This window comes from Microbispora sp. H10670, assembly GCF_014161385.1.
Classification (GTDB): Bacteria; Actinomycetota; Actinomycetes; order Streptosporangiales; family Streptosporangiaceae; genus Microbispora; species Microbispora triticiradicis.
Window position 1 is genome coordinate 114,006 of the sequence record NZ_JABBWW010000019.1, and the last position, 56,055, is coordinate 170,060.

The 56,055-nt window shown below is 71.9% G+C and carries 44 protein-coding genes and 1 pseudogene (1 of these 45 cut by a window edge); 18 read left to right on the plus strand and 27 right to left on the minus strand.

The features are described from left to right. The 6 genes from HHX33_RS24560 to rpmE all read right to left on the minus strand — a co-directional run. Window positions 1–209 carry the 5' portion of a hypothetical protein gene (locus HHX33_RS24560; protein WP_182876671.1) on the minus strand. Its footprint begins 181 nt before the window's first position, so only the first 209 of its 390 coding nucleotides appear in the window; it begins with the start codon at window positions 207–209; the stop codon falls past the left edge of the window. A 142-nt stretch (window positions 210–351) separates the two neighbouring features. After that, window positions 352–3,216 carry a hypothetical protein gene (locus HHX33_RS24565; protein ID WP_182876672.1) on the minus strand — a complete coding sequence of 955 codons (2,865 nt, stop codon included), beginning with the start codon at window positions 3,214–3,216 and terminating at the stop codon, window positions 352–354. 144 nt (window positions 3,217–3,360) lie between these two features. After that, on the minus strand, window positions 3,361–4,008 hold the full coding sequence (locus HHX33_RS24570; RefSeq protein WP_182876673.1) for an L-threonylcarbamoyladenylate synthase: 648 nt from the start codon (window positions 4,006–4,008) through the stop codon (window positions 3,361–3,363). 77 nt (window positions 4,009–4,085) lie between these two features. Further along, window positions 4,086–4,940, minus strand: coding sequence for a peptide chain release factor N(5)-glutamine methyltransferase (prmC, locus tag HHX33_RS24575; protein ID WP_117409075.1), 855 nt, complete (start codon window positions 4,938–4,940; stop codon window positions 4,086–4,088). Window positions 4,941–5,097: 157 nt separating this feature from the next. Further along, a complete protein-coding gene (gene prfA / locus HHX33_RS24580; protein WP_182876674.1) occupies window positions 5,098–6,144 on the minus strand; it encodes a peptide chain release factor 1 in 1,047 nt (348 codons plus the stop codon). A 106-nt stretch (window positions 6,145–6,250) separates the two neighbouring features. Next, the gene (gene rpmE, locus HHX33_RS24585) at window positions 6,251–6,469 is read right to left on the minus strand and encodes a 50S ribosomal protein L31 (RefSeq protein WP_117409077.1); all 219 of its coding nucleotides are present in this window, start codon (window positions 6,467–6,469) and stop codon (window positions 6,251–6,253) included. Window positions 6,470–6,785: 316 nt separating this feature from the next. Here rpmE and HHX33_RS24590 point away from each other — a divergent pair, with 316 nt between their 5' ends. Beyond that, window positions 6,786–7,895, plus strand: coding sequence for a hypothetical protein (locus HHX33_RS24590; RefSeq protein ID WP_182876675.1), 1,110 nt, complete (start codon window positions 6,786–6,788; stop codon window positions 7,893–7,895). 187 nt (window positions 7,896–8,082) lie between these two features. Here the strand turns inward: HHX33_RS24590 and rho are convergent, their stop codons facing one another. From rho to tnpA, 4 genes and pseudogenes are all read right to left on the minus strand, one after another. Then, the gene (gene rho / locus HHX33_RS24595) at window positions 8,083–10,080 is read right to left on the minus strand and encodes a transcription termination factor Rho (protein ID WP_182876676.1); all 1,998 of its coding nucleotides are present in this window, start codon (window positions 10,078–10,080) and stop codon (window positions 8,083–8,085) included. Window positions 10,081–10,493: 413 nt separating this feature from the next. Continuing rightward, window positions 10,494–11,420 carry a homoserine kinase gene (gene thrB, locus HHX33_RS24600; RefSeq protein WP_182876677.1) on the minus strand — a complete coding sequence of 309 codons (927 nt, stop codon included), beginning with the start codon at window positions 11,418–11,420 and terminating at the stop codon, window positions 10,494–10,496. Window positions 11,421–11,458: 38 nt separating this feature from the next. Beyond that, entirely contained in the window at window positions 11,459–12,517 is a 1,059-nt protein-coding gene (thrC, locus tag HHX33_RS24605) for a threonine synthase (RefSeq protein ID WP_111700011.1), read from the minus strand. A gap of 141 nt (window positions 12,518–12,658) precedes the next feature. After that, window positions 12,659–13,097: pseudogene (gene tnpA / locus HHX33_RS24610) on the minus strand (IS200/IS605 family transposase). Window positions 13,098–13,137: 40 nt separating this feature from the next. Between tnpA and HHX33_RS24615 the strand changes: the two are divergent. After that, window positions 13,138–14,406 (plus strand): transposase, encoded by a 1,269-nt coding sequence (locus HHX33_RS24615; RefSeq protein WP_310741509.1) that lies wholly within the window; start codon window positions 13,138–13,140, stop codon window positions 14,404–14,406. 182 nt (window positions 14,407–14,588) lie between these two features. Further along, a complete protein-coding gene (locus tag HHX33_RS24620; protein WP_310741510.1) occupies window positions 14,589–16,208 on the plus strand; it encodes a glycosyltransferase in 1,620 nt (539 codons plus the stop codon). Between the two features lie 220 nt (window positions 16,209–16,428). Here HHX33_RS24620 and HHX33_RS24625 read toward each other — a convergent pair whose 3' ends face one another. The 6 genes from HHX33_RS24625 to HHX33_RS24650 form a co-directional block, all read right to left on the minus strand. Beyond that, a complete protein-coding gene (locus tag HHX33_RS24625) occupies window positions 16,429–18,087 on the minus strand; it encodes a glycosyltransferase family 2 protein (RefSeq protein ID WP_182876678.1) in 1,659 nt (552 codons plus the stop codon). Then, window positions 18,084–19,199, minus strand: a complete 1,116-nt coding sequence (locus tag HHX33_RS24630; RefSeq protein WP_310741511.1) for a glycosyltransferase family 2 protein — start codon at window positions 19,197–19,199, stop codon at window positions 18,084–18,086. Before HHX33_RS24630 ends, HHX33_RS24625 begins: the two co-directional genes overlap by 4 nt. A 92-nt stretch (window positions 19,200–19,291) precedes the next feature. After that, window positions 19,292–20,182, minus strand: a complete 891-nt coding sequence (locus HHX33_RS24635; protein WP_182876679.1) for a polysaccharide deacetylase family protein — start codon at window positions 20,180–20,182, stop codon at window positions 19,292–19,294. Window positions 20,183–20,264: 82 nt separating this feature from the next. Next, window positions 20,265–21,815, minus strand: coding sequence for a glycosyltransferase family 39 protein (locus tag HHX33_RS24640; protein WP_182876680.1), 1,551 nt, complete (start codon window positions 21,813–21,815; stop codon window positions 20,265–20,267). A gap of 54 nt (window positions 21,816–21,869) precedes the next feature. Further along, window positions 21,870–22,901, minus strand: a complete 1,032-nt coding sequence (locus tag HHX33_RS24645) for a peptidase (RefSeq protein ID WP_182876681.1) — start codon at window positions 22,899–22,901, stop codon at window positions 21,870–21,872. Then, window positions 22,894–23,487 (minus strand): hypothetical protein, encoded by a 594-nt coding sequence (locus HHX33_RS24650; protein WP_310741512.1) that lies wholly within the window; start codon window positions 23,485–23,487, stop codon window positions 22,894–22,896. Before HHX33_RS24650 ends, HHX33_RS24645 begins: the two co-directional genes overlap by 8 nt. 283 nt (window positions 23,488–23,770) lie before the next feature. On the opposite strand from HHX33_RS24650, the gene HHX33_RS24655 reads away from it, so the two are divergent. Continuing rightward, window positions 23,771–24,373, plus strand: a complete 603-nt coding sequence (locus HHX33_RS24655; RefSeq protein ID WP_182876682.1) for a hypothetical protein — start codon at window positions 23,771–23,773, stop codon at window positions 24,371–24,373. A gap of 178 nt (window positions 24,374–24,551) precedes the next feature. After that, on the plus strand, window positions 24,552–25,640 hold the full coding sequence (locus HHX33_RS24660) for a virginiamycin B lyase (RefSeq protein ID WP_220502155.1): 1,089 nt from the start codon (window positions 24,552–24,554) through the stop codon (window positions 25,638–25,640). Between the two features lie 67 nt (window positions 25,641–25,707). Here the strand turns inward: HHX33_RS24660 and HHX33_RS24665 are convergent, their stop codons facing one another. The 4 genes from HHX33_RS24665 to HHX33_RS24680 form a co-directional block, all read right to left on the minus strand. Then, window positions 25,708–27,015 (minus strand): homoserine dehydrogenase, encoded by a 1,308-nt coding sequence (locus tag HHX33_RS24665; RefSeq protein ID WP_117408983.1) that lies wholly within the window; start codon window positions 27,013–27,015, stop codon window positions 25,708–25,710. A 42-nt stretch (window positions 27,016–27,057) separates the two neighbouring features. Further along, on the minus strand, window positions 27,058–28,464 hold the full coding sequence (gene lysA, locus HHX33_RS24670; RefSeq protein WP_182876683.1) for a diaminopimelate decarboxylase: 1,407 nt from the start codon (window positions 28,462–28,464) through the stop codon (window positions 27,058–27,060). Between the two features lie 126 nt (window positions 28,465–28,590). Continuing rightward, entirely contained in the window at window positions 28,591–29,289 is a 699-nt protein-coding gene (locus HHX33_RS24675) for a DALR anticodon-binding domain-containing protein (RefSeq protein ID WP_182876684.1), read from the minus strand. 97 nt (window positions 29,290–29,386) lie between these two features. Next, window positions 29,387–31,414 carry a glycosyltransferase family A protein gene (locus HHX33_RS24680; protein ID WP_182876685.1) on the minus strand — a complete coding sequence of 676 codons (2,028 nt, stop codon included), beginning with the start codon at window positions 31,412–31,414 and terminating at the stop codon, window positions 29,387–29,389. A 319-nt stretch (window positions 31,415–31,733) separates the two neighbouring features. Here HHX33_RS24680 and HHX33_RS24685 point away from each other — a divergent pair, with 319 nt between their 5' ends. The 3 genes from HHX33_RS24685 (at window position 31,734) to treS (ending at window position 36,777) form a co-directional block, all read left to right on the plus strand. Continuing rightward, entirely contained in the window at window positions 31,734–32,996 is a 1,263-nt protein-coding gene (locus tag HHX33_RS24685; RefSeq protein ID WP_182876686.1) for an ATP-binding protein, read from the plus strand. A 103-nt stretch (window positions 32,997–33,099) separates the two neighbouring features. Continuing rightward, window positions 33,100–34,800: an asparagine synthetase B family protein gene (locus tag HHX33_RS24690; protein ID WP_182876687.1), complete on the plus strand. Its 1,701-nt coding sequence runs from the start codon at window positions 33,100–33,102 to the stop codon at window positions 34,798–34,800. A gap of 234 nt (window positions 34,801–35,034) precedes the next feature. Then, complete coding sequence (gene treS / locus HHX33_RS24695; RefSeq protein ID WP_117408989.1) at window positions 35,035–36,777, plus strand: maltose alpha-D-glucosyltransferase; 1,743 nt, start codon at window positions 35,035–35,037, stop codon at window positions 36,775–36,777. Window positions 36,778–36,786: 9 nt separating this feature from the next. On the opposite strand, the gene HHX33_RS24700 is transcribed toward treS, so the two are convergent. The 3 genes from HHX33_RS24700 to HHX33_RS24710 all read right to left on the minus strand — a co-directional run bounded on the left by HHX33_RS24700 (window position 36,787) and on the right by HHX33_RS24710 (window position 40,453). Next, window positions 36,787–39,054, minus strand: a complete 2,268-nt coding sequence (locus HHX33_RS24700) for an FtsX-like permease family protein (protein WP_310741513.1) — start codon at window positions 39,052–39,054, stop codon at window positions 36,787–36,789. A 52-nt stretch (window positions 39,055–39,106) separates the two neighbouring features. Next, window positions 39,107–39,853: an ABC transporter ATP-binding protein gene (locus tag HHX33_RS24705; RefSeq protein WP_117410234.1), complete on the minus strand. Its 747-nt coding sequence runs from the start codon at window positions 39,851–39,853 to the stop codon at window positions 39,107–39,109. 84 nt (window positions 39,854–39,937) lie between these two features. Continuing rightward, window positions 39,938–40,453 carry a PadR family transcriptional regulator gene (locus tag HHX33_RS24710; RefSeq protein ID WP_138462220.1) on the minus strand — a complete coding sequence of 172 codons (516 nt, stop codon included), beginning with the start codon at window positions 40,451–40,453 and terminating at the stop codon, window positions 39,938–39,940. 132 nt (window positions 40,454–40,585) lie between these two features. Here HHX33_RS24710 and HHX33_RS24715 point away from each other — a divergent pair, with 132 nt between their 5' ends. From HHX33_RS24715 to HHX33_RS24745, 7 genes are all read left to right on the plus strand, one after another. After that, complete coding sequence (locus tag HHX33_RS24715) at window positions 40,586–41,848, plus strand: ABC transporter substrate-binding protein (protein WP_182876688.1); 1,263 nt, start codon at window positions 40,586–40,588, stop codon at window positions 41,846–41,848. A 2-nt stretch (window positions 41,849–41,850) separates the two neighbouring features. Next, complete coding sequence (locus HHX33_RS24720) at window positions 41,851–43,191, plus strand: ABC transporter substrate-binding protein (RefSeq protein WP_182876689.1); 1,341 nt, start codon at window positions 41,851–41,853, stop codon at window positions 43,189–43,191. Window positions 43,192–43,492: 301 nt separating this feature from the next. After that, complete coding sequence (locus HHX33_RS24725) at window positions 43,493–44,743, plus strand: ABC transporter permease subunit (RefSeq protein WP_182876711.1); 1,251 nt, start codon at window positions 43,493–43,495, stop codon at window positions 44,741–44,743. Beyond that, a complete protein-coding gene (locus HHX33_RS24730) occupies window positions 44,740–45,639 on the plus strand; it encodes a carbohydrate ABC transporter permease (RefSeq protein WP_182876690.1) in 900 nt (299 codons plus the stop codon). Before HHX33_RS24725 ends, HHX33_RS24730 begins: the two co-directional genes overlap by 4 nt. 188 nt (window positions 45,640–45,827) lie before the next feature. After that, window positions 45,828–46,505 carry a uracil-DNA glycosylase gene (locus HHX33_RS24735; RefSeq protein ID WP_117409985.1) on the plus strand — a complete coding sequence of 226 codons (678 nt, stop codon included), beginning with the start codon at window positions 45,828–45,830 and terminating at the stop codon, window positions 46,503–46,505. Window positions 46,506–46,529: 24 nt separating this feature from the next. After that, the gene (locus HHX33_RS24740; protein ID WP_117409984.1) at window positions 46,530–46,880 is read left to right on the plus strand and encodes a hypothetical protein; all 351 of its coding nucleotides are present in this window, start codon (window positions 46,530–46,532) and stop codon (window positions 46,878–46,880) included. Window positions 46,881–47,115: 235 nt separating this feature from the next. Then, entirely contained in the window at window positions 47,116–47,961 is an 846-nt protein-coding gene (locus HHX33_RS24745; RefSeq protein ID WP_182876691.1) for an LLM class flavin-dependent oxidoreductase, read from the plus strand. Window positions 47,962–48,056: 95 nt separating this feature from the next. Here HHX33_RS24745 and HHX33_RS24750 read toward each other — a convergent pair whose 3' ends face one another. From HHX33_RS24750 to HHX33_RS24760, 3 genes are all read right to left on the minus strand, one after another. Further along, window positions 48,057–48,599, minus strand: coding sequence for an MOSC domain-containing protein (locus HHX33_RS24750; RefSeq protein ID WP_182876692.1), 543 nt, complete (start codon window positions 48,597–48,599; stop codon window positions 48,057–48,059). 167 nt (window positions 48,600–48,766) lie between these two features. Then, complete coding sequence (locus HHX33_RS24755; RefSeq protein ID WP_182876693.1) at window positions 48,767–49,708, minus strand: hypothetical protein; 942 nt, start codon at window positions 49,706–49,708, stop codon at window positions 48,767–48,769. A gap of 61 nt (window positions 49,709–49,769) precedes the next feature. Continuing rightward, window positions 49,770–50,702, minus strand: coding sequence for an NADP-dependent oxidoreductase (locus HHX33_RS24760; protein ID WP_182876694.1), 933 nt, complete (start codon window positions 50,700–50,702; stop codon window positions 49,770–49,772). Window positions 50,703–50,836: 134 nt separating this feature from the next. On the opposite strand from HHX33_RS24760, the gene HHX33_RS24765 reads away from it, so the two are divergent. Continuing rightward, window positions 50,837–51,244, plus strand: a complete 408-nt coding sequence (locus HHX33_RS24765; protein WP_117409979.1) for a winged helix-turn-helix transcriptional regulator — start codon at window positions 50,837–50,839, stop codon at window positions 51,242–51,244. Between the two features lie 52 nt (window positions 51,245–51,296). Here HHX33_RS24765 and HHX33_RS24770 read toward each other — a convergent pair whose 3' ends face one another. After that, window positions 51,297–52,481 carry a hypothetical protein gene (locus tag HHX33_RS24770; RefSeq protein WP_182876695.1) on the minus strand — a complete coding sequence of 395 codons (1,185 nt, stop codon included), beginning with the start codon at window positions 52,479–52,481 and terminating at the stop codon, window positions 51,297–51,299. Between the two features lie 392 nt (window positions 52,482–52,873). On the opposite strand from HHX33_RS24770, the gene HHX33_RS24775 reads away from it, so the two are divergent. Further along, window positions 52,874–53,311, plus strand: coding sequence for a Fur family transcriptional regulator (locus HHX33_RS24775; protein ID WP_138462226.1), 438 nt, complete (start codon window positions 52,874–52,876; stop codon window positions 53,309–53,311). 32 nt (window positions 53,312–53,343) lie between these two features. Beyond that, window positions 53,344–55,575 (plus strand): catalase/peroxidase HPI, encoded by a 2,232-nt coding sequence (katG, locus tag HHX33_RS24780; protein ID WP_182876696.1) that lies wholly within the window; start codon window positions 53,344–53,346, stop codon window positions 55,573–55,575. The last annotated feature ends 480 nt before the right edge of the window (window positions 55,576–56,055 follow it).

The window sequence follows — 56,055 nt, forward strand, 5'->3', positions numbered from 1 at the left end:
GCCATCTCGTACGGCTTGTCGAGGGACTTGGTGAGCTGGTCCAGCAGCGGGATCACCTGCATCCACAGGTCCACGAGCTTCTGGTACTCCGGGTTGAACACCCAGTGCGTCGGCTGCCCGCCGGGCGAGAGCAGGTCGGTGCTCGACGGTGCCGGCGGGGTCTCGCCGGGCTGCAGCGGGGTCGGCGCCGGGGGGTCGGCGTAGCTCACGATCGCGCCTCCTGTGCGGGGCCGGCGGGAACGCCGGCGATGGTGATCGCGTGCCCTGCGGCACGGTGCCCGATACGGCGCCCGGCGGGGGACCAGGCCGCGGTCCCCACGCCCGGCGACAGCGTCGTTCGTGCTCGCACGGTCAGTTCTCCGGGGTCGGCGGACCGGGGTCGACGGCCTCGACACGTCCCGGAGGCCCGTCGGGCTGGATCTTCCTCGCCGCCCAGTCGCCCTCGCCCCACTCCCCCTCGGGAACTCTGACGTCCGGCATGTCGTGGGGAGCGATGTCGCGGTGATGGTCCGCCAGCATCTGCAGCGCCGCGTCGTCGTGCAAGTGACGGGCCGGATAGGTGAGCACGTCCCCCGGCTGCGTGGCGGCGACCGCACGCGGATCGGGCCACGAGTAGCCGTCGCCGTCCCCGGTCCGCCCAGCCGCGCCGTCCCGGTCCGTTCCCGTCACGCCGGACCCGGTGCCGTCACCCCCGGTCGATCCGTGGCCACCCCATCCCTGGCCGTTCCCCGCTCCGTGGCCACCCGCTTCGTGGCCACCCGCTTCGTGGCCACCCGCTTCGTGGCCACCCGCTTCGTGGCCACCCCATCCCTGGCCACCCGCTCCGTGGCCACCAGCCGTGCCATGGCCGTCCGCTCCGTGCGTACCGTGGCCGCCGGCGCCGTTACCACCCGCGCCGTGCGTTCCGTGTCCGTCCCCCGGGCCGCAGTCACCTGTCTCTCCCTGAGCACCCCCGCCGGGCCAGCCCGCCGCACCATGCCCACCTGCCGCACCGTGCCCACCTGTCCCACCATGCCCACCCGTCCCACCGTGCCCGGCGTGCATCGCGCCGCAGGTGCAGCCCAGCCCGCCCGCGGAGGCCGCTCCACAGGTGCAGGAGAAGCCGGAGGTCGTGCCCGAGGTCCCGGCGGAATCGTCGAGGTGGGTGATGTCCACCTGCTTGGGCGATTGCGCCGTGCCGTTCCCCGCGCCCGGGTGATCGGCCAGGCCGCCCGTGGCCGTGCCGTTCGGGTGATCCTTCAGTGTGCCGGTGGCCGTGCCGTTCGCGGCACCGCTGTGACCGCTGCCAGTTCCGGTGTGACCTCTCTCCACGCCGTCCATCGCGACGCTGGCCGTCGTGCCGTTCGTCGCACCGCCACCGGTGCCCGTGTGACCGCTGCCCGTGTGACCGCTGCCCGTGCCCGGGTGATCGGCCAGGCCGCCGGTGCCTGTGCCCGTGCCACTGGCCGTGCCGGTCGCGGTGCCGGTGCCCGAATGATCGGCCAGGCCGCCGGTGCCCGTGCCCGTGCCACTGGCCGTGCCGGTCGAGGTACCGGTGCCCGCCGGACCGTTATCCGCCCTGTTCATCTCGAGACTGGCCGTCGTCGTGCCGTGCGTCGCGCCGCTGCCGCTGTCGGTGTAGCTGGTAGCGGAGTTGTACGTGGGCGTCTGGCCAGTGCTCGCGGTGTGGGTCGTCGCCGTGCCGTGGCTGTCGGGAGTCCCGGGGACGGAGGTCGCGGTGCCCGCCGCGTACGGATCCTCCGTGGCGTTGTCGGCAGGCGTGCCGACATAGTCGCCGTCGGGATCGCCGGGCGCGAGCCCGGTGTGAGGCGTCTGGCCCGTGCTCGCGGTGTGGGTCGTCGCCGTGCCGTGGCTGTCGGGAGTCCCGGGGACGGAGGTCGCGGTGCCCGCCGCGTACGGATCCTCCGTGGCGTTGTCGGCAGGCGTGCCGACATAGTCGCCGTCGGGATCGCCGGGCGCGAGCCCGGTGTGAGGCGTCTGGCCCGTGCTCGCGGTGTGGGTCGTCGCCGTGCCGTGGCTGTCGGGAGTCCCGGGGACGGAGGTCGCGGTGCCCGCCGCGTACGGATCCTCCGTGGCGTTGTCGGCAGGCGTGCCGACGTAGTCGCCGTCGGGATCGCCGGGGGCGAGCCCGGTGTGGGAGGGCTGGTCCGCCGTCTGGTTGCTCGGTTCGAGCGGGTTGACGTACCCGGGCGCCCCGTTCGGGTGCGGACCACTCCCGTTCGCCGTCTGCTGGGCGTGGGTTGTCGCGCTCCCCGCGTCGGGCTGGTTCAAGGGAGTGCTGACGACCCTGGTCCCGTCGACCGTCATCTCCTGCCGGCCGGCCCTCTGGTCGACGTCGTCCGGATGGTCGATGCCCGGGGTGTCGATGATCTGCGAGTCGTCGCGGACGCCGGGCTGCTGCCCACCCGCCTGCCTCGACCCCTCCGAAGTCGCCTGCCCGTGGCCCTGGCCCTGGGTCTGCCCGGGGCCGGAATCGCCTGTGTCGGAGACGTCGACCGGCTGGACGGGGTGGGTGATCTGGGCCGCGTCCTGTGCGGGCCGCATCTGCGGAAGCTCGCCCGTCGCCGTGCCGTGGGTCTTCTCCGCGTGCTTCGCCCCGGCCGAGCCGCCGCCGTCCGTGGCGGAGCGAGGCGCTCCGTCGGACGCGCTGTGCACCTGGTGGGAGCTCTCGCCCCGCCCCGCCGCGCCGGAGTCGCCCGAGCCGTGGCCGGCGGGCGAGTTGCGGACGGAGTGCTCCTTGTCGTGGACCTGCCTGTCCCCGGGCTGCGTGGCCGTGCTCTCCGCCCCGCCCCCCGCCGTCCCGTGCTTCGGGGCGGGCTTGTGGTCGGCCTTGGAATCGGCCTTCTGGTCAGCCTTGTGATCGGCCTTGTGATCGGCTTTGTCTCCGTGCGAGTCGGACTTCGGCGCCGGGTCGTCCGCCGGCGCCGTGATGTCCTTCTCCTGCGTGTAGGTGGCGCCGTTGACCGTGGGCGCCTTGCCGGTGCTCTGCTTCTCTTTCTTCTCCAGCAGTTCAAGCCGGCCGGTGACGTCCTTGACCATCGTGGAGCAGGCGTCGGCGACCTGCGACGGCCGGTGCGTCACGTGCACGGACACGCCCGCGTTGCGCGTCAGCTGGGTGACGCGGGCCTCGATGGTGCCCATCTGATTCGCTGCGTGCTGAACTTGCGACAACAGCTCACGGACGAGCTTCGGATCCATCCCGTCGAGCTTGGCCATGGGCGCGCCTCCACAGAGATATCGGCGCACTTCACGGTAGCCGGGGTGACTTCAGTAAAGAAGACCGATAGCCAGACGGCATCGATCATCCTGCTCAGAGCCGTGACAGCGTCTCAGAATGTGAGACGCAGGCCCGGAGCGCGGTCACTCCTCCGTCGCGAGATACCCCACCACGTTCCGGATCTTGTCCACGGGGATCGCGCCCTTGCGCAGCACCCGGGGCACGGCGGTGGTCAGGTCGAGGATCGTGGAGGGGACGTCGTCGCCGCAGGGGCCGCCGTCCAGATAGACGGTCACCAACTCTCCGAGCTGCTCCTGGGCCTGGTCCGCCGTCGTGGCGGGCGGGTTGCCGGACCGGTTGGCGCTGGAGACCGCCATCGGACCGGTCTCCTTGAGGAGGTCCAGCGCGACCGGGTGGAGCGGCATGCGGACGGCGACCGTTCCCTTGGTGTCGCCGAGGTCCCACGACAGCGACCGGTTGGCCCTCAGGATGAGCGTGAGCGGCCCGGGCCAGAAGGTGTCCACCAGGTCCTGCCCGTACGTCCCGAGGCTCTCCACGAGCGCGTTGGCGGCCCGCACGGTGCCCACGAGAACGGGGACGGGCATGTCCCTGCCCCGCCCCTTCGCCTCCAGCAGCGCGTTGACCGCGGAGGCGGTGAAGGCGTCGGCGCCGATCCCGTAGACCGTGTCGGTGGGAAGCACCACGAGTTCGCCATTGCGCACGGCAGAGGCGGCGTCGGTCAGGCCACCGGTCCGCTCGGCCGGGTTCGCGCAGTCATACCGTCGGCTCACGAAGCCATCCTTCCACGTCTTTCGCCCGGCGCCGCCGTCGTGACCGGCTCGCCGGGCCGATCGAAATCAGTCCTGAATCAGTCCTGGGTCAGCCGGGCGGTGACGAACCGGTCCCGGCCGGTCAGGTCCTGCCGCAACCGGACGTCGCGCCAGCCCTTCTCCTCCGAGAACAGCCAGTACACCGCGTTGCCCTGGAGGTCCGCGTGCTCGACCACGACGAACCCGCCCGGCCGCAGCAGCCTGCGGGCCGTGCGCTCGACGGCCCTGACCTCGTCCAGCCCGTCCTCGCCCGACCCGTACAACGCCCGGGAGGGATCGTAGTCGCGCACCTCGGGGTCCCGGGGAACCGCTCCCGGCGGAATGTACGGAGGGTTGGAGACGACCAGGTCCACCTGGCCGTTCAGCTCGGGCAGGCAGTCGGTGAGGTCCTCGGGGTGCAGCGTCGTGCGTCCCTGACCGTGTTCGAGGACGTTGCGCTTGGCCCAGCCGTACGCCACGGGGTCGATCTCGACGGCGTGCACCTGCGCCAGCGCGACCTCCTGCGCGATCGACAGCGCGATCGCCCCCGAGCCGGTGCCGAGGTCGACCACGACCGGGGAGGCGACGTCCATCTCCTGGAGCCGGTCGATCGCCCAGCCCGCGACGACCTCGGTCTCCGGGCGTGGCACGAAGACCCCTGGGCCGACCTCCAGGGACAGATAGCGGAAGTAGGCCCGCCCGGTGATGTGCTGCAGCGGCTCGCGCGCCTCGCGCCGGGCGACCCCCTCCCAGAAGCGCGCGTCGAAGTCGGCGTCCTTCACCGTGTGCAGCATGCCGCGCGGCACGCCGTGGACGAAGGCCGCGATCTCCTCGGCGTCCGTTCGCGGTGACGGCACTCCCGCCTCGGCGAGCCGGGCGGTGGCGAGGGCGATTTCGTCGAGCAGGAAGGTCATGGTCTCTTACGGCACGGGGTTCGCGGCTGGGCGTGGCGGTCGCCGGTCCGCGGAGTACGGGCCGGCGGGGTGGCGCGCGGCGGGGTCGCCGAGTCTCCGGGTCTCACGCATCATCTCCCAGGTCCTCACCACGGTCTCCCATCGTCCCCCCGCCGTCTCACGTACGGGCGGCCAGCTTCTCCGCGAGTTCGGCGTCGAGCAATGCCTGTATCACCGCGTCGAGATCGCCGTCCAGGACTTGGTCCAGGTTGTAGGCCTTGAAGCCCACACGGTGGTCGGAGATGCGGTTCTCGGGGAAGTTGTAGGTGCGGACCCGCTCGGAGCGGTCGACGGTGCGCACCTGTGACTTGCGCTCGGCCATCGCCGCGGCGTCGGCCTCCTCCTGCGCCATCGCGAGCAACCGCGCGCGCAGGATGCGCAGGGCCGACTCCTTGTTCTGGAGCTGGCTCTTCTCGTTCTGGCAGGACACGACCACGCCGGTCGGCAGGTGCGTGATCCGCACGGCCGAGTCGGTGGTGTTGACGCTCTGCCCGCCGGGCCCGCTGGAGCGGAAGACGTCGATCCGCAGGTCGTTCGGGTCGATCTGGACGTCGACGTCCTCGGCCTCGGGATACACCAGCACGCCCGCGGCGGACGTGTGGATGCGGCCCTGTGACTCTGTCACCGGCACGCGCTGGACGCGGTGCACGCCGCCCTCGAACTTCAACCGCGACCAGACGCCCTCCCGCCCCTTGATGGCGACGGTGACGTCCTTGTAGCCGCCGAGGTCGGAGTGCTGGGCGTCGATGACCTCGGTCTTGTAGCCGGCCCGCTCGGCGTACCGCAGGTACATCCTCAGGAGGTCTCCGGCGAACAGGGCGGACTCCTGGCCGCCCTCACCCGCCTTGATCTCCATGATGACGTCCTTGTCGTCGTTCGGGTCGCGCGGGACGAGGAGATGGGTGAGCTTCTCCTCCAGCACCGGGATGCGGCCCTCCAGCTCGGCCGCCTCGTCCGCGAACGCCGAATCCTCCGCGGCCAGTTCGCGCGCCGCCGCGAGATCCTCCCGTACGCCTTCGAGCTCCCGGTACGTCGTGACGATCGGCGTGAGCTGCGAGTATCGCTTGCCGTACGTCCTCGCCTTGCTCTGGTCGGCGTGCACGGCGGGGTCGGCGAGCCGCAGTTCGAGGTCCGCGTACTCGCTCATGATCTCGTCGAGGTTCACCGCACGCTCCTTACGCTCAGTCCTCGGTAAAGGCCGCAATCACCAAGAACGCCGACCCGGTGACGCCCCCGAACAGAGGGCGCCCCGAGCCGGCGTGTTGGAGGAGCTACTTGCCCTGGGCCTTCTTGCCGAAGCGCGCCTCGAAGCGCGCCACCCGGCCACCGGTGTCGAGGATCTTCTGCTTGCCCGTGTAGAAGGGGTGGCAGGCGGAGCAGACGTCGGCGTGGATGACGCCGTTCTTGGCGGTGCTACGGGTGGTGAAGGAGTTCCCGCAGCTGCAGGTCACCTGGGTGACCACGTACTCCGGGTGGATGTCGGCCTTCATGTCTCAGTCCTAACGCTAGGTGCGGTCGCCGGGTCGCTCTGCCTGTCGGGGCTGCGCGCATCGGGCACACCACGATGCGCTGCGCGGGAACCGGTACCGCTGCGGTCGGCTACCAGTGTGCCAGATCCTCCAACCATCCCAGGCCATGCGCTATTCCCACGCGCAGGAGGGCTCCCGGGCGGCGCCGCCGGTCTGACAGAAACGCGGTGAAACAGGACCGGGGTTGACAGCTGTGTGGACGAGCCACATCCGTACCACTAGGCTCCCGTGTCCAAACCCGACTTTTCCCTCAATTTTACCAATGTAAGGGGTAACCATGAGGAAGGGCTTGCGGATCGCCTTGGCGACCGCAACGGGGGCCGCTGTCCTCGCCGCAGGAGCGGCCATCACGACAGTCACCCCCGCCAGCGCCGGAGTCGCCTCCGCCGCTCGCTTCGCGAACCCCGCTGTCTCCGGCATCGATCTGTCTTCCGACAAGTTCATTCCGCCGTACAGCAGCGACAAGATCACCTTCAAAGTACACCTGACCAGTGCCTATGTGGACAAGGACAAGCCGGCCAAGGTCACTGTCCAATACCTCAGGCCCGACGAGAGCGAATCGTCCGCGCACAATGCGGATGTGACGCAGCTCGGCTCGGTGAGCAGCGTGCCCTCCGACAACAAGGCGGACGTCTCCGGCTCGATCCCGCTCTCGTCGAGCGACAAGCCCGGCGACTGGAAGTACCGGGTCGGAGTCACCGCGGGAGGCGCGGCGGCCGACGCGAACCCGACGTTCGGCGCCTGGACCACCATGGCCATCGCGAAGGCGACGCGGGTGGACAGCGCGAACGTGGACCCGGACCCGGTGTATCTGAAGTCGGGCAAGGAGGTCGACGTCTACGCGGCCTTCCACCTGGAGAAGTTCGGCGACGAGAAGATCACCGATGTCCGGCTGGAGTCGAAGGACTCGGACGACTACTACTCGCTGACCACGGGCCTCGAGGCGGACGACTCCTACCACGACTCCACGTCGATGGACTACAGCACGTCGACGGGCGGCTGGCAGCTGCGGATCAGCATCAGCCGGGGCACCAAGAAGTACTCCTTCACCAAGGCCTTCCAGGTCTCGAAGAGCGGCAGCTCGAAGGCCAAGTCCAAGATCACCCTGTACGCCTCCCCCAGCAAGGTGAAGAAGGGCAAGGCGACCAAGCTCTACGGCAAGGTCTACCGCGGCTCGAAGGCGTGGAGCAAGAAGATCCTGAAGCTCTACTTCAAGAAGAAGGGCACCAAGAAGTGGAAGTTCGTCGGCTACGTCGGCGCGACCTCCACCGGTAAGTACACCAAGAGCGTCAAGCCGAAGTACGACGGCTACTGGCGGACCACGGCCGCCGCGACCAGCCTGACCTACGGCTCCCTGTCGAACATCAAGTTCGTCGACGTGAAGTAGCCCTCGGCTGTACGGCTCGCCCCATCAACCCCTGGCGCCGGCCGTACAGCAGCACAGATCGCCGAAGGCCCGCGCGGACCAGTCCGTGCGGGCCTTCCCGCGTCTCCGGGCGCGGACGCCGTGCCCGGAGACGCGGACGCCCCGGACGGGCGGGCCGTCCGGGGCGTCGGCGAGTGACGTCCTGGTGTCAGTCGCGGTCGTTGCTGACCGTGGTCTTCTGCACCTGGAGCAGGAACTCCGCGTTGGACTTGGTCTCCTTCATCTTCTCCAGAAGGAGCTCCAGCGCCTGCTGCATGTCGAGGGCGTGGAGGACGCGGCGGAGCTTCCAGACGATGGCCAGCTCCTCCTTGCCCATCAGGATCTCCTCCTTGCGGGTGCCGGAGGCGTCCACGTCGACCGCGGGGAAGATCCGCTTGTCGGCCAGGGAGCGGTTGAGCTTGAGCTCCGCGTTGCCGGTGCCCTTGAACTCCTCGAAGATGACCTCGTCCATCTTGGACCCGGTCTCGACGAGGGCCGTGGCGAGGATCGTCAGCGAGCCGCCGTTCTCGATGTTGCGGGCGGCGCCGAAGAACCGCTTCGGCGGGTAGAGCGCGGTCGAGTCGACACCACCGGACAGGATGCGGCCGCTCGCGGGCGCCGCGAGGTTGTAGGCGCGTCCGAGACGGGTGATCGAGTCGAGCAGGACGACGACGTCGTGCCCGAGTTCGACCAGCCGCTTGGCCCGCTCGATGGCGAGTTCCGCGACGGTGGTGTGGTCCTCGGCCGGGCGGTCGAAGGTCGAGTGGATGACCTCGCCCTTGACCGACCGCTGCATGTCGGTGACCTCTTCCGGACGCTCGTCCACGAGGACGACCATCAGGTGGCACTCCGGGTTGTTGCGGGTGATCGCGTTGGCGATCGCCTGGAGCACCATCGTCTTGCCGGCCTTGGGCGGCGACACGATGAGTCCGCGCTGACCCTTGCCGATCGGCGACACGAGGTCGATGATCCGGGTGGTCAGGACGTTCGGCTCGGTCTCCAGGCGCAGCCGCTCCTGCGGGTACAGCGGCGTGAGCTTGTTGAAGTCGGGCCGCTGGCGGGCCTGCTCCGGGTCCATGCCGTTGACGGTGTCGAGGCGGACGAGCGCGTTGAACTTCTCACGCCGCTCGCCGTCCCTCGGCTGCCGGACGGCGCCGGTGACGACGTCGCCCTTGCGCAGGCCGTTGCGGCGGATCTGGGCGAGCGAGACGTACACGTCGTTCGCACCGGGCAGGTAGCCGCTGGTGCGCACGAAGGCGTAGTTGTCGAGGATGTCGAGGATTCCGGCGATCGGGATCAGGACGTCGTCGTCGCTGATCACCGGCTCGTTGCTCTCGAAGCGGTCGCGCCCGCGGCGGCCACGCTCGCGGAAGCGGCCACGACGCCCGCGGGCGTCGTCGCCCTGCTGGTCGCCCTTCCCGTCGGAGCGGTTGTCCTGACGGTTGTCCTGGCGGCTGTCACCACGACTGTCGCCACGGCTGTCACCACGGCTCTGCTGGTCGCGGCGGCCCGGGCCGTCGCCGCCGTCGGCGACGCGCTGGTCGCCGCGCTGGTCACCACGGCTGTCACGGCTCTCGCGGCTCTCGCGGCTGTCGCGGTCTCCGCGCTCGCCACGCTCCCGGCTGCGCTCGCCTCGCGTGCGGCGCTCCCGGCGCTCGCCGCGCTCGGGGCGCTCGCCCCGCACCTCGGACGGCGCGGACTCGGCCTGCGGCTCGGTGGAGAGCACGGCGGCGGATCCGTTCTGCGCGGCCTCGGCGACCACGGCGGGCGCGTGCTCGATCGCGGGGCGCTCATCGCGCGGCGCGACGACCGGCTCGGCGGCGGCCACGGGCTCGGCGGGCGCCGTCGCGGGCGCGGCCGAGCGGGAACGTTCCCTGCGGGTACGGGTGGGGCGCTCCGCGACGGCGGGCGCCGCCTCCGCGGCGGCCTTCGGCTCGGCCGCGGCCTCTCCCGCTCCGCCCTGCTTCTCCTGGATGGCCGCGATGAGCTGGCTCTTGCGCATCCGTCCGGTCCCCGTGATGCCGAGGCTGGTCGCCAGGGCCTGAAGCTCGGGGAGCACCATGCCTGCCAGGCCCGTGCCGGAGCGACGTCGCGGACGGGCCGGGGCGGATGTGGGGGTGTCGCCGGCGGCCTGGCCGTCGGAGAGGAGTTCGGTGGTGTCGCTCAACTAAGGGTCCTTCCCAGGGGTCGGGCGCCAGAATCGTGCGTCCAGGCGTCCCGGTGATGCGACCCGGCGGGACAGACCGGGTCGGGCTTCGCGAATCTCATGTGTCGGCGACCCTCGGGATTCGCGAGCGGTAGGTGCCCGGGGGCGATCCCCCGGATTGCCGCCACCGACCAGATGTCTTGGTGGTTCGAACGCGCATGTCTCCGAGCGCGCCGCCTCCGGCCATGCCACCCGAGGGTGTGCCGACTGGAAGAAACGGTTTCGGGGAAATCGCCTTGCCCGCGTCGCGGGACGCGAGACGAAGTGCAGCGATGTGCGAATGACAAGCACGCACCCAACACGGGGGCACCTGGTGCGGCTATCAGCCTAACATCACCAGCGCGCACAGCTATTCCCTGAAGGTCGAAGAAGTATCAGCGTGTCTCGGGAAACCGAACGAACGCACCAGACGGGTCGACGTTCATTGGCTGGATGTGCCAGTCATTACCCACTTCTGCCGCGATCAAATCCTTGGCATCCGTTGTCGTCAACGCGAGCACCGTCGGACCTGCCCCCGAGACGACGGCGGGCACCCCCGCCGTACGGAGCCGTCGCACCAGGTCGGCGGTGCGCGGCATCGCCGGCGCTCGGTACCTCTGGTGCAGGCGATCCTCGGTGGCGGCGAGCAGGAGGCCGGGTTCCGGTCTCTCCGTGAGCGCCGCGACGAGCAGAGCCGCCCGCCCCGCGTTGGCCGCCGCGTCCGAGTGCGGTACGTCCTTCGGCAGCAGCCCCCGTGCCTCCTCCGTGGACAACCGGAAATCCGGGATCAACGCCACCGGCCGGACGTCCTCGTGCGGAGTCAGTTTCACCATACTCGCCACCCCCGACTGGTCGGTCCAGGCGATGGTGAGCCCGCCCGCCAGGCAGGGCGCCACGTTGTCGGGATGCCCTTCCAGCTCGGTGGCCAGCGCGAACACGTCAGCGTCCGGAAAATCTTCCGCGCCGCGCCCCCGCGCGAGGGCGCGGGCGGCGAGGATGCCCGCGCAGATCGCGGCGGACGACGAGCCGAGCCCCCGCGCGTGCGGGATCCGGTTGCGGCACCGCAGTTCGATGCCGCCGGGCTGGGCGAACCCCATGCGGTCGAAGGTCGCGCGCATGGTCCTGACGACGAGATGGCCCTCGCCGTCGTCGAGTTCGCCGGCGCCCTGACCCTCCACCGCGATCCGCACGCCGGGCGAATCGGAGATCGCCGCCTCCACCTCGTCGTACAGGTCGAGGGCGAGGCCGAGGCTGTCGAAGCCCGGGCCGAGGTTGGCGCTCGTCGCGGGCACGCGTACGACGACGCCGTGACTGTCGGTCAATTCGTCACCTGGAGATGTGCTGAGTGTCAGAGGGCGGGTCAGGCGAGTCCCAGCGCCGCCGCGGCCGCGTAGGCGTCGGTCGGGATCGTCACCGGAGCGGGAGCGCCGGAGATGGCCCAGTCCGGGTCCTTCAGGCCGTTGCCGGTCACGGTGCACACGACCCGCTGTCCCGGCGTGAGCAGGCCCTGCTCGTGGGCCTGCAGCAGGCCGGCGACGCTCGCGGCCGAGGCGAGCTCGACGAAGACGCCCTCCTCCTGCGCGAGCAGCTTGTACGCCGCGGCGATCTGGCGGTCGGTCACGGCCTGGATGTCGCCCCCGGACTCGTCGCGGGCGGCCTCGGCGAGCCGCCACGAGGCGGGGTTGCCGATCCTGATCGCCGTGGCGATCGTCTGCGGATGGGTGACCGGCGAGCCGCCGACGATCGGCGCCGCGCCGCTGGCCTGGAAGCCCAGCATGCGGGGCCGCTTGGTGGCCACGCCGTCCTCGGCGTACTCCTTGTAGCCCATCCAGTACGCCGAGATGTTGCCGGCGTTGCCGACCGGGATGCAGTGGACGTCCGGCGCGTCGCCGAGCGCGTCGACGATCTCGAAGGCCGCCGTCTTCTGGCCCTGCAGGCGGTGCGGGTTGACGGAGTTGACCAGCGCGATGGGGTAGGTCTCCGCGAGCTTCCTGGTCATCTCCAGGCAGTCGTCGAAGGAGCCCTCCACCTGGAGCAGCTTCGCGCCGTGGACCAGCGCCTGGGCCAGCTTGCCCATCGCGATCTTCCCGCGCGGCACGAGGACGGCGCAGGTCAGCCCGGCCCGTACGGCGTACGCGGCGGCCGAGGCGCTGGTGTTGCCGGTCGAGGCGCAGATGACCGCCTGGGCGCCCTCCTCGACTGCCTTGCTGATCGCGAGGGTCATGCCGCGGTCCTTGAAGCTGCCGGTGGGGTTGAGCCCCTCGACCTTCAGATGGACGTCACATCCCGTGATCTCGGACACCCGCCTGGCGGGGACGAGCGGCGTACCGCCTTCGAGCAGGGTCACCACGGGCGTCGTCGCGGAGACCGGCAGACGGTCGCGGTACTCCTCGATAAGGCCACGCCAAGCCCTGAACATGGTTGCTCCTCCCACGCGTGCGTACGCGTGTCACCAGGGGTATCGGTCACCGAGTGTACCGGAGTGCGGGGCCGGCGCTCCGGCCTTCAGGCCGGGGGTGAAGGCCCGCGCGGGAGTGCCTTCTAGGGCGCGAGCGTGCCTTCACCGCGCAGGTCGCAGTGGGCGCTGCTGCTGATCGATGTACTGCTTGAGTACCGTGATCGGTGCACCGCCGACTGATCCGGCGAAGTAGGACCCGGACCAGAAGTGTCCACCCCACAGGTACTTGCGGACATGCGCGCTGTGTTCCTTGCGGAGTATCCGCGCCGAGACGCCCTTCAGTGAGTTGACGAGTGTGGACAGGGCGACCTTCTGCGGGTGGTGGAGATCAGTGGGTGGACGTGGTCGTGTTCGCCGTTGAGCTCGCGCAGCTCGACCTCGAAGTCGGCGCGCACCTCGCGCATGGGTTCCACGCATCGGGCCAGCATCGGGTTGGTGTGAAGGCCCCACGCCGGTGCTTCGTCACGAACACCACGTGGGTGCGGAGAGTGTGCACACCATGGCGTCCAGTGCGCGCATCGTGGTCACTCCGAGTGTGGATTCCGTCACGATGACACGAACCCGAGGGATACGATCAGGGCGTGGAGGTGGCCAGGCAGGCTCGTGCGCACGTGGCGCGTCTCGACCTCAGCGCCGCCCAGGTGGCGGTGCTGGACGGTCAGGCGCACACCGCCCGTGCGCTGTGGAACCTGCTGCATGAGTTCTGCACCTTCCGGCAGGGCCGGTTGGCGACGGTGAAGGACTGTGACGCGGCGATCCGGGCGGCGCGCCGGGAGATCGACTGGATGGGCCGGTTGCCCGCCCAGGCGGCGCAGGCGGTGCTGAGAACCTACCGGCAGGCGTGGGCGAACTTCTTCAACCCCGCCCATCCCGCAAACCGGCCCACGTTCAAGGGCCGGTTCCGGACCCGGCTGGCTGTGGATGTCCCGCAGGCCCGCGACTTGCAGATCACGCGGGTGAACCGGCGGTGGGGTGCGGTCAGTCTGCCCAAGGTCGGGCGGGTGCGGTTCCGGTGGACGAAGGATCTGCCGGGCGTGACCAGGGGTGGCCCTGCCGGGCGGGTCACCGGGGCGCGCCTGGTGAAGGACGCTCTCGGCTGGCAGATCGTGTTCCGCACCGAAGCGGTGGTCGCGGCGGCCCCGGCCGTGCACCCCGGCCCTGGGGTGGGGATCGACCGGGGGATCACCGTCGCCCTGGCGTTGTCGGACGGCACGATGCGCGAGCATGGGCCCTGGCTACGTGACGGCGAGAAACAACGCCTGCGCCGGCTGGAGAACAAGTCGGCCCGCCAGCGCGCCGCTCGTCCTCCCGGGCAGCCGGCCTCGCGTCGGCTGGCCCGCACCTACGACCGGATCGCCCGGCTCCGCGCGACAGCCAAGCGCCGAGCCGTCGACTGGCAGCACCAGACCACCACCGAACTCGCTGACACTTTCAGCGTGGTCGTGGTGGAAGACCTGACGATCACGCACATGGTCCGCTCCGCCACCGGCACGATCGAGCGTCCCGGCCGGAACGTGCGGCAGAAGGCCGGGCTGAACCGCGCCATCGCCGGGCAGGCGTGGGGCCGGACGGTCACCCTGCTGGAGTACAAAACCCGTGATCGCGGCGGGCTGGTGGTGAAGGTGCCCGCCCCGGGCACGTCACAGACCTGCCACCGGTGCGGCCACCGTGACCCGGCCTCCCGCGACGGCACCCGGTTCGCCTGTGTCAACCCCGGGTGCGGGTGGGCCGGGCATGCCGACACCAACGCCGCGATCAACATTCGCAACGCCGCAGGAACTGCGGTGTCAGGACGTGGAGACCTCGGGGCTGCCCGGTCTGCGAAGCGTCAACCCCCGCACGCCGCCTGACCGCGACACGACGGGAGAAGCTCCGGCCGTCAGGCCGGGGAGGAGTTCAAGGCCAACCGTTTGACCGTGCGTGCGGACTCCGTTGTCCACCGACTGGACATATTGGGCGTCACCTTAGGGAACCGTCAGTGGCTTTCGCTAGTGTGGGCGAGCCCTTTGACCATCGCTGTGAAGGATGAGGAGTGGCCCACCTGACGGGCGTCGAGCCCCGGCCGAGGATTCGCCACAACGACTACTCTCCGCTCACGCCGCCGCCCCTCGGCGGTTGGAGCCCCACGCTCGGCGCGAGTGTCGTGATCCCCGCGCACGGCGGGCAGCACCGCCTCGACCTGACGCTGGCCGCGCTGGCCGCGCAGACCTATCCCACGCACCTCACCGAGGTGATCGTGGTGGACGACCGCAGCGATCCCCCGCTGCGCCTGCCCGAACTGCGGCCCGAGAACACCAGGATCGTCTCCGTGCCGGACGGCGGGTGGGGCGCCGGGCACGCGATGAACGCCGGCATCGCGGCGGCCGAGGGGGAGATCGTGCAGCGTCTCGACGCCGACATGGTGATCTCGCGCGAGCACCTGGAGGCGCTGTTCCGCTGGCACCACCTCACCGACTACCTCGTCACCATCGGCGGCAAGAGGTTCGCCGAGGAGCCGGCGCTCACGCCCGGCCAGGTCCACGACGCCGTACGGCACGGCTCGCCGGAGGACCTGTTCGACCCGTCGGCGCTGGTGTCCAGTTCGACCGAGGAGACCATCCGCCGCCTGGACGGCCTGCGGGCCAGCAAGAACCCCTACCAGGTCTGCACCGGGCCGACGGTCTCCCTGCGGCGGGCCCTGCTGGACGAGGTCCGGGGCTTCGATCCCGAGGTCGTGCGCGGCCAGGACACCGAGTTCGCCTACCGGCTCGCCCAGGCGGGGGCCGTCTTCGTCCCCGACCCGGAGGCCCGCGCCGTCCACCTCGGCCTGCCCGCGCAGCGCGGCGAGCACGGCAGGGCCATCGTCCGGCTGGTCGAGGCTCATCTGGCGCACCGGGTGCCGCTCCGCCGCGATCTGCGCAAGGAGCCCGGCCGGCGGTGGCGCGTGCCGTACGTCGAGGTCGTCTTCGACGTGACCGGGGCGGACGAGCCGCGGATCGTCGCGGCGGTCGACGCCGTGCTGCGCGGCACGCTCCCGGACGTCGCGGTGACGCTGACCGGCCCCTGGACGCTGCTCGACGGGGGCCGCAGGTGGGCGCCGGGGACGGAGGCGTTCGACCTCGCCCTGGTGCGGGCGGCGTTCGGGCACGACGCGCGGGTGCGGTTCGCCGAGAGCGCGGCGCCGACGGCCGCGCCCGTCCCCTTCCGCTACACCGCGCCGATCGACGCGCCGCCCGCCCCGGCGCTGCTGGAGCGGGCGGTCAAGGCGATGCTGGAGGAACGCATCGGCCTGCTGGTGCTGGAGGTGTCCGACGGCCTTCTGGCCACGCTGGAGCGCACCGAGGCCGCGGCCCGCGCCCGCCTCCTCGCCGCGCCCGGAGAGGCGATCGCCGACGTGATCGCGCAGACCCACGGCGTACGGCACGCCGCGCCGCGCGAGTTCGACGGGGCCTCGACGACCGGCCGCGAACCGGCCGCGCGACCACCCGCCCGATCCGCGCAGCCCGCCCAGTCCGCGCAATCCACCCAGTCCACACAGTCCGCGCAGCCCGCCGGGACGGCGCGGGCGGGGAACGGCACGCCGGGCGGGGGCGACGGCCCGGGCGGGAACGGCGCGGCGCGGCCGGAGGACCGGGCGCCGCGGCCGCGCCGCGGTCTGTTCCGCCGCTCCTGACCGCCGCGCGTCCTGCGCCGTTCCGCCGCGCGGCGGTTCAGCGGGCAGCAGCCAAGCGGGCGCGGCGGCCCGGCGGGCGGCGGTTCAGCGAGCGGCGGTTCAGGAGGCGGATCAGCGAGCGGCGGTTCAGCGGGCGGCAGCCAAGCGGGCGCGGCGGCCCGGCGGGCGGCGGATCAGGAGGCGGATCAGTGGGCGGCGGTCAGCGCGGCGGGGGCCGCGGTCAGGACTTCTTGAAGGTGAAGGGCCGGCTCAGGCCCCGGGCGATGCCGCGCAGGCCCTGGCCCTGGCTCTGGCCCTGGGCGCGGCGCAGCGCCGAGATCTGCTTGCGCAGGGCGCCGATCTCCCGGCGGAACTCGACGGCCGACTTGCGCCACCGCCCCGCCTCCTCACGCCACTTGACGACCTGACCGCGCAGCCGCTCGACCTCCTTGGTGAGCCGCTCGACCTCGGCCTGCGCCGACACCCTGGCCCGGTAGGCGGCGCGAGGGCTGAGGTAGGACGCGGCCTCTCCGAAGGCGCTGAAGCCGAAGCTCTCACCGTCGACCCAGTAGGTGCCGAACATCTCGTCCACGAGGTCGTCGGCGTTCTCTCCCTCGGCCGCGATCAGGGCGGCGCGGGCGAAGGCCTCGGTGCGCTCCAGGCGGGCGACGACGATCCCCTCCGCGTCCTCGGCCAGGAGCACGCTGACCAGCCCGCGCTCCCGCCCGCGCAGCACTTCGAGCAGCCGGCCCAGGGTGTCCTCTCCCGGCGACCAGCCGGGCGGGACGCGCAGGCGGTACGGCGACGTGGTGTCGGGCGGCGTCGTGGCGAGCCGTACGCGGCCCTCGTGCGCGTAGTGCGCGCGCAGCAGCACCAGATCCAGGCGCGGGTCCCTGAGCGGCGCGCGCTGCTCGGGCGCGAGTTCGTCCCACGGTCCGGTCATGACGACGGCGAGGTCGGTCACGGTGCCGGCCAGCACGCCGTCCACGGTCGCCCGGACCTCGTCGTACGACCCCGCCGTCGCGTCGACGACGACCTCGACCTGCGGGACCTTCCACTGCCGGGAGGGATGGGTGCGCAGCCACCGGTAGCCGGGGACGCGGTCGGTCACCAGGGCGTGGCTGACCCGGTTGATCCGCTCGCTGTCGCGCATGCGCATGGACGGCCCGAGGTGGTACGCCCTGGCCTCGGGGTCCGGGATGAAGACCGCCCCCGCCTGCGCCAGCCGGTAGCCCATCTCGGTGTCCTGGCCGAGGATCATCTCGGGGTCCATCGCCCCGGCCCGCTCGAACAGCCTGACGTTCGCCGACGACGCACCGCCGATGTGGATGCTGAACGGCCGCGGCGAGCGGGTCAGCCCCTGCGACCGCGCGACCAGGTCCTCGATCCAGGCGTGCGGCTCGGCGGGCTCGAAGAGCCCGGCCAGGTCGTCCGCGCCCGCGACCTCCTCGGGAGCGGGCAGCTCCGCGGTGCTGAAGCGCAGATAGGAGGTGACCGACAGGTACGGCGCGAGATGGTGCCAGCGCATGTGGGCCTCCACCTCCTCACGCTCCGGCACCACGTCGGAGTCCATCCAGTGGATGACGTCCCCCGTCGCGGCGGCCAGGCCGGCGTTGCGCGCCCTGGCCCGGCCCGGCGCCTCGCACACCAGCAGCCGCGTGCCGCGCGGCCGGATCTCCGGCAGGCGCAGCGGCGGGTCGCTGCCGTTGTCGACGACGATCACTTCGAGCAGGTCGGCCGGGTACGTCTGCGCGGCCAGCCCGGCGAGCGTGAGGTCGAGCTTCGCCTGGGCGCCGTACGCCGGGATGACGACGCTCGCCCGCAGGCTCGGCGTCCACGCCGATCCGAGCGCGGGCGGCTCCAGCACGGTGTAGTCGTTTCCCCTGATACGTGGCGTCATGGCGTGTCCAGCAGCAGACTCGGGCGAAAGCCGCGCCATTGGTTCGTCGCGACTCGCAGGAAGTGGGCAAGGGGAAGGTTCCAGGTGTGGTCGGCGCTGAGGGACCGCCGCAGGACGTAGCCGAGGCCGTGCGTGCGGTAGATCCGCCCGCCCGCCTCCTCGACGGAGCGCCGCAGGTGGGCGTCCTCACCCCGGTCCTGCGGACCGAAGCCGCCGACCTCCTCCAGCAGGGCGCGGCCGAGCAGGATCGTGCCTCCCGCGACGTGGTCGGTCCACACCTCGCTGCTGTAGTCGGTGCGGCGGATCGTGACGTCCAGAGGCTGGAGGTAGAAGAACTCGGGAGCGGTCCCGACCAGGTCGGCGCCCGAGTAGGTCATGGCCAGCAGCAGGTCCGACAGGTGTTCGGGGCCGTACCAGTCGTCGTCGTCCCATTTGGCGACGATGCCGGTGGACGCCCGCGCGGCGGCCTCGTTGAGGACCGTTCCGAGCGCTGTCTCCTCGGCGGCCTCGACCACGGTGACGGGGCGGGGGAACTCCTCGATCGCGGACCGCACCCGCGCCGCGGGGAAGCCGTGCAGCGCGACGACCACCTCGAAGTCCACCCCGCGCTGGCGGGCCATCTGCCGCAGCGCGTCGCCGACGTACTGGGGCCGCCGCGTGGCCATGACGACGGTGACCGGCGCCGGGTTCACGGCCACTCCCCCGGCGCGCAGCGCGTGCCTGCGCAGGCGCACGCTGTGCTCCTCCCGGCGCAGGTCGGCGACCGACGCCGGAGTGCCGTCACCGGGCTCGGGCGTCCAGGCCGCGGCGAGCCCGGCGAGGACCGGATCGGCCTCGCGCACCCAGGCGGGCGGGTCCGGGCAGGTCAGCGGCACTCCCGCGGCGGCGAGCGCGATCACCGGCTCCAGGGCCGCGGCGACGGGCTGCGCGGGCCACTCCACCGTCAGCCCGCGCAGCGGCCGCAGCTCCTCGACGTCGGCGGGCCGCGGCGGGCCGGGCAGCGGGCGATCTCCCACCGTCCAGCCGCCACCGCTCCAGGACAGCGTGGCGGACTCCTGGGTGGGACTGCGGGTGAAGCCGTACGGCGAGCACATCTCCGTCGCGACCGTCACGTGTCCCTCCCACTCGTCTCTTTACGAGGTTTGTGGACTTATATCATCAGAAGCTGGTAAGAACCTGTGACTTTGAGTACTCGGACCGTCTCTCACATGTCGTCGGGGACCGGCCAGACCTTTCCTCCGACGAGGTCGCCCAGCGCCCTCACCTGGATCTTCCCGGCCTTCCGCTGCCGCGCCACCCAGTCGACGAAGGCGGCGAACTCCTTCGGCGCGGTCGCGTACTGGTCCCGCGGGTTGTTCTTGATCTCGTGGAAGACGAAGGTGACCAGGCCGCGGCCGCCCTCCTGCTGCGCCCGGGTGACGAAGCTCTCCAGCGTGCGGGCCGTACGCGGCAGGCGGGTCTGGCTCGTGGCACGCACGGCGGCGAGGTCCACCGGCGGCAGCTTCTCGGCGATCGGGCACGATTGGCAGCTGTCGGGCCGGTACAGGCCGTTGATGCCGCGTGCGGTGGTGTAGCCGCACCGCATGGCGAGCTGCTTGGTGATCTCGTCGTAGTCGCCGAAGGGATAGGCGAACGAGCGGGGGGCGAAGCCCAGCTTCAGCAGCGCCCGCCTGTCGTCGCAGATCTCGCTCTGCTGCACGGCCTCGGACTCGTCCGACAGGTGCGGATGACGGAGGGTGTGGCCGCCGATCTCGTGCCCGGCCCGCGCGATGGCGCGCAGCGCCGGCACGCTCAGGTACCTGCCGGAGGTGCCGAGGCGCGCGCTGTTGACGTAGAAGGTGCCCTTCAGGCCGCGTTTGCTCAGCATCTTCGCCACGGCCAGGTGGTCGGCCGTCCCGTCGTCGAACGTGAGCGCCACGATGGGCACCGCGCTCCTGGCCGCCTTCCGTGTGCCGTGAGCGGGGGCGGCCGCCTGCCGGGCGGCGTGCGCGGCCGCCTGCCCCGAGGAGGGAACGCCGGCCGCCCCGGCGGGGGCCTGCTGAAGCCCCGCGACCGACGCCGCGGCGACGAGACAGACCGGTACGAGTCTCTTCACCGTAAGTCGCATAGGCGAAGACTTTACTTGCATCGGGCAATTACTTTGCCGTCACCCTGACGATCGGGTATCGCCCCGGCGGTCAGTCTCCGCCCCGGCCCCGCTCGAACAGCGCGACGGTCAGACCGGGGAGTTCGGCGGAGTGCCAGGCGGTGGACAGGCGATAGCCCGCCGCGCGTACGGCCGCCACCCGCCGGATCTTCGTACCCTCCAGGCCCGCCTGTTTCGTCCCCCGCCAGACGACCCAGACCCGGCGGCGCCCGGCCAGGGCGTCCGCGAGGCCGGGCTTCTCCGCGTACTCGAAGGCCGGGCCGGGCCCCGCGAGGAGCACGTCGTCCGGGAGCCCGTCACGGCCGTAGTAGCGGAAGCCGGTGCGCAGCCTGCTCTGGCCGTACACGACGGCGTCGCCGGGGCGCAGCTCCGCCCTGATCACCTCCACCGCTCCGGGGAAGTCCTCGTAGTGGCCGTTCTGCCGCCGGTAGTCGGCCTGCGCGGGCAGCCCCAGCGACGCGACGGCCAGTACGGAGGGCACGGCCACCAGCGCGGCGGGGAGGGCGGCCGGGCGCACGGCGGCCAGGGCCACGCCGGCCGACAGCGCCAGGGCGGGCGCCGCGACGAACACGTAGCGGTCCACGTAGGCGGGGGTCACCAGCGCGTCGACCACGAGCAGCAGCAGCGGCGGGAGGACGAGCCATCCGCCGACGAGCACACCCCAGGGGACGGACGCGCGCAGCAGGATCAGCACCCCCGCGACGGCGAGGGCGAACAGCGCCGGACCGGCGAGGTCGGAGCCCGCGACGTGCTTGGGCACCTTCAGCAGCACCTCCGGCCCGTGCGGCTGAATCCAGCTGATCGCGGCACGCTCGCCCCATCCCACCAGCCCGAGAACCACGACGGGGACGCACCCCGCCGCCATGGCGGGGACGACCCTGGTCCACGCCGTACGGCCTGGCAGCGCGAGCAGGGCGGCCAGGAACTGGGCCGGGAGCACCAGGACCGAGAACAGGTGCGTGCAGCCGAGCAGAGCCACCGCCGCCGCGTACCCGCCCACCCGGCCCCAGGTGGGCGACTCGGCGACCCGGTGCAGCGCCCAGGCCGAGACGACGGCCGCCGCCGCGGCGAACGCGTACGGCCGGGCGTTCGCTCCGTGGAAGGACACCGACGGCAGCACCGCGAACAACGCGGCGGCCACGATCCCGGCCCGCGGACCGGCGAGCCTGCGGCCGAGGTCGGCCAGGAAACCGGCCGCGACGCCCGCCGCCAGGGCCGACGGCAGGCGCAGCCACCACTCGGCCTCTCCCAGGAAGGACCAGAGGTGGATGAGCAGGTAGTAGGGCAGGAAGTGGCCGTCGACGTGCTGGACGAGCACCAGCAGGCCGCTCAGCGGCCGGGCCACCGCGGCGCTGTAGGTCGCCACCTCATCGCCCGACAGCGACGCCGTACCGCCCGACACGGCGACGCCGGTGGTCACGACGCCCGCGACGAGCGGCGTCCACCGCGTTCGCCCTGTCCACCGCGTCCACCGCGTCCGCCGGGGCCGTCCGGACCGTCCTGTCGCGGCCTGGGCCGCGCCGTCGTCGGCAGTACGGGCCGCCTCGCCCGTAACCGCGCTCTCCCCCGAGGCAGCGATCATTTCTACGAGATTAGGGTCATCCCGTTTCCACCGCCGCGAAGATCCAACTGGTCGTTACCGGATCGAGTCGTCCCGCGACGAGGGCCTGGCCGAGCCGCGCCGGTGCAGGCCGGCGACCAGGAGCCCCGCCGCGGCCACGGCCGCCGCGCCGCAGGCCGCGAGAACCGGCACCGAGGGACCGTCGTACGCCGCCGCCCGCTCACCGGCCGCGGGGAAGGTGATCGTGCCGGTGGCCGTACGGCTGACCCGGCCGCTGCGCAGGGTGAGCCGGAACCTCCAGGGCCCGGCGGGCAGGTCGTGGCCCAGCGGCACGGTCACCCGGCCGTGTCCGCCGGGAGGCAGGGTGGTGGCGCGGGCGCTGCGGAACGGCCCGGCGCTGAGCGCGCTCGGCCCCTCCGACAGCCGCACCTCGCCCTCCAGGTCGACGGCGCGCTCCCCCGTGTTGCCGACCTCGGCCACCAGGCGCGGGGTCGCGTCGTCGGTGCGCCCGGCGGTCACCTCCCCGATCCGGAAGCTCGTCGGCGGTTCGCCGCCCGGGCCCACGTCGAGGTAGGTGCGGACGCCCACCCGGTTGACAAGTGCGACGTTGCCCGACGGGCCGGGCGAGGCCGAGGAGATCTCCGCCCAGATGACGGCGTAACGCTCACCCTTGGAAGCCGTCGGCGGCACCGCGACGGTGGCCGTCACCGGGACGTGGCCGTGCGGCGGCAGCTCCACGGCGGTCCGGTCGAGCCTCATCCAGGAGGTCAGCTCGTTGGGCGTGCGCGCGGGGGCGAACCTGAATCCGGCGTCGCCCACCTGTGCCGCCGCGGCGTAGAGGTCCACGTGCTGCCGGGAGGAGGAGGTGCTGAACACCTCCAGGCGCCTGGTGAAGGTCGTGCCGGGATTGACGTGGTCGACGATGAACGCGTGCGAGCGCGGGTCGTCCAGGCGGTTCTCGGGAATCTCCAGCAGCCGGATCCCGAACCTCCCCTGGCGGTGCCCATGGGCGTCGTCGCCGGTGGCCGCCACGGCGGCCACCGGCGCGAGCATCGCGGTCACGAACAGGCCGGCGGCGGCGAGCCCCCGGACCGGACGATTAGGCAACGGAGTGGTTCACCGTTCCGGTGTAGGTGCCCGCCACGGCCTGAACGGGCACGTTGACCACGATGGTCGGATTCCAGGTCGCCGAGTTGTCACCCGAGCCGCTCGTCTTGCTGTACGCGGTGCGCGGCACGTCGAGCGACTGGGCGGCCGCCGCGTTCGCCTGCCCCGGCACGAACGTGCCGGTGCCGGTGGTCACCGCCATGCCGGACCAGTAGAGGACCGCGCTGTTGGGAACGGTCTCGGCGGTGGTGCCGCCGCCCGTGGTGAAGCCCCCCACGGCGGCCGACACCGTGGCCACCCACGTCGCGTTGAGCGCGGCGCGCTGGTCGGACACCGTGACCGGACCCAGGAGTCCGCTGATCTGACCTCCCGGCACGCCGCTGCCGATGTTCACCGGCCCGTCGGGAACGGTGATCGTCAATCCGTCAGGGGCGGTGACGGTGAAGGTGACGGTCGTGGGACACGTGGTGGACGCCGGACACGTGGCCGCCGCGGCGGGTGACGCGGTCGACGCCACGGACAGCGCCGCCGTCAGCGCCAGCACTGCCACGCCCGCCGACGGCGCGGCGACACTCCTCTTGCACACAGCCGATCTCCTCCGTCGATACGCCGCCCCGTCCGGGCCGCGGTCGGTGACATAGTGGCCGGTCGGCGGCTCGCGGCCGGATCACGCCCAGCGGTGTCTGGAAAGCCTTTGTGATCAAATGACGAGCGGCGGGAACGCCTGGCCAGATGTCCGCGGTCACGCGGCGTCACGGCGTGGCGACGGCCGCGTGCCGCGCCGATGACCTAGCCTGCCGTGGATCGTTCACGGCGAAGATCGGCCGCACGGAGGCGACTCATGCGGCAGGGGCGGCGAGGAAGGCCATATGCGCAAGGTCCGTGCGGATGCCCTGGTCGTCGCGGCGCTGGCCGCGACGACCGCACTGCCGATCGCGCCGCCGATCGCGCCGTTCACCTCTCCACTCGCGCTGGCCGCCGGGCCGGGCACCCGACAGGCGGAACGAGACGGCGTGGGCGGAGCCGAGCTGGTCGCCGTGCGGGCCGACCCCCTGACGATCACCGTGCCGGGCTCGGCCAGTCTCGGCAGCGGAACCCGGGGCGGCACGATCAGCGCCTCCATGGGCACGGTGACCGTGACCGACCAGCGCAACGGCATTCCTCCCTGGACGGCGACCGTGTCCGCGACGAACTTCACCACCGGCAGCGGCACTCCCGCGCAGACCATCACGACCGCGAACGTCGCCTACTGGTCCGGGCCGGTCACCGCGTCGTCGGGCGCCGGAACGCGCTTCCCCGGACAGGCCACCGCCGCCGACCGGGTGCCCCTCACCTCACCGGTCGTCGCCTTCAGCGGACGCAAACAGGTGCCGCCGATGTCGACGAGCTGGCAGCCCACTCTGGTCATCACCATCCCGTCCGGCGCCGCCACCGGCGTCTACACCGGGACCATCACCCATTCGGTGGCCTGACCACCCCGATCCGTCCAGGAGTTGGGTCTCCCGTGACCCGCCACGGACGCGGCGGAGCGGCCTCCGGCGAGGCGGCTCGGACATAGTGAGGCCTCGCCCCCGGCCCCTCATGTCTCCGCTCAGCCGAAGGGATGCCATGCCCCGCTTCTCACGACACCTCCGCCGTCCACTCGCGGCGATGGCGCTGGCTCTGGTGACGGCCGCGCCGTTGTGCAGTGGCCCGCCCGCCACCGCCGACACTCCGGGCCAGCGTCCCAAGCCGCTGCCCCCGTGGGTGCTGATCTGCAAGAAACTGAAGCGGATGCCGGAGCACCGGCACATGCGGTGTCCCGTCCAGCGGCCGCGCCCGCCCGTCCGGCCGTTCCGGTCCGGCGACGTCACGAGGGTTCCGACCGTGACCGAGTTGAACATCCCGACCGGCACCTCGGGCCCTGTCGGCATCACCTCGGGTCCGGACGACGCGCTGTGGTTCGCCGAGAACTACGCCGGCCAGATCGGCCGCGTCACCACGGACGGCGACTTCACCGAATACGCCGTGCCGACCGACGACGCCGAGCCCGCCCACATCGCCACCGGCTCGGACGGCGCCCTGTGGTTCACCGAGTCGGCCGCCGACAAGATCGGCCGCATCACCACCTCCGGAGTCGTCACGGAGTACGCGCTGCCCAACACGGGGTCCTTCCCCTGGGGCATCACCGCCGGCCCCGACGGCGCCCTGTGGTTCGTCGAGATGACCGGCAACAAGATCGGCCGGATCACCACATCGGGGACCATCACCGAGTACGCCCTGCCGACGAGCGGCGCCTTCCCGGTGCGGATCACCACGGGGCCCGACGGCGCCCTGTGGTTCACCGAGTCGTTCACCGGGAAGATCGGTCAGATCACCACGTCGGGGACCATCACGGAGTACGCCGTCCCCTCCTCGGGGGCGACGCCCATCGGGATCGTCACCGGGCCCGACGACAACCTGTGGTACACCGACGCCAACGGGAAGGTCGGCACCGTCACCACCGGTGGCGACTTCACCGAGTACCCGCTGGACGACCCCAACGCCTTCCCGTGGGGCATCACCAGCGGATCCGACGGCAGGCTGTGGGTGGCCGAACAACTCGGCAACGCGGCCGCCAGCGTCACCACCTCGGGGGTCGTCATCGAGTACAACATGCCGACCGTCCTCGCCGGGCCGTTCGACATCACGAGCGGACCGGACGGCAACGTCTGGCTCACCGAGGACTACGTCGACCAGATCGCCAAGGTGACCCTCTGACCGGCCGACCCGGTCCCCGACGGGCCGCCGCCGGGAGCGGCGGCGGCCTCCGCGGTCTCACGACCGCTCAGGGAGCCTCGTCGCCCTCCACGCGCATCACGCTGGCGACCGCCCGGACGGTGTTCAGTTCGCGCAGATCCTCGATCGTGCCGGACAGGGCCGCGTCGCTGGCCCGGTGCGTGACCAGCACGAGCCTGGCGTCGTCGCCCCGCCCCTCCTGCCGCACCGTCTGGATCGACACGTCGCGCCGGGCGAAGATGTCGGCCACCCGGGCGAGCACGCCGGGCTTGTCCGCCACGTCCAGCGACACGTGGTAGCGGGTGACGCTGTCGCCCATCGGGTGGACCTTGAGGTCGGCGTACGTCGACTCCTCGGGGCCGCGGGTGCCGGCGAGGCGGTTGCGGGCCACCGCGACGATGTCGCCCAGCACGGCGCTGGCGGTCGGCGCGCCGCCCGCGCCCGCGCCGTAGAACATCAGCCGCCCGGCCGACTCGGCCTCCACGAAGACGGCGTTGTACGCCTCCCGGACCCCGGCCAGGGGGTGGGACCGCGGGATCATGGCGGGGTGCACGCGGACGCCGGCCGACCGGCCGTCGTCGGAGCGGGCGCAGATGGCCAGCAGCTTGATGACGTACCCCATGCCCTTGGCGGAGGCGACGTCGGCCGCGGTGATGTCCGTGATGCCCTCACGGTAGACGTCGGCCGCCGTCACCCGGCTGTGGAAGGCGATGCCCGCGAGGATCGCGGCCTTGGCCGCGGCGTCGAAGCCCTCGACGTCCGCCGTCGGGTCCGCCTCGGCGTACCCCAGCGCCTGGGCCTCCTCCAGGGCGTCGGTGAACGAGGCGCCGGTGGAGTCCATCTTGTCGAGGATGTAGTTGGTCGTGCCGTTGACGATGCCCAGCACCCGGCGCACCCGGTCACCGGCCATCGACTCGCGCAGCGGCCGCAGCAGCGGGATGGCCCCGGCCACGCTCGCCTCGAAGTACAGGTCGGCGCCGTTCTCCCGGGCGGCCCGGTGGATCGTCGCGCCGTCCTCGGCCAGCAGCGCCTTGTTGGCGCTGACCACCGACTTGCCCCGCGCCATGGCGGCGAGGATCAGCGAGCGGGCGGGCTCGATGCCGCCGATCACCTCGACCACGATGTCGACGTCGTCACGGGTGACGAGGGCCTCGGCGTCGGTCGTGAGCAGCGCGGGGTCGACGTCGGCGTCCCGCTTGCGCCCCAGCCTGCGCACGGCGACGCCGGCCAGCCTCAGCGGCGCTCCTACGCGGGCGGCGAGGTCGTCGGCCTGCTCGCCGAGCAGGCGCACGACCTGCGACCCGACGACGCCGCAGCCCAGCAGCGCGACCCCGAGCGCCGGTTTGGCGTTACTCACGACCCCTCCTCGCTCCGCCGCCGGACCGCCGGCGGCGGCTGGTCACAGCTGCCCCCTGAGCAGGTCGTCCTCGGTCTCCCGGCGGATGATCACGCGCGCCTGGCCGTTGGACACCGCGACGACGGCGGGCTTGGGCAGATAGTTGTAGTTGCTGGCCAGGGACCGGCAGTAGGCGCCGGTGCCTGCGACGGCGATCAGGTCGCCGGGGGCCAGGTCGCCCGGCAGGTGCAGGTCGCGCACGACCATGTCGCCGCTCTCGCAGTGCTTGCCGACCAGGCGCGACAGCATCGGCGCCGCCTGGCTCTCGCGGGAGGCGAGCACCGCCGTGTACTCCGCGCCGTACAACGCGGTGCGGACGTTGTCGCTCATGCCGCCGTCGACGCTCACGTAGGTGCGCAGGCCCTCCACGTTCTTGACGGTACCGGCCTCGTACAGGGTCACGCCGGAAAGGCCCGCGATCGAACGGCCCGGCTCGACCGTGAGGCGCGGCACCGGGAGCCCGGCCGCCTCGCAGACCTTGGTGACGATCTCCCGCAGGCCGTCCGCGATGACCTTGACGTCCAGGGACTCGTCGCCCGTCACGTACGGGATGCCGTATCCGCCGCCGAGGTCCAGCTCGGGGAGCACGACGCCGTGCTCCTCCTTGATGTCGACCAGCAGGGTGGCGAGACGGCGGGCGGCGACCTCGAAGCCGCCGACGTCGGTGATCTGCGAGCCGATGTGCGAGTGCAGGCCGACCAGTTCGAGCTGCGGCAGCGCGAGGATGCGGCGCACCGCCTCCGCGGCGGCGCCGCCGCTGAGCGACAGGCCGAACTTCTGGTCGTCGTGGGCGGTCGCGATGAACTCGTGGGTGTGCGCCTCGACGCCGACGGTCACCCGGATCATGACCTTGGGCCGTACGCCGTGCTTCTCGGCGAGGAAGCCGAGGCGGGCGATCTCCTCGTACGAGTCGACCACGATGTGGCCGACGCCGGTCTGGACGGCCCGCTCCAGCTCCGCGAGCGACTTGTTGTTGCCGTGCAGGGTGATCCGCTCGGGCGGGAAGCCCACGCTGAGCGCGACGGCGAGCTCGCCCGCGCTGCACACGTCGAGGCCGAGCCCCTCCTGGTCGATCCAGCGGGCGACCTCCCGGCACAGGAACGCCTTGGCCGCGTAGTGGACCTCTCCGTCGTGGAAGGCCGATCGGTACTCGCGGCAGCGGGAGCGGAAGTCCTCCTCGTCGACGACGTACAGCGGTGTGCCGAACTCCTTCGCCAGGTCGCGTACGTCGATGCCGCCGATGGTGACGACTCCGCCGGTGCGGCCCGACGTTCGCGGCCAGATGGCCGGTTCGAGCGCGTTGAGGTCGGCGGGCGTGTGCGGCGGACGCTCCTCGGGCGGTCCGGCGGTCACGGCGACGATCGTGGAGGCGGCGTGCAGGTCGCCGGCTGGGTGGGCGAATCGACTCACCCGCACGAGGCTAGCCGACCCGGCGATTCTCCCGCGCCCGCTGCTCACCCTGCGAGACAACGTGTGGAAGATATTCTGCGACACAGGTCATCAGACGTACTGTTTCCGGCCCTCTTACGGTTATGTTCAGATTTTGCGGGGCGGGGTGAGGCCGAGTTCCCGCAGGCCCGTGGCGAGCACCGCGCGCACCGCGTCCCCCATCCGCACCCGCGCGGCGTGGACGTCCGACGGCTCCTCGTCGCCCCGGGGGATCGGCGAGGCGTGCTCGAAGGCGTCGTGGTAGGCCGCGGCCAGCCGTTCGAGATACGCCGGCCAGCCCGGATCACGGCTCTCCCGCCTGCTCGGCAGCTCCGCCAGGACCCGCAGCACCGCCCGGTCGTACGGGCCGTTCAGCCGTCCGGGCCGCACGCCGGCCCCGGTCGCGACGCCGAGATCGCGTGCCCAGCGCCGTACGGCCTCCGCCCGCGCGTACGCGTATCTGACGGCGAAGCCGGGGTTGTCCCACGTGCGGGGGAAGTCCGGCCACGGCCCCGCGCCGTCCGCCGGGCAGGACGGGGCCGTCTCCACGGGTTCGGCGGACGGGACGTCGTCGAGGACGTCTTCCGGTCCGGTGACGGCGATGACGAGGAAGCCGTTCGGCCGGACGTCCACCCGCCCGACCCCCGGGACGGCCCGGAGCCGTCCGGCCAGCCGCTCCGCCGTCTCCTTCGCGGGCGCACCGCTCCCCCGCAGCGCCGCCGCCGAGGCGAACGTCGCCTCCCGCTCCCACGACCCCTGGGGCACGGGCGGCGAGCCGAGGACGGCGGCCAGCGCCCCGATGATCATTCGCCGGCCTCCACGGGTGGCGTCCGGCGCCCGTGGTCTCGTTCGGCATGGCCGGCGGTGGTCATCGCCGCCAGCCTAAGGCCGGAGCCGGGGGCGGTCAGAGCAGGAGAGCGAGGGGCTCGGCCGGGACGTACCCCTCCAGGCGCGCCGAGGAGAGCAGCGCGCCCTCCGCCGAGTCGCGGACGCAGACGTAGGAGTAGCGGTCGGCCGAGTAGACCCGCACCCCGTCCGTACGGCACTGCCGCATCAGGACCTCGCCCCACTCCTCCGAGACGTCGGCGAGGCCGAGGTCGGTGAGGGTCTGGCGGCGGGCCAGGACGGTGCCCCCGGCGACCTCCGGCAGGAACCGGTGCTCGGCCCCCGGCTGACGGAGCAGCGTCGCCCCGGTTCCGGGCAGGTGCGCGTAGAAGGACGCCTTTCCCAGCACCTCGGCGTCGGTGGAGGCGAAGTGCCGGACGAGGTCGGCCAGGTAGTGTTCGCCGTACAGGTCCCTGGGGTCGAGCACCGCCACGTGGTCGCCGTCGGCCAGCCGGACGGCGCGGTCGAGGGCGGCGCCCCGGGTGATCGGCTCCTCGGTGACGCGGACCACGACGTCGAGGCCGGGGCACGCCTGGCGGACGGTCTTGTCCACCAGCCCGGCGTCCAGGCCCTCCGCGACGATCACGAGCTGGCCGGGCCGGTCGATCTGGCGGGACACCTGGGCGAGCAGGTGGTCGAGCTCGGCCTGACCGGCGACCGCGGCGACCGCCGTGATCACGCCGCTGCCCCGCACGCTGGGCACGCCCAGCGTGTCGAGGATCGGGTCGAGCAGCGGCGTCACGCCGGCGCCGGCCCGCCAGGCGAGATGGGCCTCCCTGGCCAGCCGTTCGGCGTCCGCCATGAACATCTCGGCCGCCGCGACGATCTCCTCGCCCTTGGCCCCGGCCCGCACCTGGAGCACCGGGGTGCCGCAGGCCGTGACCTCTCCTATCGTCCTCGGCTCGGCGTCGGCGCCCGCGATCACTAGGGCCGGCTGCCGGTAGGCCGTCAGCACGTCGTCGTACGCCGTGTCGTCGTCGCCCTGACCGGCCAGCGGCCTCCAGGCGGCCGATCCGTCGCCGGGAGGGGTGACGGTGCCGAGGGTGACGATCTCCCCCGTACGGCCGCCCTCCGCCGGGATGGGGTTGTGCACCCGGGGCTGGATCGCGTGCGGGAGCACGCCGATCCGGTCGTGCCGCAGCGCCGAGCGCCACTCGCGGGCCCGGGCCTCGGTGGTGGTCAGCACCCACTCGAAGTGCTCGGCCGCCGGGACCCCCCGCGACACCGCGCCTCCGGAGTGCCAGAAGACCGTCTTGATCCCGCGCTTGCGGCAGGCCGCCACCAGGTCACGCAGCGCCCGCGTCTCCCCGGCCAGCGCCTCCAGCCAGCGTCCGCCGTTCCCCTGGCGCGGGCCGGGCCGTACGGACTCGACGAACAGCACGTGCGGCCGCTGCTGGTCGAGCATGGCCTCCCAGTTGTCCGGGCCGAAGTTGGTCACCAGCCGCCACTCGTACCGCAGCAGCGCCTCGGTCTGCCGGTCGACGATCGCGGCGACCGTCATGTACGGCCGCGCCGTCGGGCCCTTGGGCACGACGAAGTGCTCGGCGAGCGGCGCGGAGACCTGCGGGGGCTTCGGCTGGGGCGCGGCCGGAATGGCCTTCGCCTCGTCGACGACGGGGATCTCCGGCTTGAAGTCCGAGCGCCTGGGCGCCGGGCGCTTCCTGGCCGGCGCCTTCAGTGTCTTGGCCACCGAACCGGGGTTCTTGCTGTGGATCGCGTCGCCGAGCTTGCTCCACCGGCTGTCCTGGAGCGAGGCGAGCTTCCAGTTCGCCACCTCGGTCTGGTAGCGCTGCTCGGCGAGTTGCTTGGCGAGCTGCCTGTTCTGCCGCTCCGCCGTCTTGAGCCGCGCCTCGGCCTCGCGCGTCTTCGTCACGGCCTCGGCCTCCGCGCGCGCCACCTCCTCCAGCCGCCGCTGGTAGTCGGCGATCAGCCGGGTGAGCTCCGCCGCTCCCGCCGCCCGCTCCACCGCCTCCGCCAGCGCCCGCCGCAGCGCCTCCGGGTCGCTCCGCTCAGGCTGTCCGGCTGCCGATTCGCTCAGCTCGCTCATAAGGGGTGACTCCGCGGTAGGCCATCAGGACGCAAGTCACAATATTCGCAGAACCCCCTGATCATTCTCAGCCGGAGCCGACGCCTCGTCCGTCCGCGAATCACCTTGACCGGCGACCGGACGACCACGCACCCCGCGACCACTCCGCCCACGGAACCCGCGACCAACACATCCGCGATCACGCGGCCAACTTTTCACGCGACTCCCGACCAGCGGTTCACGTACCGAGCGACCAGATGACCACGCCATCTGCGACCGAACTTTCATCGATCATGCGACCAACGTTTCACCTGATGCCCTCACGTGCCATCCTGAGCTGGTGAGAAGCACCTCGCAGACCCCTCTCGGCCGCGTCGTTCCCCGGCATGCGGAAAAGCCCGCCGCGGACGCACTGAGCGACACGCGTGTCGTGCTGGTCAACGGCGCCCGCCAGAGCGGCAAGAGCACGCTCGTACGCCTCCTGGCGAAGGGGAGGACCGCGGAATGGCGCAACCTGGACACCCTTGTCGCACGACAGGCGGCGCAGGAGGACCCAGCGGGTTTCGTGGCGTTTCCCGACCTTATGGTGATCGACGAGATCCAGCGGGTGCCCGAGCTGTTGCTGGCCATCAAGGAGCAGGTGGACAGCGATCCCCGGCCAGGACGCTTCCTGCTCACCGGAAGCGCCCGCGTGCTGGGGTTGCGGGCCCTTCCCGACACGATGCCGGGGCGCATGGAGACCATCGAGCTGTGGCCCTTCTCGCAAGGCGAGATCGACGGCGCTCCGGACGGGTTCGTGGACGTCGTCTTCGCCGAAGGCGAGAACCTGCGTCACACGTCCACGCTGTCACGCGCCGATTACGCGGAACGGGTCGTGCGGGGTGGCTTCCCCGAGGCGGTGGCACGTGAGAATGCGCGCAGGCGCGAGCGCTTCTTCGACTCGTACGTCTCGGACCTCATCGCCCGAGACGTCAGTCAGTTGTCGGAGATCGAGCGGACGGCCGAGATGCGCGCCCTGGTGCGGTCGGTGGCCGCCCGGTCGGGACAGTTGCTCGTCGGCAGCTCTCTCGGTGGGGCCGTGGGGCTGTCCACCGCGACCGTGAACCGCTACCTCGGCCTGCTCGAAGAAGTGTTCCTGATCAAGCGCGTCCCCGCCTGGTCACGCAATCTGAGCAACCGAGCGGTCGGCACCCCCAAGGTGGCCTTCGTCGACTCCGGCGTGGCCGCGAACCTGCTGGGCGCCGACGCCAGAAGCCTGGTACGACCCGACGGCCAGTTCGGGCCGCTGCTGGAGGGTTTCGTCCTCATGGAGCTCGCCCGCCAGCTCACCTGGTCGGACGAGCGGGTGGAGCTCTTCCACTACCGGACCAAGGACAAGGTCGAGGTCGACGCGGTGCTGGAGAACCGGCAGGGCCGCGTCGTCGGCGTCGAGGTCAAGGCGTCCTCGACCGTACGCGCCGACGACTTCCGTGGCCTGCGGCACCTCGCCGACCGCCTGGGCGACGACTTCGTGGCCGGCGTCGTCCTCTACACCGGCACGCAGACCCTCCCCTTCGGCCCGCGCATGCGCGCGGTGCCGGTCAGCGCCCTCTGGCAGGTCTGACGGCCGGTTCGAGCCCAGGACCGGCTGAGCCCCGCCACCGAAGGCGGTGCCCCGGGGCTCGGGAGGTCCGTAGACTCGGCTGCGGTTCAAGGGAGGGCAAACCGTGCGCAAGGGTGAGTGGCCGCGATTCCAGGCCAGGCCGTACGTCTGCGGGGCCGTCGGCCCCTACGAGCAGGCCAGGCTCGACCTGCTGGCGCGCTCGGGGCCCGCCGTCCAGGCCGCGCACACCGCACCGGAGGCCGCGCTGCTCGCCTCCGCCCCCCTGGCGCCGTACGCGTCGGGTCCCGAGGCGACGGCGTACGCCTGGGAGGGCCGGCGGCCGGAGGCCGCGCCGGGCGCGAACGGATGGCTGCGGGTCGCGGAGACGTACGAGACCCCGGGGCTGGTGGACGGTCCGGAGACGGTGGTCCTGCACACCGGCGGGCTGGGCCTGATCGACGTCTACTACCTCGCCGACGGGGACGCGGTCTACTTCTCCTCGCTCATCGAGCCGCTCCTCGCGCTGGCCCGGCGGCCGTACGAGGTGAACTGGGACGCGTGGGCGGCGATCCTGCGGCTGACCTACCCGCTGCTGGAGGACACGCCGTACCGCCAGATCCGGCGCCTGCCGGGCGCGACCGCGCTGACCTGGTCGCGGCGGGAGCGCACGCTCCGCGTCGACCGGCGCGCGCCGCGCTGGGTGCGGGAGGAGCCGGTCGACCGCGGCGTGACGGCCGGCGACCTGGTCACGTTGCTGCACGACGCGCTCGCGCCGTACGAGCGGGTGCTGGTGCCGGTGAGCGGCGGGTACGACTCGCGGCTGCTGGCCAGCGTCGCGATGGCGCGGAAGATGGACGTCGAGTCGTGGACCACCAGCCCCGACGACGGCCTGGACCACGACATCGACTTCGCCCGCTACATCACGCGTGAGCTCGGCATCCCCCACCGGATCGTCCCGCAGCACCCGGAGAGGTACCCCGACGAGGCGCTGTGGGCGGCCCGCCGCCTGGAGTACCTCACCAGCCACCACGCCTGGTACTCCCCCTTCGCCAGGGAGGTGCACGCGGCGGGCCGGGCGCTGGTGGACGGCCTCGCGGGCGGCCCGCTGATGAAGAACTTCCTGATCACGGCGGACGCCGTCGGCGCGGGGACGGGCGCGTCCCGCCGCGCGGCGCTGCTGAAGGCGCTGGCGACCGGCGACGCCCACATCCCCGTGCTGGGCGAGCAGGCCGCCGCGTGGATGGACGACCGGGTGGGCGCGGCCTTCACGCGGGCGACCTCGATGCTGCACGGCCACCGGGCCGAGCTGCCGCTGAGCGTGCTCCACACCCGGACCGTGCGGGGCATCGCCCGCTCCCCGGTCAACCTCGTCGGCCCCGAGGCCACCCCGGTCTTCCCGTTCCTGCACCCGGAGTTCTTCGACGCGGCGCTGTCGGTGCCGGTCGCGGCGAAGGAGGGCGGGAAGTTCTACCGGGAGGTCCTGCGGGCCGCCAACCCCCGGGTGGCCGCGCTGCCGTCCACGAACACACCGCTGCTGCCCAACCGCCGGGTGCCGCTGCGCTCGAACGGCCCGGCCGCCCGCGAGTGGAACCACAGAATGCTGGTCAAAGCCACGGAAATCCCGGGCCTGATGTCGCCCCAGATGCTGGAGGCGGTCGCCGCCGGACCGGACGCGCTGACCGCCTTCGGCTCGTGGAACTCGCGGTTCTGGCTGCGGGCGCTGGTGGCGTTCGGGGCGTGGCTCACCGACTACGAAGACCTGCTCGGCGACCTCACCCCGCCCTGGAGTCTCCGCCCCGCGGCCGCCGTACCCACCCCGTCGTAGAAGCTCACCCCTATAGGGGTTACGGCCCCGCACAGTTCGGATACGCGGGTTGTGATCGCCGTACGTGATCACCTGTAAGCAGGTAAAAACCGCATGTTAGGGGGGTGTCAGGCTTTCCAGTCAGGCCTATACCGATGGTACTTTTGGCCAAATAGAGCCAAACAACACGGCGTGAGCTTCAAAGCTCGGGTGTGACCTGACCACGCGCCCCTTCTTTCCTCAAGCGAGAACCGAATGAACGCTGCTGCGCCCTGCCCTGACCCGGTTCCCGGGTCGTCCGGCGATCTCCCGGAGATCACCGACTTCGCCTCGCAGGACCCCCGCTGGTACAAGCGCGCGGTCTTCTACGAGGTGCTCGTACGCGGCTTCAAGGACTCCAACGGCGACGGCACCGGCGACCTGCGCGGGCTGACCGAGAAGCTCGACTACCTCTCCTGGCTGGGCGTCGACTGCCTCTGGCTGCTGCCGCTCTACCAGTCCCCGCTCAGGGACGGCGGATACGACATCGCCGACTACCTCAAGATCCTTCCGGAGTTCGGCGACCTCGGCGACTTCGTGAAGCTGATCGAGGCGGCCCACGAGCGGGGCCTGCGGGTCATCACCGACCTCGTCATGAACCACACCAGCGACCAGCACCCGTGGTTCCAGGCGTCCCGTACCGATCCCGACGGCCCGTACGGCGACTTCTACGTGTGGTCGGACGACCCCACGAAGTACTCCGGCGTCCCCATCGTCTTCGTGGGCACCGAGGAGTCGAACTGGACGTACGACCCCGTGCGCAAGCAGTACTACTGGCACCGGTTCTTCCACCACCAGCCTGACCTGAACTACGACAACCCGGACGTCCAGGCGGCGATGATGGAGGTCATCCGCTTCTGGCTCGACCTCGGCGTCGACGGGTTCCGGCTGGACGCGGTGCCGTACCTGTTCGAGCGCGAGGGCACCTCCTGCGCCGGGCTGCCCGAGACGCACGCCTACCTCAGGAGCATCCGCGCCGAGGTGGACCGGATCTACCCCGACCGGGTGCTGCTGGCCGAGGCCAACGGCTGGCCGGAGGACGTGGTCGAGTACTTCGGCGACCCCACCCGGGGCGGCGACGAGTGCCACATGGCCTTCCACTTCCCGCTGATGCCGCGGATCTTCATGGCCGTGCGCCGGCAGAGCCGCGAGCCGATCTCCGAGATCATGTCGCGGACCCCCAAGCTGCCGGAGAGCGCCCAGTGGGGCATCTTCCTCCGCAACCACGACGAGCTGACGCTCGAGACCGTGACGGAGGAGGAGCGCGACTACATGCACGCCGAGTACGCCAAGGACCCGCGCATGCGCGCGTACCTGGGCATCCGGCGGCGCCTGGCCCCCCTGCTGGACAACGACAGGGACCAGATCGAGCTGTTCACCGCGCTGCTGCTCAGCATGCCGGGCTCGCCGGTCATGTACTACGGCGATGAGATCGGCATGGGCGACAACATCTGGCTGGAGGACCGCGACGCGGTCCGCACGCCGATGCAGTGGACCCCCGACCGCAACGCCGGGTTCTCCGAGGCCGACCCCGGACGGCTGTACCTGCCCGTGGTCATGGACCCGGTGTACGGCTACCAGGCGGTCAACGTGGAGGCCCAGATCAAGAGCGAGTCGTCGCTCCTCCACTTCACCCGGCGGATGCTGCAGATCCGGCGCGAGCACCCGATCTTCGGCACCGGCGCCTACACCGAGCTGTGGTCGCCGAACCCGAGCGTGCTCGCCTTCCTGCGGGAGGAGGGCGACGACGTGGTCCTGTGCGTCAACAACCTGTCGCGCTTCGCCCAGCCGGTCGAGCTCGACATGCGGCGCTTCGCGGGCGTCACCCCGGTCGAGTGCCGCGGCGGGGTCGCCTTCCCCACGATCGGCGACCTGCCCTACCTGCTCACGCTGCCGGGGTACGGCTTCTACTGGCTGTCGCTGCGCCGGGCCCCGGGCGACCACGCCCCGGACGCCTGAGCCGTACGCTCAGCGGGCGGTGACGGGCACCTGGGCCCGCGCCGCCCGGCGGGCGGGGATCAGCGCCACCAGCGACGCGGCGCCGATCGCGATCAGGAGGGCGGCGGCGAGCATCCCGGGCGTCGGCGCGCGGCCGATGCCCGCCCCGACGCCGCTGCCCCGGCCCTCCAGGTCGATCAGCGCCCGCGACCAGAACGCCCCCGCCGCGGCCCCGGCCACGACCCCCACCGCCGCCGGCAGACCGGCGGCGGTGACCAGGGTGGCCGTGACCTGGCGGGGGGTGAGGCCCATGGCCTTGAGCACCGCCAGGTCGAGAAGGTGGTCGCGCAGGCCGAGGGCGCTGGCCGTGAGCAGGTTGGCCAGCCCGATCAGGGCCAGCACGACGACCAGCGCGACGATGATCACCCGGACGACCGCCAGCCGCTCGGCCGGGTTCACCGCCCGGGAGACCTCCAGCCCCTGCTCCTGCAGGCGTGCGCGCACCTGCGCCGCGTCGGCGCCCGGCCGCAGCACCAGGGCGTAGAACCCGGGCGGCAGCGCGTCCTTCGCCGCCAGGCTGTCCAGCCCGAACGACAGCACCTCGCCGTCCTGCTCGGGCTCGATCACCCGGCCCACGATCCGCACGATCAGCGGCGTGCCGCCGATCGTCATCCGGACCCGGTCGCCGACCCGCACGCCGAGCAGGTCGAGCAGTCCCTGCCCGGCCACCGCCTCGCCCCGGTCGGCGAACATGCGGCCCTCCACGACCGGGAAGGGGTACGGGTCGGAGGAGAGGCCGAGGGCCCGGGTCCGCACGGTCCTCGTCTGCCAGGGCACGAGCGCGTCGAGTTCGGCCCCCGGATACGCCGCGACCACGTCCGGGTCGGCCATCACCCGCTGCCGGGCCTCCTCCGCGGTCATGTCGCCCGGCCGGATGCTCAGCGCCGCGGCCTGTCCCACCCTCTCCGGGTGGCGGCCGAAGTCGTCCAGCGTCGCCCAGCAGCCGAGCCCGATGGTGATCAGCATCATCGGCAGGGCCACCCCGCAGGCCGTGAGCGCGGCGGGCGTCCTGCGGGTGAAGGCGTCCCTGGCTCCGAGGACGAGCGCGGGCGGCAGCCGTACGAGCAAGGCGACCCTGGCCAGCCGGGACAGGCGCCCACGCGGCGGCGCGGCGGGGGCGGCCGGGAGCGGCGGGACGCGCCCGCCGCGCCAGGCCGGGACCAGGACCGCCACCAGCACCGCCAGCGCCGTCCCCGCGACGATCGCCGCGAGGGGCCCGGCCGACAGCGGCACCGCGACCGTCTCCCCCATCGCGTACGCCGTGACCAGCCGGGCGGCGAGCACGCCGAGGGCGATGCCGAGCAGCCCCAGGGTGCCGTGCTCGGCGAGGAGCATCCGGACGACCTGGCCCCGGGTGAACCCGAGCGACTTGAGCGTGGCGATGTCGCGTAACTGGGTCAGCACCCGGCCGCCCGCCGCGTTGGCGAGCGCGAGCGCGGCGGCGACGAGGCCGGCGACGCCGAACAGCGCGAGCAGCAGGCCGAGCAGCCGGTCGTCCAGCTCCATGGAGGCGCGCACCTCGCGCCAGGTCGTCACCCGCTGCACCTGGTTGCGCAGTGTGAAGACGGCACGCTGGACGACGAGGTCGGTGTCGGCGGGATCGGCCAGCCGCAGCCCGGTCACGGCCTCCGTACGGCCGGGCGCGGGCTCCACGACGTCGAGGGTCTGGCCGAGCGTCCAGGCCAGGCCGGGGGTCCACTCGGGGTAGAAGCCCTGGTCGCCGCTCTCGGCCAGCCCGGCGACGGTCAGCCGGTGGGTCGCGCCGTTCAGGCCGGTGACGGTGAACGGGCTGCCGGGCCGCAGGCCGAGGGCGCGGGCGAACGACCGCTCGACGACCACCCCGTCCGGGCTGCGCGCGTCGAGCCAGCGGCCCTCGCGCGGCAGCGGGCGCGCCACGGAGGTGAAGGCGGCCGGCGTCTCCCGCAGGGTGATCGGCACCCGCCGCCCGGCGGTGGCGAGCGTGGCGGGCGCGCTGCGGTACGGCCCGGCCACGTCGGTCACGCCGGGCAGGCCGCGCAGGGCGGACACGTCGGGGACGTCCTTGCTGTGGATCCAGATGTGCGCGCCGTGGCCGCGCTCGAACAGGCCCCGCCAGGGGTTGGTGCCGCCCTCCAGCAGCGTGGCCGCGACGATCAGGGCGGTGACGATGCCCGCGACCGCGAGCACCGTGAGCGCCGCCTGGCCCCGGCGGGCCCGCAGGTCCGCGCGGATCCAGCGCAGCTCCGCGCTCCTCGGCACGGTCAGGTCACCCCTTCGCGGTCGTCTCGTGGCTGCCCGGAGCGCATCCGGTTCAGCTCCGGAGTTCGACGACGTCCCCGGCCCCGCCGGGCGGCCGCCGGCGCACGCGGGGGATGGCGCCGTCGTCGACGATCTGGCCGTCGAGCAGGCTGACGACGCGGTCGGCCATGCTCGCGACGCGCGCGTCATGGGTGACCAGCACGATCGTCTGCCCCTGGCGGTGCACGCGCCCGAGCAGGCGCAGCACGTCGCGGGTGTTGCGGCTGTCGAGGTTGCCGGTGGGCTCGTCCGCGAGCAGCAGCCGGGGCTGGTTGGCGAGCGCGCGGGCCAGCGCCACCCGCTGCTGCTCGCCCCCGCTGAGCTGCGCGGGCGCGGCGTCCGCCCGGTCGGCCAGGCCCAGCTCGCCGAGGAGGTACTCGCGCCGCTCGCGGGCGTGCCGGGGCGAGGCGCCGCCGAGCAGCGCGGGAAGCTCGACGTTGTCGGCCACGGTCATGTTGCCGACGAGGTTGAAGAACTGGAAGACGAACCCGATCTGCTCCCGGCGCAGCACCGCCCAGCCGCTCTCCGACAGCGTGTCCGCCCGCCTGCCGTCCAGCCAGATCTCGCCGCTGGTCCGAGTGTCCAGGCCGCCGATCATGTGGATCAGGGTGGACTTGCCCGATCCGGACGGCCCGGTGACCGCGACGAACTCCCCCGCCTCCACCGTCAGGTCGACCCCGCGTACGGCCGGCACGGGCAGCCCGCCGGTCTGGTAAATCTTGACCAGGTTGACCACCCGGACGACGGGTGTGTCCGACATACCGCCCACCCTAACCGCGTCGCGCCGCCGCCTCGCCCGCGTCGCGCCGCACCGGATCGTGACTGGGCGCGCCCGGCCGCGGGATCACTGCAGCTCCTCCTGACAGCGCTCCAGCCAGTCGAGGTCGGCCTGCAGGTGGAGCATCGCGCCCTCGATGAGCAGGAGGGCCGCGCGGTTGGCCGGATCGGTCCGCTCGGCCAGCTCGGCCAGCTCGCCCAGGTCCCTCATGAGCGAAAGGTAGTGCCGGCGCTGCCGGTTCACCAGGGCCATGCGGTCGGCCAGGCCCGTCAGCGGGGCGAGCACGAGCTTCATGAAGAACTCGTCGCGGACCCGGGGGCCCTCGGTGGGCTCGTCCACCCAGGTCTCCAGCGCCTCCCGCCCGGCCGCGGTGATGTAGTAGACCTTCTTGTTCGGCCGGTTGGCCTGCTCCACGTCGACCGCGCGGACGTACCCGTCCTTCTCCAGCCGGCCCAGCGTCACGTAGATCTGGCCGATGTTGGGCGAGGGATAGGCGATGCCGAAAATCGTCTCAAGTGCCTGTTTGAGCTCGTACCCATGGGCAGGTTCCTTCGCCAGGAGCGCCAGCAGCGCCTGCCGCACGCGCCCACCCCCAGACCGTCAGCAGTTACCGGAGCGTTACCCGCCCATCCGTTGACGGTCACATTATCGCTATGCATAACATGCATGCACCTACCTAACACGTATGTAACCGTTTTTTCACGCGGAGGCCATATGGTTCGCCGAGCCGTCGCCGTCCTGGCCGCCTTCCTGGTGGCCGGATGCGCGGGGCTCACGGACACCGGAGCCGGCCCCACGACCGGCACCGGGGGCACCGGGCCGATCACGCTCGCGATCGGCCGCGACACCACCGCCTACCTCCGCCCGCTGCTGGACCGGTGGAACCAGGGCCACCCGGACGAGCGGGTCACGCTGCTCGAACTGCCCGAGGCGTCCGACGAGCAGCGCGCCCAGATGGTGGCGAACCTGCAGGCCCGCAACGACGTGTACGACGTGCTCGCGCTCGACGTGATGTGGACGGCCGAGTTCGCCGACGCCGGGTGGATCGTGCCACTCGACCGCAGCCTGTTCCCCCTCGACAAACTGCTCGGAGGGGTCGCGGACACCGCGATTTACCGCGACCGGCTGTGGGCGGCGCCGTACACGAGCAACGCCGGGTTGCTCTACTACCGGTCCGACATCCTGAAGAAGGAGCACCTCAAGCCGCCCAGGACCTGGGCGGAGCTGCGCGACCAGGCCAGGCGCCTGGGCGCGAAGTATCACATCGGGGGGTACGCCGGGCAGTTCCTGCCGTACGAGGGGCTGACCGTCAACTTCGCCGAGGCCGTCCAGTCGGCGGGCGGGTCCATCCTCAGCCCGGACGCCCGCACGGTCACGATGGACCTCGGCAGCGCGCGGGCCGCGCTCGGCTTCCTGGTCGGCGGCGTCAAGGAGGGGTGGATCCCCCGCGAGGCGCTGACGTACAAGGAGGAGGAGTCGCGGCTCGCCTTCCAGGAGGGGCGGCTGCTGTTCGCCCGCAACTGGCCCCACGCGTACGGACCGGCCACCCACTCCCCGCTCGCCGGGAAGTTCGCGGTCACCCGCCTGCCCGGCCTGAACGGGCCCGGGTCCAGCTCGCTCGGCGGCTACAACCTCGCCGTCAGCGCGTTCTCCAAGCGGCAGAAGTCGGCCCTCGACTTCATCCGCTACTTCACCGGCCGGGACAACGAACGGCTCGTCCTCACCGAGGGGTCGTTCCCCCCGGTCTGGGCGGACCTGTACGACGACCCGGAGCTCATCAGGCGGTTCCCCTACCTGCCCGTGCTCAAGGAGGCCATCCTCTCGGCGCGGCCCAGGCCGGTGACCGCCGGCTACAACCAGGTCAGCCTGGTCATCTCCAGCGCCGTGTCCGGCGCGCTCGCACTCGCCAAACCCGTAGACGAGACCGTCGCCGACCTGAAACAGGGGCTCGGCGAGGTCATCCAGCCCGGAGGATAGATATGCGGAAACTTCCCCCCATCATGGTCGCGTGCCTCGCTCTCGCCGCCGCCGCGGCGTGCGGCAGCGACTCCGGCGGCGACACCGGCTCCGGCAGCGCGCCGGCGGCCTCGGGCGCCCCCTCGGCCGCCGGAGGCGACAAGCCCCTGGCGGGAGAGAAGATCGAGATCGCCGCGAAGTGGACCGGCGACGAGCAGGCCAACTTCGAGAAGGTGCTGAAGGCGTTCGAGGAGAAGACCGGCGCCACCGTCACCTACGCCTCCACCGGCGAGGACACCGGCGCCTACCTCGGCCCCCGCATCGAGGGCGGCAACCCTCCGGACGTCGCGATCCTGCCCCAGCCGGGCCTGGTGCAGCAGTACGCCGACGAGAACGCGCTGAAGCCGCTGAGCCCCGAGGTGCAGGCGCAGATCGACCAGAACTACACGCCGTACTGGAAGGATCTCGGCTCGGCCAAGGGGCAGGTCTACGGCGTGCTCGTCAAGGCGGCGCACAAGTCGCTCATCTGGTACCGCCAGGGCGCCTTCGACGACGCCGGGGCGCAGCCCGCGTCCACCTGGGACGACCTCATCAAGAACGCGCAGACGCTGAGCGACTCGGGCGTCGCGCCGTTCGCCCTGTGCGCGGCCTCCGGCTGGACGCTCACCGACCTGTTCGAGAACGTCTACCTCTCCTCCGCCGGCCCGGAGAACTACGACAAGCTGGCCAAGCACGAGATCCCGTGGACCGACCCCTCGGTCAAGACGGCCCTGGAGAAGATGGCGCAGATCTTCGGCAAGAAGGAGTTCATGCTCGGCGGCTCGTCCGGCGCGCTGCAGACCGACTTCCCGACCTGCGTCACCCAGGTGTACGGCCAGAAGAAGGCCGCGATGGTCATCGAGGCCGACTTCGTCGCCGCCTCCGTCGGGCAGTCGGGCGCGAAGGTCGGCGAGGACGCCAAGATCATGCCGTTCCCCAAGGCGGGCGACACCGCACCCGTCGTCCTCGGCGGCGACGTCGGTGTGGCGATGAAGGACACCAAGGGCGCGATGGCGCTGCTCGAGTTCCTGGCCAGCAAGGAGGGCGGCGAGGTCTGGGCGAAGCAGCCCGGCTACCTCTCCCCCAACCGCAACGTCTCCCCCGACAACTACCCCGACGACCTCACCAAGCAGCTCGCCCAGACGATCATCTCGGCCGGTGAGTCGGTGCGGTACGACATGTCCGACCTCGCCCCCAGCGCCTTCGGCGGCACCGACGGCAAGGGCGAGTGGAAGGACCTGCAGGACTTCCTCCGCAACCCCTCCGACGTGAAGGGCGCGCAGGAGAAGCTCGAGGCCGACGCCGCCAAGGCCTTCAAGAAGTAGAGGGGGGACGGCCGTGACCGAACGGTTGGACGGCCCGCAGGCCTCCGGCGGCGACGACTCCGCCGCCGGGGCCTCCTCCGGACCGCACGACACCCCCGCGGAGCCCGTCCAGGGCTCCGCCGACCCGGCCCCGGCGGAGCCGTCCGCGCGCCTGGGGACGGCCGAGGCCGCGCCGGACGAGCCGCCCGCCGGCCCCGCGGCGGCGGGCTTCCCGACCTCCGCCCCGCCCGGCGCCGTCGCCACGGCGCGCACGGCGACGTCCCCGCCCGCGCGGCTGGGACCGTCGCCGCGGCTGGCGGTGATGTTCCTGCTGCCCGCGGTGCTACTGCTCGCCGCGTGGATGATCTATCCGCTGATCTACTCGATCTGGCGCAGCCTGTACGACGCGACCGGCGGCACCTTCGTCGGGCTGCGCAACTACATCTCGATCTTCACCGACTCCGGGACGCTCACCACGATCAGGAACAACGTCATCTGGGTCGTGGTGGCCCCCGTCATCGTCACCGCGCTCGGCCTGATCTTCGCGGTGCTCACCGAGCGCATCCGGTGGTCGACGGCGTTCAAGCTCGTGCTGTTCATGCCGATGGCCGTCTCCCTGCTCGCCGCGGGCGTCATCTTCCGCCTCGTCTACGAGCAGGACCCGGACAAGGGCGTCGCCAACGCCATCATCACCACCGTCCACGACACGTTCTCCGCGAGCGCCGGCTATCCCGGCGCCCGGCCCCGGGACAACGACCAGGCGCCCGCGGTCGCGCAGGGCGGCGCGGTGGTGACCCGGCAGCCGGCGCGGCCGGGGACCCCGGTGCTGATCCCGCTCGTCGGCCTGACCCAGGACGTGGTCAAGGACGCCGCGCCCGCCAAGGCCGCCACCGGCGGGGACGGCCTGAGCGGCACCGTGTGGCTCGACGTCGTACGCGGCGGCGGAGGCACGCTCAACCAGGTCGACCCCCAGGAGAAGGGCCTGGCCGGCGTGACGGTCGAGGCGGTCTCCGGCGGGGTGGTCAAGGCGACGACCGAGACGGCCGCCGACGGCACGTTCCGCTTCGCCGGACTGCCCGCCGGGTCCTACGACGTACGGCTGCCGCAGTCGAACTTCACCGCGCCCTTCAACGGCATCACCTGGCTGGGGCCGTCGCTGATCACTCCCGCGATCATCGGCGCGTACATCTGGGTGTGGGCCGGCTTCGCGATGGTGCTCATCGCCGCGGGCCTTTCGGCGATCCCGCGCGACGCCCTGGAGGCGGCCCGCATCGACGGCGCCACGGAGTGGCAGGTGTTCCGCAGGATCACCGTCCCCCTGCTCGCGCCGGTCCTGCTGGTCGTCTTCGTCACGATGATCATCAACGTGCTGAAGGTCTTCGACCTGGTGTTCATCATCGCGCCCGGCTCGGTGCAGCCGCAGGCCAACGTGATCGCGCTGGAGATGTGGCGGGTCTCGTTCGGCGGCGGCGGCAACCAGGGCATGGGTAGCGCGCTGTCGATCTTCCTGCTCCTGCTGGTGGTGCCCTTCATGATCTTCAACATCCGCCGGTTCAGGAGGGACGAGCGATGACGACCCTGGCCGAGCCGGCCGTCGAGCCGAACCCCGCCTCCTCGATCCGGCGCGGGGTGGTGTCCCGCGTCGCCGACCGCCTGGGCGGCGGCCTGGTCCAGGTCTTCCTGATCCTGGTCGCGCTGTTCTGGCTGCTCCCGACCCTGGGCCTGCTCGTCGTGTCGCTGCGCGGCGAGACCGACAACAACTCGTCGGGCTGGTGGACGCTGTTCACCAAGCCGGCCCAGCTCACCGTCGAGAACTACTCCAACCTGCTCGCGTCGGGCTTCGGCTCGTCGTTCTGGAACACCGTGCTGATCACGGTGCCCGCGACCCTGCTGGTGATCGGCATCGCCGCCATGGCGGCGTACGCCTTCGCCTGGATCGAGTTCCCCGGCAGGGACACGGTGTTCCTCGTGGTCATCGCCCTGCTGGTGGTCCCCGTGCAGATCGCGCTGATCCCCATCGCGAAGTTGTACGGCCTCCTGGGGATCTTCGGCTCGATCCTCGGGGTGGTGCTGTTCCACGTGGCCTTCGGCCTGCCGTTCGCCATCTTCCTGCTGCGCAACTTCTTCGCGGGCATCCCGCGCGAACTGCTGGAGGCGGCGCGGATGGACGGCGCGCCGGAGTGGCGGATCTTCGTCACCGTGGTGTTCCCGCTGGCCAAGCCCGCGATCGCGTCGCTCGGCATCTTCCAGTTCCTGTGGGTGTGGAACGACCTGCTCGTCGCGTTGGTGTTCGCCGACACCGACAACCAGCCGATGACGAAGGCACTGCAATCCCAGATGCGGCAGTTCGGCACGAACGTGGACATCCTCGCGCCGGGTGCGTTCCTGTCGCTCCTCGTCCCGCTGGTGCTGTTCTTCGCCTTCCAGAGGTACTTCGTGCAGGGCATGCTCGCGGGTTCGGTCAAATAAGGCCGGCCGGAGGCCCCTTCCGGGGCCTCCGGAACCCCCGCATCAGATCGGCATACCGGGGAAACGTCCCATCTGTGGCAGGCTGTACGAGAAGAACGTCGGATGCCCGCTTCACGGGGGTAGGCGGGCATCCGATCTTTCCGCCGCCGGGCCGTACGGGGCCGGAAAAGCCGATAGAGTCCGCGGACATGTCAGGACGTCCGTTGCAGGAACTCGTGGAAACCGGATGGGCCGAGGCCCTCGAACCCGTGGCCGGGCGCATCGCCGCCATGGGCGACTTCCTCCGGCAGGAGATCGCGGAAGGCAGGCAGTACCTCCCGGCGGGGGACAACGTGCTCCGCGCCTTCCGGCAGCCGCTGAGCGAGGTCCGGGTGCTGATCGTCGGCCAGGACCCCTACCCCACCCCCGGCCACCCCGTCGGCCTGAGCTTCTCCGTGGCCCCTGACGTGCGGCCGCTGCCGGGCAGCCTGGTCAACATCTACAAGGAGTACACGGCCGACCTCGGTCATCCCCTGCCGTCGAACGGCGACCTCACCCCCTGGACCGAGCAGGGCGTGCTCCTGCTCAACAGGGTGCTGACCGTGATGCCGGGCAAGCCCGCCTCGCACCGGGGCAAGGGCTGGGAAGAGGTGACCGAGCGGGCGATCACCGCCCTGGTCGAGCGCGGCGGCCCGCTCGTCGCGATCCTGTGGGGCCGTGACGCCCGCAATCTGCGCCCCCTGCTCGGTCAGGTGCCGTGCGTCGAGTCGGCCCACCCGAGCCCGCTGTCGGCCCGTAGCGGGTTCTTCGGCTCCCGTCCGTTCAGCCGGGCCAACGCCCTTCTGGAGCAGCAGGGCGGAACACCGGTCGACTGGAAGCTGCCGTGACGGCCCACCGATAGGATCACCACCATGAGCGATGGAACGGACACCGGTCGCTATCTGCGGCTCACCGTCGACCTGGTGGTCGAGGTCCTCGACGTGGACGCGCTGCAGGCGGCGGCGCTCGCCGAGATCCGCGACCCCCAGGCCGAACTGGACGACGCCGAGCGGCAGGAGCAGATCGAACTGGTCAACTCCGACGAGACGGGCGCGGCGGCCCTGCAGTGGCTGATCGAGCCCGATCACGTGCTCGGCCTGGTCGAGCACGTCACCGAGGTCGAACCGCGGGAGGCGATGCTCGGGGTCGAGCCGTCGGACGGCATGCTGGAAGACGAGGACGACCACGATCACGACCACGATCACGACGAGCCCGGCCACTGATCCGCCGTACGGCTCACGGCGCGGGCCGCGCCCGTCTCCCGGCGCGGCCACGGCGCGGTGAAGGACGACGACGGGCGTCAGGGGGAATGCGGTTGCCCGGCGGACCGCGTACGTCGTAAGGTCGGGCCACTCTGAACCGGGCACTCCCCAGAAGTACGCCGCAGAACGGGGAGCGTATCGCGAAGGCCCTGAGAGGGCGGCACGTTCTGTCCGCACGCCCTTTCGGAGGCAACTCATGAACGTGGGTCTCGGCCTGCCCGTCACCGATCCCGAATCCCTGCTCGACTGGGCCCGGCGCGCCGACGCCGGTCCCTTCACCACCCTCGGGCTGCTGGACCGTCTGGTCTTCGACAATCCCGAGCCGCTGGTCGCCCTCGCCGTCCTCGCCGGCGCCACCTCCCGCGTGCGCGTGCAGACCGAGGTGCTCCTCGCGCCGCTGCGAGAGACCGCCCTGCTCGCCAAGCAGGCCGCGACCCTCGACCGCCTCACCGGCGGGCGCCTGGTCCTCGGGCTGGGCGTCGGCGGCCGCGAGGACGACCACCTCGCCGCGGGCACCGACATCCGCACCCGGGGCCGCCGTCTCGACGCGCAGATGGCCGTCCTGCGCCGCGTCTGGGCCGGCGAGCCGTACGGGGAGGGGGCCGGTCCCATCGGCCCGGCGCCCGCCCGTCCGGGTGGCCCGGAGATCCTTTTCGGCGGGTTCAAGCCCGCCGCCCTCCGGCGGGTCGGCCGCTGGGGTGACGGCTTCCTCTGCGCCGCCGCGCCCTCCTGGGCCGGCCCGCTGTTCGAGACCGTCCGTACGGCGTGGCGGGAGCACGGGCGGGACGGCGCCCCGCGCATGGTCGCCCAGATCAACGCCGCGCTCGGCCCCCAGGACGTGATCGACGAGGCGCGCCGGGCCATGGCCGTCTACTACCGGTTCACTGAGGCGGCCGACCACATGGTCGCCGGCATGCGCACCACCCCGGCCGAGATCCGCGAGGCGATCGCACGGTTCGAGGACCTCGGCGCCGACGAGGTCATGCTGTACTGCCACGGGCGCGACCCGGACCAGGTCGGCCGCTTCGCCGACATCCTCTGACCGGCCGGCCTCCGCCGGGCGGCTCCGGTCGTGGCGGGGCCCGGCGATGCCGCAGGGTGTCGCACTCGCTCAGGCCGGAGGGCGAGCCGGAGGCGTCAGACCGGCTGGAGCGGGTGGTGGGGACCGGCGGGCAGCTCGACGCGGATCGGGTCGCCCGGCCGGACCTCGCCGCCCGTCACGACGACGCCCATGATCCCGGCCTTACGCACCAGGTTGCCTTCCTCGTCCCGGTCCAGCACGGCCTTCATCAGCCCGTCCTGGAAGCCGTTGAGCTGGCCGCAGGGGTTGCGCAGGCCGGTCACCTCCACGACGGCCGACTCGCCGAGGTGCAGCCGCGTCCCGGTGGGCAGCCCGAGCAGGTCCACGCCCCTGGTCGTGACGTTCTCCCCCATGTCCCCCGCCCGTACGGCGAAGCCCGCGTCACGCAACTCGTCGTGCAGTTCGGCGTGGACGAGATGCACCTGGCGGAGGTTCGGCTGGTCCGGATCGCGGGCCACCCTCGACCGGTGCTTGACCGTGGTCCCGGAGTGGGCGTCCCCCTCGACACCCAGGCCGGCCAGCAGCCTGACCGAGTCCAGAGGCGCCTTGCTGAAGGTGTGGGTCGCGCTGCGGCTCACCGCCGTGACACTTCCGGTCATCTCCGTTCCTCCTTCGCTCACCCGAGCATGCTCGCATCCGTGTGCGGGCCCGGGAAGCCGGTCGGACCGCCGCTCCTCGCCCCGCGCCCGTTTCCCGGTGTGCGCCAATCGTCCCGGCTTCGCACGACGCGCCACGACCGGGCGCGCAGCGATCGGGAGCGCGGGCGTCAGGAGCTCAGCAGCTCCTCGCGGCGGCGGGCGAGGGACTCCTGCTCCCGGGCCAGGTGACCGCACCGGGCGGACAGTTCGTCGACCATTCCCCCCACCCATTCGGCGACCTCCCGCACCGCCTCCCCCGTACGCGCGATCCGCTGGTGCTTGATGGCGTCGGTGATGATGTTGTCGAAGAAGACGTCGGCGAACCAGCGGGTGTCGACCTTCGGCAACTGGGGCGCGGCGGCGACGCCGATGTCGGCGAGCTCCCGCGAGAACCGGTCGAGCGCGCCCTGCGCGTGCCAGGCCGCCTCGTCGGCCTGACGCAGGTGCCCGTGCTCGACCATGTCGGCGAAGCCGCCGCCGCTGAACATGTCCCAGGTCGAGGCGCCCCGCGCGCCCCCGAGATGCCGCAGGACGTAGCCGACCGCCTGGCCCGCGGCGGCCCCCGCCTGCCGCGCCTCCTCGTGCTCGCGCAGGTCGGCGGCCACGTTCGCGAGCCGCGCGGCGACGTCGGAGAGCTCCCGCCCGCGCGGGTCACCCGACTCGACCAGCATCCGTTCCTTCCGCGCGAGCAGCACCTCCAGCTCGTGGTGGGGGTTGCCGAGCTCCGCGAGCGACTGGTCCGTGGTGCGCAGGTCACCGCTGAGCCACTCCAGGCGGGACCGCTGGCCGCCGACGCGCTGGCGGGCCGCCACCGCCTCGGCCCGTTCCCGGGCGAGGCGCTCCTCCTTGTTCCCGGTCAGACCGGCCAGGAAGCCGGCGAAGCCGCCCTGCTCCAGCTTGGCGACGTCCCGGTCCTCCTTGGCGAGCTGCCGTTCCAGGTCCGCCAGGACGCCACGGACCTCCTCGATCTGGGTCAGGAGAGTCGCACGCTGCCGCATGAGCTGGTCCCGGCGGCGGGCGCGGTCCCTCGCGTCACGGATCTCGTCGTCGATGGCACCAAAAGGAATCACATCTCACAGACGTACGAAAACCGCCCTGATGTTCCCCCGGCACCGCGCCGGTCACCAGGCGTCAGGGGACCAGCACGATCTTTCCCGTGGTCCTGCCGGCCTGTCCCTGCTCGTGGGCCTTCGCCGCCTCGGCCAGGGGCACGGTCAGATCCACGTGGACCGTGAGCCGGCCCGCCTCGACGAGTGCGGTCAGCTCCGCCAGATCGGGCGCCGAGGGACGCACGGAGACGATCTGAAGCCGGACGCCGAGCGCGGCCGCCTCCTGCGGGGTGATGCCCGGGTTTCCGCCCACTGCCGAGACCAGCAGGCCTCCCGGTTTCAGGGCGGCCGCGGAGCGCGGTCCGTACTCACCGCCCACCAGATCGAAGACCACGTCAACCGGCCGGGCGGCCGTCACGAAGTCCTCCGCGGTGTAATCGATCAAGGCGTCGGCGCCCAGACCACGCAGGAACTCGTGCTTGCCCGCCCGGGCGGTGCCGAGGACGTACGCCCCGCGCGCCTTGGCGATCTGGACCGCGAGGTGACCCACTCCCCCGGCGGCGCGGTGGACGAGCACCCGGTCGCCCTCCTTGATCCGGGCGATGCCGACCAGCGCCTGCCACGCGGTGAGACCGGCCAGCGGCAGCCCCGCCGCCTGCGGGACCGTCAGCCCGGCCGGCCTGCGGACGATCTCGTTGGGCGAGGCGAGCACGTACTCCGCGTACGCGTTGCCGGCCGCGGGGAAGCCGAGCAGCCCGAGCACCTCGTCTCCCGGAGCGTAGGCGGACACGCCCGGCCCGGCCTCCTCGACCACTCCCGCCACGTCCCAGCCCACGGTGAACGGCGGGTCGCCGAGCAGGGGGAAGGCTCCCGCCCGGACCGCGGCGTCGACGGGGTTGTACGCCGCCGCCTCCACTCTGACCAGGACCTGCCCCGGGCCCGGCTCGGGCCGGTCCACCTCGGTCACCCGCAGGACGGACGGCTCCCCGAAGGCCGACTGCGTGACTGCTCTCATCGTCTTCTCCTCACTGCCGCATCGGCTGGGGGCCGACCTGCGTGGCCGGTCCCCTCATCGCGATCAAGCGTGGACGACCCCGTATCCCATGGAAAGAAGGCACCTTTCCGGTATATAGGTACCTCGTGGAAACCATGTCACGACTGCTTCCCCGGGGCGCGGCAGACGCGTACCTGCGCGACTGCGCCTCCCGGAAGGTCCTGGACAGCATCGCGAACAAGTGGACCTGCCTGCTCGTGGACGCCCTGCGCGACGGCCCGGTCAGATTCGGGGCGCTGCGGCGCAGGCTCGACGGGATCACCCAGAAGAGCCTCACCCAGACGCTGCGCGCCATGGAGCGCGACGGGATGGTCGTCCGGACCATGTATCCCACGATTCCTCCCCGGGTGGAGTACGAACTGAGCGATCTCGGGCACAGCCTGGTCGTGCTGATGGAGGGCATCCGGGTGTGGTCGGAGACGCACGTCGGCGAGATCGAGGCCGCGCGGGCGGCCTTCGACAGCCGGGCCGCGGAGGAACCGCAACCGGTCCGGCCCGGCTGACCGCGCCCACGCGGTGGTCGCATGCCCGGCCGGCCCGGCGCAGCTCCAGGTGTCAGGCCACCAGCAGGCCGGGCGTGTGGTGCGGATGGCGGTTCCCCTTGTCCCGACCGCTGTCCCGACCGCTGTCCCGACCGCTGTCCTGACCGCCCGGCCGCCCGGGCCTGAGGCAGGAACAGGCCGCGGCCACCGGGGTGAGCCGCACACGCAGAAGGCCGCCGTGGCCCGGCCCGCCGAGCGAGGCGTCGGACTCGGCCCCGGCCACCACTGGCGGTTGCCGCCGCCCCGGGTGGGGTGCAGAGCCCGCCCGTGCGCGACCGGGCAACCGCTCATCCACCTCGTCCCACCCGGCCGAGACGAGCGCGTACTCCTCCCTCGCCACACGTGGACCTGCCTCGTCCCACCCGGCCGAGACGACCGCGTATTCGGCGCCGGCCACGCGCAGGCGTTGATCGATGCTCCGGAAGGGCGCCGCAGGACTCGTCGAGAGCCAGGTGAGGTGACCCTCCAGTAGCGCTTCGGCGGCGGTCCGCAGCGCGGTGACCGCGCAGAGGCTGTGCACGCAGGCGAGCCCGGTCAGCATGATCTCCGGAAGCCCGAAGCGCCGCAGCCCCCGCGACACGGCGACGAGACAGGCGCATCCGCCCGCGCCCGCGTCACCATCGGCACCCGGACAGACGCCGTCGCCGGTGCCCTCACCCGTGCCCTCACCCGTGCCCTGATCCGTGCCGTCGCCGGGATCGGCAGCGCCACCGGCGTCGAGCGCGCATCCGGCCGCGGATTCCGCGCACGACAACCTCCAGCCCAGCCAGTCGTCACCGAGATCGAAGTCCTCGCGCTCCCCCGGGCACTCGGCGCAGTGGTAGACCGCCCCGCCGACGAGCGGGTCGTACAGCGTGCCGTGGCAGGCCTCCGCGATTCCGCGCGCGGCCGCCCGGGCGACCTGCGCGGCCTCGGGTTGTTCCCCGACGGGGGCCGTGCTCGTCACCACCACGTGGTGACGAGCACGCCGCGCCCGTTTCAGGTCGTCGCGGCCCACGTCCATCCGCCGCCAGGGAGACCGTGCCGAACGGAACTCCGCCAGCTCCAGCCGGGCGGTTCCGAGCGCCTCCCTCGCGCTCCGCCGATGGGCCGGGCCCATCCGCCAGGGCACGACCGACGACAGGTCGGCCGGCGTACGGTCGGTGACCACGACGAAGACCGACGAGGTCTGCGCGGGCACGGGATAGGTGAGACGCATGGCTCCTCCTCGAAGGGTGCTGCGTACGCGGACCGCTGAACGGCCGCGATCTGCCGCGGGAAGTGCCGGAGGAACGGCCGCACACCGCGCCGGCCGCTCCTCCGATCGCCGCGTGCACAGCCTGCGCCATTTCCGCGGCACGCGTCCCACCCGAACGCCGCTCTGTGGATAACCGATCCATCGAGCCGATCGTGGCCGCCCGTATGGCCGGATTGGTCCATAGATCAGCGGCGTGACCCGCCACAGGGACGTCCGCTACTCGGCGCAGAGGTCCCTGAGCGGCACGTATGGCTCGACGCCGCGCCTCTTGGGGCGAACATTGCCCTTAATGTCACAAACTTGGACGATTCGATGACTTGAACTGTTCATGTTTAGGGAGATAGGTTGGCGTCATGACCGCACCCAGGACTCCGACCGCCGCCGAGGAGCTGCGCGGTGCCGGCCTGCGGGTGACGGCCGCGCGCGTCGCACTGCTGGAGACGGTCCGGCACGGTGACCATCTCGACGTCGAGACGATCGCGTCAGGGGTTCGCGACCGCGTCGGCCACATCTCTCTCCAGGCCGTCTACGAGGCCCTCCACGCGCTCACCTCGGCGGGCCTCATCCGTCGCATCGAACCGGCAGGCAGCCCGGCCAGATTCGAGGGGCGCGTCGGGGACAACCATCACCACCTCGTGTGCCGGTCCTGCGGTGTCGTCGCGGACGTCGACTGCGCGGTCGGCGAGGCCCCCTGCCTGACCTCTTCCGACGACCACGGCTTCGCCATCGACGAGGCCGAGGTCATCTACTGGGGCCTGTGCCCCGGCTGTTCCAGCGCACGCAGCTCCTGAGCCCCATGATCCGCTGATTCAGAAGGATTTCCATGACTGAGAACCATGACGCGATCGTTGTCGACCCGAAGACGGAGGGCGAGGGCGGCGGCTGCCCGGTCGCGCACGAGCGCGCCCTGCACCCCACCCAGGGCGGCGGCAACCGCCAGTGGTGGCCGGAGCGGCTCAACCTGAGGATCCTCGCCAAGAACCCCGCCGTGGCCAACCCCCTCGGCGAGGAGTTCGACTACGCCGCGGCGTTCAACTCCCTCGACCTCCCGGCCGTGAAGCGGGACATCGCCGAGGTGCTGACCACCTCGCAGGACTGGTGGCCGGCCGACTTCGGCCACTACGGCCCGCTCATCATCCGGATGGCCTGGCACAGCGCGGGCACCTACCGCATCAGCGACGGCCGCGGCGGCGCCGGCGCGGGTCAGCAGCGTTTCGCCCCGCTCAACAGCTGGCCGGACAACGCCAACCTCGACAAGGCCCGCCGCCTGCTGTGGCCGGTCAAGAAGAAGTACGGCAAGAACATCTCCTGGGCCGACCTCATGATCCTCGCCGGCAACGTCGCGCTGGAGTCGATGGGCTTCAAGACCTTCGGCTACGCGGGCGGCCGTGCGGACGTGTGGGAGTCCGAGGAGGACGTCTACTGGGGTCCCGAGACCACCTGGCTCGGCGACGAGCGCTACACCGGCGACCGGGAGCTGGAGAACCCCCTCGCCGCGGTGCAGATGGGTCTCATCTACGTCAACCCGGAGGGCCCGAACGGCAACCCCGACCCGCTCGCCGCGGCCCGCGACATCCGTGAGACGTTCCGCCGGATGGCGATGAACGACGAGGAGACGGTCGCGCTGATCGCGGGAGGCCACACCTTCGGCAAGACCCACGGCGCCGGCCCGGCCGACCACGTGGAGGCCGACCCCGAGGCCGCCCCGATCGAGCAGCAGGGTCTCGGCTGGAGGAACACGTACGGCACCGGCAAGGGCGGCGACACGATCACCAGCGGCCTCGAGGTCACCTGGACGCCCACCCCGACCACGTGGGACAACAGCTTCTTCGAGGTCCTGTTCGGCTACGAGTGGGAGTTGACCAAGAGCCCCGCCGGCGCCAACCAGTGGAAGCCGAAGGACGGCGCCGGCGAGGGCACCGTCCCCGACGCCCACGACCCGTCGAAGCGCCAGGCGCCGAAGATGCTCACGACCGACCTCGCGCTCCGGTTCGACCCGATCTACGAGCAGATCTCGCGGCGCTTCCTGGAGAACCCCGACGAGTTCGCGGACGCCTTCGCCCGGGCGTGGTACAAGCTGACCCACCGCGACATGGGCCCGGTCGTGCGTTACCTCGGCCCGGAGGTCCCGTCCGAGGTGCTGCTGTGGCAGGACCCGCTCCCCGAGCGGACGTACGAGCTGGTCGAGGCCGCGGACATCGCCTCCCTCAAGGAGCGGATCCTCGCCACCGGCCTGCCGGTGTCGCAGCTGGTGTCCACCGCCTGGGCGGCGGCCGCGTCCTTCCGCGGCAGCGACAAGCGCGGCGGCGCCAACGGCGGCCGCATCCGCCTCCAGCCGCAGAGCGGGTGGGAGGTCAACGACCCCGACCAGCTCGCGACGGTGCTGAGCGCCCTGGAGGGCGTCCAGCGGGAGTTCAACGCCCAGAGCGGTGACAAGCAGGTCTCGCTGGCCGACCTGATCGTGCTGGCCGGATGCGCCGCCGTCGAGAAGGCCGCCAAGGACGCCGGTTTCGACGTCGAGGTGCCCTTCGCGCCGGGCCGCGTGGACGCGTCGCAGGAGCAGACGGACGTCGAGTCGTTCGCCGCGATCGAGCCGAGCGCGGACGGCTTCCGCAACTACTACGGCAAGGGCAACCGGCTGCCCGCCGAGTACCTTCTGATCGACCGGGCGAACCTGCTGAACCTCAGCGCCCCCGAGATGACGGTCCTCGTCGGCGGCCTGCGCGTCCTGGGCGCGAACCACCAGCAGTCGAAGCTGGGCGTCCTCACCGAGACCCCCGGCGTGCTGACCAACGACTTCTTCGTCAACCTGCTCGACCTGGGCACGGAGTGGAAGTCGACGTCCGAGGACCAGACCGCGTTCGAGGGCCGCGACGCCGCCACGGGCGAGGTCAAGTGGACCGGCACCCGCGCCGACCTCGTCTTCGGCGCCAACTCCGAGCTGCGCGCGGTCGCGGAGGTCTACGCGAGCGACGACGCCAAGGAGAAGTTCGTGACCGACTTCGTCAAGGCGTGGGACAAGGTCATGAACCTCGACCGGTTCGACCTGCGCTGATCATGACCGTTCAGGCCGGCCCCACTCGGGCCGGCCTGAACGCTTTTCTGGCTCCTTCGTCTACGGACGAACCACTCATGACGCTACAGCAGGGCGCTATGGGGCTGTAAAAGGGCAGTGCAATATAGACGTTCGTGCGGACGACAATCCTCCTATTTCTCTGCTGGGCCTGGTTGGGGCGATGATTGTGCGCTGTACTTGCCGTGGCATCACTGTCCTGTCACCGAATGCGATATGACAGGGGTACGGCATGAGGCTCCTGACCCCGGCGGGACTCCGACTGAGGCCCTCAGAAGCGAGACGAACCCTGGCCGTGAACGGTGTCGTCCTGATGGCCGACACCACGTTGGAGGGTAAGTATTCAGGTCGTGCGCGCGGTGTAAGGGTTCGGTCGGATGCGTGACGGTCCGTCACTTTGATCAACCGGCGTGCAGATGATGTGATCGTCGGGTGTCCGGCCTGGAGGAGCTGTCCCGCGAG

Coding starts and splice junctions, on each gene's coding strand:
- HHX33_RS24565 (WP_182876672.1), bottom strand. CDS start 3,216: ATGGCCAAGCTCGACGGGATGGATCCGAAGCTCGTCCGTGAGCTGTTG.
- prmC (WP_117409075.1), bottom strand. CDS start 4,940: ATGACCTTCCTGCTCGACGAAATCGCCCTCGCCACCGCCCGGCTCGCC.
- rpmE (WP_117409077.1), bottom strand. CDS start 6,469: ATGAAGGCCGACATCCACCCGGAGTACGTGGTCACCCAGGTGACCTGC.
- HHX33_RS24590 (WP_182876675.1), top strand. CDS start 6,786: ATGAGGAAGGGCTTGCGGATCGCCTTGGCGACCGCAACGGGGGCCGCT.
- thrC (WP_111700011.1), bottom strand. CDS start 12,517: ATGTTCAGGGCTTGGCGTGGCCTTATCGAGGAGTACCGCGACCGTCTG.
- HHX33_RS24625 (WP_182876678.1), bottom strand. CDS start 18,087: ATGACGCCACGTATCAGGGGAAACGACTACACCGTGCTGGAGCCGCCC.
- HHX33_RS24640 (WP_182876680.1), bottom strand. CDS start 21,815: ATGATCGCTGCCTCGGGGGAGAGCGCGGTTACGGGCGAGGCGGCCCGT.
- HHX33_RS24655 (WP_182876682.1), top strand. CDS start 23,771: ATGCGCAAGGTCCGTGCGGATGCCCTGGTCGTCGCGGCGCTGGCCGCG.
- HHX33_RS24660 (WP_220502155.1), top strand. CDS start 24,552: ATGGCGCTGGCTCTGGTGACGGCCGCGCCGTTGTGCAGTGGCCCGCCC.
- HHX33_RS24675 (WP_182876684.1), bottom strand. CDS start 29,289: ATGATCATCGGGGCGCTGGCCGCCGTCCTCGGCTCGCCGCCCGTGCCC.
- HHX33_RS24680 (WP_182876685.1), bottom strand. CDS start 31,414: ATGAGCGAGCTGAGCGAATCGGCAGCCGGACAGCCTGAGCGGAGCGAC.
- treS (WP_117408989.1), top strand. CDS start 35,035: ATGAACGCTGCTGCGCCCTGCCCTGACCCGGTTCCCGGGTCGTCCGGC.
- HHX33_RS24705 (WP_117410234.1), bottom strand. CDS start 39,853: ATGTCGGACACACCCGTCGTCCGGGTGGTCAACCTGGTCAAGATTTAC.
- HHX33_RS24715 (WP_182876688.1), top strand. CDS start 40,586: ATGGTTCGCCGAGCCGTCGCCGTCCTGGCCGCCTTCCTGGTGGCCGGA.
- HHX33_RS24720 (WP_182876689.1), top strand. CDS start 41,851: ATGCGGAAACTTCCCCCCATCATGGTCGCGTGCCTCGCTCTCGCCGCC.
- HHX33_RS24725 (WP_182876711.1), top strand. CDS start 43,493: ATGTTCCTGCTGCCCGCGGTGCTACTGCTCGCCGCGTGGATGATCTAT.
- HHX33_RS24730 (WP_182876690.1), top strand. CDS start 44,740: ATGACGACCCTGGCCGAGCCGGCCGTCGAGCCGAACCCCGCCTCCTCG.
- HHX33_RS24735 (WP_117409985.1), top strand. CDS start 45,828: ATGTCAGGACGTCCGTTGCAGGAACTCGTGGAAACCGGATGGGCCGAG.
- HHX33_RS24740 (WP_117409984.1), top strand. CDS start 46,530: ATGAGCGATGGAACGGACACCGGTCGCTATCTGCGGCTCACCGTCGAC.
- HHX33_RS24745 (WP_182876691.1), top strand. CDS start 47,116: ATGAACGTGGGTCTCGGCCTGCCCGTCACCGATCCCGAATCCCTGCTC.
- HHX33_RS24750 (WP_182876692.1), bottom strand. CDS start 48,599: ATGACCGGAAGTGTCACGGCGGTGAGCCGCAGCGCGACCCACACCTTC.
- HHX33_RS24760 (WP_182876694.1), bottom strand. CDS start 50,702: ATGAGAGCAGTCACGCAGTCGGCCTTCGGGGAGCCGTCCGTCCTGCGG.
- HHX33_RS24765 (WP_117409979.1), top strand. CDS start 50,837: ATGTCACGACTGCTTCCCCGGGGCGCGGCAGACGCGTACCTGCGCGAC.
- HHX33_RS24770 (WP_182876695.1), bottom strand. CDS start 52,481: ATGCGTCTCACCTATCCCGTGCCCGCGCAGACCTCGTCGGTCTTCGTC.
- HHX33_RS24775 (WP_138462226.1), top strand. CDS start 52,874: ATGACCGCACCCAGGACTCCGACCGCCGCCGAGGAGCTGCGCGGTGCC.
- katG (WP_182876696.1), top strand. CDS start 53,344: ATGACTGAGAACCATGACGCGATCGTTGTCGACCCGAAGACGGAGGGC.